At 41.2% G+C, this 57671-nt stretch carries 45 protein-coding genes, 2 tRNA genes, 3 rRNA genes and 1 other RNA gene (1 of these 51 running past the window's edge); 18 read left to right on the top strand and 33 right to left on the bottom strand.

Translation table 11 applies throughout. The annotated features are described in order from the left end of the window. A protein-coding gene (locus CAL6303_RS07845) for a J domain-containing protein (RefSeq protein ID WP_041739232.1) crosses the window boundary here: on the top strand, positions 1 to 802 show its 3' portion. Its footprint begins 272 nt before the window's first position; 802 of the gene's 1074 nt are visible here — the last part of the coding sequence; its start codon lies off the left edge, out of view; its stop codon occupies positions 800 to 802. Here CAL6303_RS07845 and CAL6303_RS07840 read toward each other — a convergent pair. From CAL6303_RS07840 to CAL6303_RS07825, 4 genes are all read right to left on the bottom strand, one after another. After that, entirely contained in the window at positions 799 to 1740 is a 942-nt protein-coding gene (locus CAL6303_RS07840) for a DNA polymerase III subunit delta' (protein WP_015197304.1), read from the bottom strand. The two genes, CAL6303_RS07845 and CAL6303_RS07840, sit on opposite strands and share 4 nt — an antisense overlap. Before the next feature lie 128 nt (positions 1741 to 1868). Next, a complete protein-coding gene (gene tmk / locus CAL6303_RS07835) occupies positions 1869 to 2498 on the bottom strand; it encodes a dTMP kinase (RefSeq protein WP_015197303.1) in 630 nt (209 codons plus the stop codon). Between the two features lie 97 nt (positions 2499 to 2595). Then, positions 2596 to 3570, bottom strand: coding sequence for a metal ABC transporter solute-binding protein, Zn/Mn family (locus tag CAL6303_RS07830; RefSeq protein ID WP_015197302.1), 975 nt, complete (start codon positions 3568 to 3570; stop codon positions 2596 to 2598). 131 nt (positions 3571 to 3701) lie between these two features. Beyond that, the gene (locus tag CAL6303_RS07825) at positions 3702 to 4169 is read right to left on the bottom strand and encodes a cupin domain-containing protein (RefSeq protein WP_015197301.1); all 468 of its coding nucleotides are present in this window, start codon (positions 4167 to 4169) and stop codon (positions 3702 to 3704) included. A gap of 766 nt (positions 4170 to 4935) precedes the next feature. Between CAL6303_RS07825 and CAL6303_RS07820 the strand changes: the two genes are divergently transcribed. Further along, complete coding sequence (locus CAL6303_RS07820; RefSeq protein ID WP_015197299.1) at positions 4936 to 5802, top strand: DUF2382 domain-containing protein; 867 nt, start codon at positions 4936 to 4938, stop codon at positions 5800 to 5802. Between the two features lie 143 nt (positions 5803 to 5945). Further along, the gene (locus tag CAL6303_RS07815; protein ID WP_144051012.1) at positions 5946 to 6440 is read left to right on the top strand and encodes a DUF2382 domain-containing protein; all 495 of its coding nucleotides are present in this window, start codon (positions 5946 to 5948) and stop codon (positions 6438 to 6440) included. A gap of 6 nt (positions 6441 to 6446) precedes the next feature. On the opposite strand, the gene CAL6303_RS07810 is transcribed toward CAL6303_RS07815, so the two are convergent. Continuing rightward, on the bottom strand, positions 6447 to 7868 hold the full coding sequence (locus tag CAL6303_RS07810; RefSeq protein WP_015197297.1) for an ATP-binding protein: 1422 nt from the start codon (positions 7866 to 7868) through the stop codon (positions 6447 to 6449). A 383-nt stretch (positions 7869 to 8251) separates the two neighbouring features. Here CAL6303_RS07810 and CAL6303_RS07805 point away from each other — a divergent pair, with 383 nt between their 5' ends. From CAL6303_RS07805 to CAL6303_RS07790, 4 genes are all read left to right on the top strand, one after another. Next, positions 8252 to 9277: a permease gene (locus tag CAL6303_RS07805; RefSeq protein WP_015197296.1), complete on the top strand. Its 1026-nt coding sequence runs from the start codon at positions 8252 to 8254 to the stop codon at positions 9275 to 9277. Positions 9278 to 9333: 56 nt separating this feature from the next. After that, positions 9334 to 10104: a TIGR03943 family putative permease subunit gene (locus CAL6303_RS07800; protein ID WP_015197295.1), complete on the top strand. Its 771-nt coding sequence runs from the start codon at positions 9334 to 9336 to the stop codon at positions 10102 to 10104. Positions 10105 to 10501: 397 nt separating this feature from the next. Then, positions 10502 to 12010, top strand: coding sequence for a hypothetical protein (locus CAL6303_RS07795; RefSeq protein ID WP_015197294.1), 1509 nt, complete (start codon positions 10502 to 10504; stop codon positions 12008 to 12010). A 432-nt stretch (positions 12011 to 12442) separates the two neighbouring features. Next, complete coding sequence (locus CAL6303_RS07790; RefSeq protein WP_015197293.1) at positions 12443 to 13996, top strand: hypothetical protein; 1554 nt, start codon at positions 12443 to 12445, stop codon at positions 13994 to 13996. Between the two features lie 347 nt (positions 13997 to 14343). On the opposite strand, the gene CAL6303_RS07785 is transcribed toward CAL6303_RS07790, so the two are convergent. Then, positions 14344 to 17598: a tetratricopeptide repeat protein gene (locus tag CAL6303_RS07785; RefSeq protein ID WP_015197292.1), complete on the bottom strand. Its 3255-nt coding sequence runs from the start codon at positions 17596 to 17598 to the stop codon at positions 14344 to 14346. A gap of 157 nt (positions 17599 to 17755) precedes the next feature. Then, on the bottom strand, positions 17756 to 18079 hold the full coding sequence (locus CAL6303_RS07780) for a hypothetical protein (protein WP_015197291.1): 324 nt from the start codon (positions 18077 to 18079) through the stop codon (positions 17756 to 17758). On the opposite strand from CAL6303_RS07780, the gene CAL6303_RS31405 reads away from it, so the two are divergent. Beyond that, positions 18078 to 18212, top strand: coding sequence for a hypothetical protein (locus CAL6303_RS31405; RefSeq protein WP_255348451.1), 135 nt, complete (start codon positions 18078 to 18080; stop codon positions 18210 to 18212). The genes CAL6303_RS07780 and CAL6303_RS31405 overlap by 2 nt on opposite strands. Before the next feature lie 13 nt (positions 18213 to 18225). Here the strand turns inward: CAL6303_RS31405 and CAL6303_RS07775 are convergent, their stop codons facing one another. Continuing rightward, on the bottom strand, positions 18226 to 19830 hold the full coding sequence (locus tag CAL6303_RS07775; protein ID WP_015197290.1) for a B12-binding domain-containing radical SAM protein: 1605 nt from the start codon (positions 19828 to 19830) through the stop codon (positions 18226 to 18228). Positions 19831 to 20151: 321 nt separating this feature from the next. Between CAL6303_RS07775 and CAL6303_RS07770 the strand changes: the two genes are divergently transcribed. Beyond that, positions 20152 to 21978, top strand: coding sequence for a tetratricopeptide repeat protein (locus tag CAL6303_RS07770; RefSeq protein ID WP_015197289.1), 1827 nt, complete (start codon positions 20152 to 20154; stop codon positions 21976 to 21978). Between the two features lie 462 nt (positions 21979 to 22440). On the opposite strand, the gene CAL6303_RS07765 is transcribed toward CAL6303_RS07770, so the two are convergent. From CAL6303_RS07765 to CAL6303_RS07725, 9 genes are all read right to left on the bottom strand, one after another. Beyond that, a complete protein-coding gene (locus CAL6303_RS07765; RefSeq protein ID WP_015197288.1) occupies positions 22441 to 23127 on the bottom strand; it encodes a PHP domain-containing protein in 687 nt (228 codons plus the stop codon). Between the two features lie 459 nt (positions 23128 to 23586). Next, positions 23587 to 24615 carry a phosphoribosylformylglycinamidine cyclo-ligase gene (gene purM / locus CAL6303_RS07760; RefSeq protein WP_015197287.1) on the bottom strand — a complete coding sequence of 343 codons (1029 nt, stop codon included), beginning with the start codon at positions 24613 to 24615 and terminating at the stop codon, positions 23587 to 23589. 82 nt (positions 24616 to 24697) lie between these two features. Next, positions 24698 to 24904 carry a hypothetical protein gene (locus tag CAL6303_RS07755; protein ID WP_015197286.1) on the bottom strand — a complete coding sequence of 69 codons (207 nt, stop codon included), beginning with the start codon at positions 24902 to 24904 and terminating at the stop codon, positions 24698 to 24700. 89 nt (positions 24905 to 24993) lie between these two features. Continuing rightward, complete coding sequence (locus CAL6303_RS07750) at positions 24994 to 25596, bottom strand: superoxide dismutase (protein ID WP_015197285.1); 603 nt, start codon at positions 25594 to 25596, stop codon at positions 24994 to 24996. A gap of 451 nt (positions 25597 to 26047) precedes the next feature. Further along, positions 26048 to 26165 (bottom strand): 5S ribosomal RNA (gene rrf / locus CAL6303_RS07745). 69 nt (positions 26166 to 26234) lie between these two features. Then, positions 26235 to 29124, bottom strand: a 23S ribosomal RNA gene (locus tag CAL6303_RS07740). 197 nt (positions 29125 to 29321) lie between these two features. Then, a tRNA-Ala gene (locus CAL6303_RS07735) sits at positions 29322 to 29394 on the bottom strand. 96 nt (positions 29395 to 29490) lie between these two features. Further along, positions 29491 to 29564: transfer RNA gene (locus CAL6303_RS07730), tRNA-Ile, on the bottom strand. A 155-nt stretch (positions 29565 to 29719) separates the two neighbouring features. Next, positions 29720 to 31207: ribosomal RNA gene (locus tag CAL6303_RS07725) — 16S ribosomal RNA — on the bottom strand. Together the 16S, 23S and 5S rRNA genes with 2 tRNA genes alongside form the textbook arrangement of a ribosomal RNA operon. Positions 31208 to 31566: 359 nt before the next feature. Here CAL6303_RS07725 and glyQ point away from each other — a divergent pair. The 4 genes from glyQ (at position 31567) to CAL6303_RS07705 (ending at position 35154) form a co-directional block, all read left to right on the top strand. After that, positions 31567 to 32457, top strand: coding sequence for a glycine--tRNA ligase subunit alpha (gene glyQ / locus CAL6303_RS07720; RefSeq protein ID WP_015197284.1), 891 nt, complete (start codon positions 31567 to 31569; stop codon positions 32455 to 32457). 624 nt (positions 32458 to 33081) lie between these two features. Then, positions 33082 to 33471, top strand: a complete 390-nt coding sequence (locus CAL6303_RS07715; protein WP_015197283.1) for an STAS-like domain-containing protein — start codon at positions 33082 to 33084, stop codon at positions 33469 to 33471. 48 nt (positions 33472 to 33519) lie between these two features. Continuing rightward, entirely contained in the window at positions 33520 to 34071 is a 552-nt protein-coding gene (locus tag CAL6303_RS07710) for a type II toxin-antitoxin system VapC family toxin (RefSeq protein ID WP_015197282.1), read from the top strand. Between the two features lie 786 nt (positions 34072 to 34857). Further along, on the top strand, positions 34858 to 35154 hold the full coding sequence (locus CAL6303_RS07705; RefSeq protein WP_015197281.1) for a hypothetical protein: 297 nt from the start codon (positions 34858 to 34860) through the stop codon (positions 35152 to 35154). 102 nt (positions 35155 to 35256) lie between these two features. Here CAL6303_RS07705 and CAL6303_RS07700 read toward each other — a convergent pair whose 3' ends face one another. Continuing rightward, a complete protein-coding gene (locus CAL6303_RS07700; RefSeq protein ID WP_015197280.1) occupies positions 35257 to 36480 on the bottom strand; it encodes a glycosyltransferase family 4 protein in 1224 nt (407 codons plus the stop codon). A 592-nt stretch (positions 36481 to 37072) separates the two neighbouring features. Here CAL6303_RS07700 and CAL6303_RS07695 point away from each other — a divergent pair. The 3 genes from CAL6303_RS07695 (at position 37073) to rdgB (ending at position 39857) form a co-directional block, all read left to right on the top strand. Beyond that, positions 37073 to 38512 carry a phosphoglucomutase/phosphomannomutase family protein gene (locus CAL6303_RS07695; RefSeq protein ID WP_015197279.1) on the top strand — a complete coding sequence of 480 codons (1440 nt, stop codon included), beginning with the start codon at positions 37073 to 37075 and terminating at the stop codon, positions 38510 to 38512. A 124-nt stretch (positions 38513 to 38636) separates the two neighbouring features. Then, a complete protein-coding gene (locus CAL6303_RS07690; protein WP_015197278.1) occupies positions 38637 to 39203 on the top strand; it encodes a Uma2 family endonuclease in 567 nt (188 codons plus the stop codon). A gap of 78 nt (positions 39204 to 39281) precedes the next feature. Continuing rightward, a complete protein-coding gene (gene rdgB, locus CAL6303_RS07685; protein WP_015197277.1) occupies positions 39282 to 39857 on the top strand; it encodes an RdgB/HAM1 family non-canonical purine NTP pyrophosphatase in 576 nt (191 codons plus the stop codon). A gap of 70 nt (positions 39858 to 39927) precedes the next feature. Here rdgB and CAL6303_RS07680 read toward each other — a convergent pair whose 3' ends face one another. The 15 genes from CAL6303_RS07680 to CAL6303_RS07615 form a co-directional block, all read right to left on the bottom strand. Beyond that, on the bottom strand, positions 39928 to 40266 hold the full coding sequence (locus CAL6303_RS07680; RefSeq protein ID WP_015197276.1) for a P-II family nitrogen regulator: 339 nt from the start codon (positions 40264 to 40266) through the stop codon (positions 39928 to 39930). Between the two features lie 323 nt (positions 40267 to 40589). After that, on the bottom strand, positions 40590 to 41201 hold the full coding sequence (locus tag CAL6303_RS07675) for a hypothetical protein (RefSeq protein WP_015197275.1): 612 nt from the start codon (positions 41199 to 41201) through the stop codon (positions 40590 to 40592). 154 nt (positions 41202 to 41355) lie between these two features. Continuing rightward, entirely contained in the window at positions 41356 to 42180 is an 825-nt protein-coding gene (thiD, locus tag CAL6303_RS07670; RefSeq protein WP_015197274.1) for a bifunctional hydroxymethylpyrimidine kinase/phosphomethylpyrimidine kinase, read from the bottom strand. A gap of 146 nt (positions 42181 to 42326) precedes the next feature. After that, positions 42327 to 42713: a transfer-messenger RNA gene (ssrA, locus tag CAL6303_RS28805) on the bottom strand. A 217-nt stretch (positions 42714 to 42930) separates the two neighbouring features. Next, a complete protein-coding gene (locus CAL6303_RS07665; RefSeq protein ID WP_015197273.1) occupies positions 42931 to 43878 on the bottom strand; it encodes a F0F1 ATP synthase subunit gamma in 948 nt (315 codons plus the stop codon). Positions 43879 to 43984: 106 nt separating this feature from the next. Beyond that, entirely contained in the window at positions 43985 to 45499 is a 1515-nt protein-coding gene (atpA, locus tag CAL6303_RS07660; RefSeq protein WP_015197272.1) for a F0F1 ATP synthase subunit alpha, read from the bottom strand. Positions 45500 to 45614: 115 nt separating this feature from the next. After that, entirely contained in the window at positions 45615 to 46166 is a 552-nt protein-coding gene (atpH, locus tag CAL6303_RS07655) for an ATP synthase F1 subunit delta (protein ID WP_015197271.1), read from the bottom strand. After that, complete coding sequence (locus tag CAL6303_RS07650; RefSeq protein WP_015197270.1) at positions 46166 to 46735, bottom strand: F0F1 ATP synthase subunit B; 570 nt, start codon at positions 46733 to 46735, stop codon at positions 46166 to 46168. The genes atpH and CAL6303_RS07650 overlap by 1 nt, the downstream gene beginning before the upstream one ends. Before the next feature lie 145 nt (positions 46736 to 46880). Further along, positions 46881 to 47309: a F0F1 ATP synthase subunit B' gene (locus CAL6303_RS07645; RefSeq protein WP_015197269.1), complete on the bottom strand. Its 429-nt coding sequence runs from the start codon at positions 47307 to 47309 to the stop codon at positions 46881 to 46883. A 270-nt stretch (positions 47310 to 47579) separates the two neighbouring features. Further along, complete coding sequence (gene atpE / locus CAL6303_RS07640; RefSeq protein ID WP_015197268.1) at positions 47580 to 47828, bottom strand: ATP synthase F0 subunit C; 249 nt, start codon at positions 47826 to 47828, stop codon at positions 47580 to 47582. A 126-nt stretch (positions 47829 to 47954) separates the two neighbouring features. Next, positions 47955 to 48716 (bottom strand): F0F1 ATP synthase subunit A, encoded by a 762-nt coding sequence (atpB, locus tag CAL6303_RS07635; protein WP_203225963.1) that lies wholly within the window; start codon positions 48714 to 48716, stop codon positions 47955 to 47957. Between the two features lie 63 nt (positions 48717 to 48779). Continuing rightward, complete coding sequence (locus tag CAL6303_RS07630; RefSeq protein ID WP_015197266.1) at positions 48780 to 49223, bottom strand: ATP synthase subunit I; 444 nt, start codon at positions 49221 to 49223, stop codon at positions 48780 to 48782. 432 nt (positions 49224 to 49655) lie between these two features. Continuing rightward, complete coding sequence (locus CAL6303_RS07625; protein ID WP_015197265.1) at positions 49656 to 50840, bottom strand: class I SAM-dependent methyltransferase; 1185 nt, start codon at positions 50838 to 50840, stop codon at positions 49656 to 49658. Positions 50841 to 51134: 294 nt separating this feature from the next. Further along, entirely contained in the window at positions 51135 to 51794 is a 660-nt protein-coding gene (locus CAL6303_RS07620; protein WP_015197264.1) for a tetratricopeptide repeat protein, read from the bottom strand. Between the two features lie 166 nt (positions 51795 to 51960). Then, complete coding sequence (locus tag CAL6303_RS07615; protein ID WP_015197263.1) at positions 51961 to 52617, bottom strand: hypothetical protein; 657 nt, start codon at positions 52615 to 52617, stop codon at positions 51961 to 51963. A 701-nt stretch (positions 52618 to 53318) separates the two neighbouring features. On the opposite strand from CAL6303_RS07615, the gene CAL6303_RS07610 reads away from it, so the two are divergent. Both CAL6303_RS07610 and apcA read left to right on the top strand, forming a co-directional pair. After that, a complete protein-coding gene (locus CAL6303_RS07610) occupies positions 53319 to 56636 on the top strand; it encodes a phycobilisome rod-core linker polypeptide (protein ID WP_015197262.1) in 3318 nt (1105 codons plus the stop codon). Between the two features lie 504 nt (positions 56637 to 57140). After that, positions 57141 to 57626: an allophycocyanin subunit alpha gene (apcA, locus tag CAL6303_RS07605; protein ID WP_015197261.1), complete on the top strand. Its 486-nt coding sequence runs from the start codon at positions 57141 to 57143 to the stop codon at positions 57624 to 57626. The last annotated feature ends 45 nt before the right edge of the window (positions 57627 to 57671 follow it).

Genomic DNA, 57671 nt, shown 5'->3' with positions numbered 1-57671 from the left:
CAAACTAGGAAAACAAACTCGTAAAAGTATTGAGTCTGTTTATCGTAACCTTCAAGAATCGGGAGTTATCAGCGCCAGAGCAAATACTGCTCAAAATGATGACGATGATGAGGATGAATTCAATTTCAATGATATTTTTGAAGATGAAGAAAATGTTGAAGAGTTTCGCCGAAGGTTTAGGGAGCATCAAGCAGCGCAGGAAGAACAACAATCGCCATCAGTAGATCGTTCTAGTGATGAATCCCGAAAAATTCGTCAAATTTTCCTGAAACTAGCAGAAATATTTCATCCTGACAAGGCGACAGAAAGCGAAATGCAAGCGCGTCACACAGAAATTATGCAGGAAATCAATAAAGCATATCAAGATGGTGATTTAGCTAGGCTTTTGGAAATTGAGCAGCAGCACGAAGTTGGCGAAGTAATTGATAATAGTAGTGAAGACGATCTCACCAGAAAATGTAAGCTGTTGGAACAGCAAAACAAAATTCTTAAAAATCAATATGAAAAGTTAAAAGGTGAATTGCGCTCCACTAAAAATACACCTGAAGGGGCAATAATTACTGATTACAAAAAGGCATCAAAAAAAGGCTTTGATCCGATGAATCAGATGCTAGAGGAAGCGAATTCTCAAGTGGAAGTAGTTTCAGAAATACGTGATTTTGTCAAGAATTTTCGTGAGCAAAAGATGACAATTAAGGATTTTCTAGCGGGACCAGAAGTTTTAAACTCTATGGAAGAGGAATCTATGGAGGATTTGCTAGATCAGATGTTTGAAGAATTGGGAGTTGTAATTAGATATTAATTTGTTGCGCTTTGGATTTGTAAAAGTGTACATTCCCAAACTAATCGAGGTTGAGCGTAGCAAAGTAGAGATTTACGGGTTTTTTCCAGTTGATTTAAAATTTCAGGTTTGTGGAGATTGTGCCAATAATATTGCTGAAGATAATTAATTAGCCATAATTGCGCTTCAGTATCTAGTTCTTTATCAATTTGTTTGGCAATTTCCAATGCTTGACGGTAGTTTTTGGGTATTTTGGTAAGGGTTTTGAGTAGGTCAGGGGGAATATTCTGTAATTGCTGGTAAAATGCGATCGCATCTCCCGGTGAACCCGCTGCCAGTCTCAATATCTCTGGATGCTGTAAAATTTCTCCCTGGTTATTTCGATTTAGCACCTCCACCATCGTTGCCGTATCCAAGCGTTGAAATGGAATCCGCTGACATCGAGAAATTAAAGTTGGTAAAACCGAATCCAAAGATGGTGCAATCAGAATTATGGTTGCTTTTCCTGGTTCCTCTAAAGTTTTGAGTAAAGCATTTGCCGCAGCTTCTGCCATTGTTTCGGCTTGCTCTAAAACTACCACATTTCTTGTCCCTAACATGGGAGGACGGCTGAGGAATTCGGTTATTTCTCGAATTTGTTCCAAACGAATCAGCGGGGGTGCTTTCCGCTTCAAACCCTTTTGTGCTGCTTCTTGGGGTGTTAATCTTTGTCCTTGATGTTGATATGTTGGTTCCACCCATAACAAATCTGGATGGTTAGATAATTGTTGTGGATGTTGGGATTTTTGAGATTGGGAAAATAACAATTCTATAAAACATCGTGCTGCTAAACTACGTCCAATTCCATCTGTTCCAATAAATATATATGCGGGTGCAATTCGATTTTTTTCAACAGCTTGGGTGAGTAATTCTATAGCTTGTTGTTGTCCTAATAATGGTGTGAAATAATTAGTAGACATGGAAAAATAAAATGTAGAATGGGAAATTTATTCTTAATTATGCTGGAATAAAGAGAGATGCGACATGTCTCTCTCTACAGGTATGTCAAATTTTCTATATCGCATCTTTTGAATAAATTCACCCCAAATCAAAACTGCAAATTGTTGGTTAAAACTTCCTGGATTTGCTTTTGTACAAGTTCTGGAGCTAAGCTAGCATCGATTTTTTTAACTCGTTGCGGTTGTGATGCGGCGATTTCGGCGTATCCTTGTTGAACTCGCAGATGAAATGTAATTTCTTCCTGCTCAATTCTATCTGCAATTTCACCGCTGCGACGTTTACGCTTTAATCCCACTTCCGCATCTAAATCAAACCACAGTGTAATATCACTTTCTAAACCACCCGTCGCTATTTGATTCAGTTGGTGAATTAGATGCATATCTAAACCACGTCCATAACCTTGGTAAGCAATAGTTGAATCAACAAAGCGATCGCATAAAATAATTTTCCCTTGTTTTAGGTTAGGTTTCAAATCTGCTTCAACATGTTGAGCGCGATCTGCCGCATATAATAGTAATTCAGTTCTATCAGCAATTGTTTCTCCCTCAGTTTTTTCCAACAACAAACGTCGTAACTTCACACCTAATTCTGTTCCCCCTGGTTCACGAGTCGTCACCACAGCAACACCGAGACTTCGCAACCATTCCCCAGTCATCTGCATTTGTGTAGTTTTTCCGCAACCTTCCACACCTTCAAACACAATCAATTTACCAGCCATGTTGCCATTATCAATTCAGATCTATCTCTAATTATCCTTCTTCTTGACACCACAGCGAATATTACTCTCTGCCAAGAGATACATATTTTAAAGCTACTTATTTTATTGGTCTAAAAATTAAATAAGTTCCACCTAATCCCTCAACAATGGTACGGGTATTGGCAACCATAAATTTCTGATATGTGTTGCCTTCAGCATCTAAAGTTAAGCTGTCAGGCATAATTTGACGTTCAGAATTTCTGACTTGTGCTTTGTTGCTAATAGAGTTAATTAGTTTAGGATTAATTTTACGAGATAGAAAAATTGTTGAAACTTTCGTATTTTGAATATTTTTGATTAACCGATCTAATTCAGCTTTCGATAATTCTTGTTGCCTATTCCTGTTAGTAAGAAGTGTCTGATAATTAAGTTTATATGCTTTTGTGTAATAACTTAAATTATCGTAATTACTTACAAAAGTTCTTTGATTAGGGGGTAAACTTGCAATCCGAGATTTTATCCATTTATCCAGTTGGGTTAATTCAGATTGTAGCTTCTTATTATTATTGCTATATAGTGTTGTATTTTCAGGGGCAATTTTTTTCAAATTATTAGTAATCAGAGTTGCCATTTTAGCGGCATTTGGAACATAATGCCACAAATAAGGATTAACATTTTTTTTATTTCCCTGCTGGACTAAAAGAGGCTTAGGTACAGCCATTTCTCCAACAGCTATTTTTAAACCAGAGGTTTTGCTTGTTTTAATTAAACTAATTAAATCTTTTTCTAAATTATAGCCGTGGTAAAGAATTAATTTAGCGCTACGGATAACTTGGCTATTTTCTGGTGTGGGCTTGTAGGTGCGGGAATCTGTATCATGAGGAATAATACATATCAAATTAATTGTCTTAGCTGCAATTTGTTTAGTCAAATCGCACAAAATACTCGTAGTTGCCACAACTTGGGGCAGGTTGTTAACTTTAGGTAAGGGTTTAGAAGTTGTGATTACATAATTTTTAGCTGTTTTTGGAGCGTTGTTACAGCTAATTAGTAAAAATTTTAGGACGAACAAAAGGATAAAGAATTTCCTCATTTTTTATATCATAGTTAATTTAGGTGATATTTTACTAATCAGTAAAACAAGCTCTGTGATTACTGTTTTTTAATATTTTATTCAGAGTATAGGAGCTTTAACGAATCTAGTAAACCAACCTGTTGCTCCTACTAATATGGAGAACCATCTTTGTGTGTTAAAGTCCATAAGCCACTGGTTTGTGTTGCTTTAAGGTCATCATTAGGGTATTCCACTTCATCCCCTTCTGCACGATCACCAATCTCAAGATATGTTACTTTTTCGTTAGAGCGATTGACAAGCTGATGAGCTATACCCGTACCTGCTTGAAAGCCGTAACATTCGCCAGGATGTAAAGTAAATTCTTGTTTTGCGATAATGAGGGTTGGAGTTCCTTCTAGTATGTAGATAAACTCATCCTGCTTCGAGTGACTATGGATAAGAGCAGATATTGCACCGGGTAAAAGATCAGTTAAATTGATCCCAAAGTTTGTCAGTCCAAAGAATTCTCCAAGTTTGCGTTTTAATCGACCCTCAACAAGTGAAGCATAAGGCTGTGGATATATAGTTTTACCCATTGCTGCTGGAATAGATTCTGCTGAAATCGGCGATTGACTCACGATATCCTCCTATTTGCCGCATACCTACCGATTATATGGCATTGGCAGATCCTGGAGCCTAAAAATAAATTACAGTTATTTTCAGTAGGACTTACGCAACTCGCATATTTTTTCTGTAGTATGTGTGACGCTGCGAGAATATTTGAACGAAGCAATCCGACTTATACCATCACGCACCAATCACTGATTGTGATACTTACATAAGCCATGTTCAGGCAAATAAATTAATGATTTTTGATGGTAATTCGGTGCGTATAAAGGCTCAGGAATAACGATTTTATATGTGATATCTTCTCTAGGTTTATTGCTAATCGATGTAAAGTTGAGAAAAAATTTTCTCAAGATAAAGTATCTCTAGTCAGTTTCTGGGCTAATCATACTCGTCTTTACATGAACCATTCATTTTATGGTTCAATTCTCAAATCAATAGGTTTATTTCATCCTTCCTATCAAGACAAAGATAAAATTAACGAAAATATTTCCTTATACCAATTTGAAAAAACAATGCGACAGATAGATATTTGTAGAGACGTAGCACTGCTACGTCTCTACTGTTTGATGTGTTGCAATCATTATTTGAATTGATATTAGAATTAATTTCTCAAGTTGATAGCATATGGAAGCGTAACTGGTATAGGGTTTTGTACCGAGCTATACCAATTGGAATAATTGGTTGAAATATTAGTTATGTCACAGGAAGGATGAGAATTAGAGATTTTTTTTTTACCTTATTAGGCATAGGTGAAAAAAATAGAGGGAAGCGGTTATGGTTCTTCATAAGTTAACAGATCTTGATTCTAGCCACGATGATGTTGCTTTAGAAAAAGATATTAAAGGCTTAAGTGTATATGTTGAAAGTACCGATGATAAGGTTGGTACCGTTGCTGACATTTTAGTAGACGAGGAAGGTAACTTCCGATACTTACTGGTAGACCTAGGGTTCTGGATTTTCGGTAAAAAAGTTCTGTTACCAATCGGTCGTTGCCGCATAGATTATGATGGCGATCGCGTCTACGCTGTAGGTATGACCCGTCAACAAGCTGAGTCCTTACCTGAGTATGATGATAGCCTTGCTGTAGATTACGATTACGAAGAAAGGGTGCGGGGTGTCTATCGTCAACCCAATGCAATTGGTGGTATTGGAACCCTTGAGAGCAGGGATTTGTCGGCTCCGGTTACACCAGTATATAACCGCGACACCTACACTTACAATGACGAACCAGACCTGTATGGAATGGATGAAGAAAACCACCAAACACTGCGTCTGTACCAAGAAAGATTAGTTGCTAGTAAAAAACGACAAAAGACTGGTGAAGTTTCTATCAGCAAGCATGTGGAAACTGAAACTGCAACAGTAAGTACCCCCGTTGAGAGAGAACGGGTTGTAATTGAGCGGGTAACGCCAGTAGACGCAGGTGTGGCAGTTTCCCCCGATAGTACAGCTTTCCGTGAAGGAACAGTAACTAACGTCGAACTTTATGAAGAAATTCCAGAAATCCGCAAGGAAACTTTCGTTCGTGAAGAAGTTCGGGTGAAAAAGGTAGTCGATCAAGACACCGTTGAATCCCAGGAAACAGTTCGTCGTGAAGAGTTAGACGTTAGCGCTCCTGGTTTACCAGTAGACCGCGCTTAAGGAATCTGCAATAGGTTCGGTAGATTCTTCTTAGTTGTCGGATGTTGTATCTCATAATTTTTTGAATCTAGTGGTTGCTGCGATTCCCGACTTCTTTGAGAGGTCGGGAATCTTGTCCAAAATTAGTGAATTCTAGGAAAAACATGATGAACGATCACGATATACTTCCTCCCAATAGTCCGTCGTTACAAGTAGGAGAGGAAGAAATTATTCGGCTACTGGCAGAAAAACTAGTTGTTAATTATAAGACGCGAAAAGTCGGTGAAGTGACTGTTCGTAAAGTAGTTGAGACTCGAATTGTGAAAGTGCCAGTCCGGCGTGAAAAGTTGATTGTGGAGCAGATTAGTCCAGAATACAGGCAATTGGCAGAAATCAACCTGGGGGAGGAAGAACTGCCTAAATTTGATTGGGATGAAGTACAAAAGCCAGAAAATGATCCAGTTACGGATGCTTTAATGGTGAGTGGTAAATTTGATTCACCGAAAGTAGCGAGTTTGTTATTAAACGCGATCGCACTAGAGCGCAAACATGGTTGTCAGCAGATTCATCTAACTATTACTGTCGATCACCCAGATACTCAAGCCAAATATCAAGAGTGGTTTGATCGTACATCCCTCAAAGGATCCAATCAACAATAGCCTCCCTCACACTAAAGGTAGTAAAATTTCAAATTCGTTCCCCCGATCACAATATGAATCGATGTCAGAATCCCCGGAACAGCGTAAATTAAACTCTCCTCCATGTCTGGCTGTAATAATTTTATAGCTCATACTTAAACTCGTTTCTTTTTCAATATATTTTTCGGCAGTGAACGATTCGATCATTTCCTGTCGCAATTCCCGACTCATTTTCTTACCATTATCAATAATCCGAATACTTACCCAACGAGAATCTGTTGAACATGATGACAAATCTTGACGAGAAACCACATTAGTTATCACCTCAATCCGTGGCTTATCAACAGCCTCGTTATTATATTTATATTGCACTGCCTCATTTAACAAAGTATCTATAGCCAAGCTGAAAACATTCATGAACACTTGGTTAATTTGTCCTAAAAAACAATAAACTGGAGGTAGATGTCCATAGTTTTTCACTATATCTATTTCACCTTTAATCCGACTGTTAATCAGCAAAACAACACTATCTATACAGGAATGTAAATCGGCTGGTTTCGGATAGACATTATCGATATGACAGAAATTTTGTAAACTTGTCACCAATTTCTTTAATCTTTCAGCACCTGCACTAATACTTGCTAGTGACTTTTTTAAATCTTCCTCTATGAACTCAAATTCGATATCTTGTTTAACATTTACAATTTCTTCCGAAGCATTGGGAAATTCAGAATCATAAGTAGCAATCAAATTCAATAACCCTTGGCTGTAATTACCAAAATGAGTTAAATTACCCCAAATAAAATTTACGGGATCTAAAATTTCGTGGGCAACCCCATCCACCAATCTCCCCAGACTCGCCATTTTGTCATTTTGAATCATTTGGGATTGACTACGCTCATAGCGTAATTGAGTTTCAATCCCCCTAATTTGCCATGCAGCGATATTTAATTCCTGCACATCCAACAAGCAATAACTATCAGGAGCGGTGTAAACAACGATAGGTTCTGCCATCAATCCTGATGTAGTTTGAACATTTCCAGAACATGAACGTCGTAGAGACTGTTGCATCGCTACCAAAATTGTAGTGGTGGATGATAGCAATAGAACTCCTGGGGAAATATAACTATGGATAATACTGAGCTTATGGTCATAAAATATCTCTTTTCCCAAGGGACGAATGGAAAATTCTAGAAACTGTCGTCGGGAAATCATCCCCACATACTGTCCTGAATCCAACAGGATGACTCCTGGTAGCTGAGGGTATTTCTCAAATACTTGTGCCAAATCACTACCTCTAAGCCTGTTTTTTTCCACCTGAAATGTATACAGAGGAAGCTCTTGAAGAGTTGATTCCAAGCCAAAGTCACTATTATTACCTTCAGATACAATTGGTACTAATACTTCTAATAGAGATTCTTGGGAACTTGAAACTCTGACTTTGACCATAATGCACCAATAAGTAAAAATGCTAACTTGTAAGCGGCTGTACCTAGCCTATGCCAATTTTATGAGAATCGGTATGTGGAAAATCACGAGAAGCGAATTAAAATTCAATATATTCAATATATTGTTACAGGCGATGCTTGTATAAGCATTATGCTAGTACTAACTTAAGTTGGGGCAGATTAGCTCATGGACATAAAGTTTAGAGCCGAAATTGAAAAAGCTGTGAAAAATTGATGAAATTCTATCCCAATTTAGAAATCTCTAAGATTAGTAAATACCTGCTTAGGTTATATTTAGTTACCCCTACTTGCTTTTGATCCCCATTTCGATAGAATAGCTTGACAGGACTGAAAATCTTCGTAGCGCTTTCATCAGCGATGCTCATGAATCAACTGAATAATGGTTTCACCATATTTCTCAGCCTATTAGTCGAGGCAATCCCATTTTTGCTGCTGGGTGTTTTATTTTCTAGTTTGCTTTTATTTTTAGTTGATGAACGCAAACTTTTAAAAATAGTACCCAAAAACCCTTTTTTGGGGGCACTTGTTGGTAGTATAGTCGGTTTCTTATTTCCCGTTTGTGAATGCGGCAACGTGCCAGTGGCACGAAGATTCATTATGCAGGGGATTCCCACACCTGTGGCAATCAGCTTTTTGCTGGCAGCACCAACAATTAATCCGATTGTCATCTGGTCAACCTGGACTGCATTTCGAGATCAACCAGAAATTGTGTTTTTAAGGGTTTTACTTTCTTTGCTGATTGCCACTGGGGTTGGCTATGTTTTTAGTTTTCAGAAGGATTTAACACCCATAGTTCAGCCTGCTATTACCCGCTACCTCAAATTTAATCCACCAACTTCACCAGAGACAAGAAGAAGTACAAATACTGGTAAGTCAACTCTCTTACAGTCTGGTACTTATATACTGGGAGGTCAAGCAGGAGGACAAATTACACGTATTTCTCCTGCTGAAGTAGCACCCAGCAATTCCGAAAAGCCCCTCAAAGAAAAACTACAATTAGTTTTAGAAAATATCATTCAGGAATTAAGAGAACTGGGTGCAGTCATGATTCTAGGTAGTGCAATAGCGGCTGCTATTCAGGTACTTGCACCTCGTGATTTAATTTTGAGTTTGGGTGCAGGTCCAGTTAGCTCAATTATTGCCATGTTAATTTTGGCTGTGGTTGTATCCATTTGCTCAACTGTGGATTCATTTTTTGCCCTATCTTTTGCTTCTGCCTTCACAGGGGGTTCGTTATTGGCATTTCTTGTGTTTGGACCGATGGTAGATATTAAAGGCATCGGCTTAATGTTATCTATTTTTAAACCACGAGCGCTATTCTATTTATTTATGTTGGCTGGACAACTGACATTTTTATTCACTTTGTTTCTGAATTTACATGTTTTGTAGTTGGGATGACAATTTTCCGTGATTATTTCAATGATTAATATTTAATCGTTTTCCTGATGTCTATTACACGCATTCAAAAACCAAGATTTTCTCCCAGAAAATTAGCTTGGCTCGATGTCATAGCAATTGCCGCTTGGGGATTTTTAATGTTGAAATACTGGTTGGCAGGACAGCTTGTACTGCTGATCCACCCTAGTTATATCCCCTTGGTAGTTGTTGCTGCTATTTGTTTATTAATAGTTGCTTTCCTCAAAGGGAAACAATTATTAAAAAGTCGTATAAATACAACCTCATCAGTTCAACATCTGGCAGTATTTCCACCTGGATGGGCTAGTTCTTTACTAATCTTTGTAGCGTTATTGGGATTTTTAATTACACCTAAAGTTTTTTCGAGTCAAACCGCTGGGAATCGCAGTATTAGTGAATTATTAGGACCAACAAGGGCTCAACCTCAATCTTTCAAGTCTTCAGTTCGTCCGGAAGATAGAACTTTGGTAGAGTGGGTGCGTACTGTGAATGTATACCCAGAACCAGATACTTACAAAGGACAAAAAGCCAAAGTCAAGGGTTTTGTAGTTCATTCTCCAGATATGGCTAAAGAATACCTGGTGCTATCTCAATTTGTTATTACCTGTTGTGCTGCGGATGCGTACCCCATTGGTTTGCCTGTGAAATTGACTGAGAGTCGAGATAAATATCCTCCTGATAGCTGGTTAGAAATTGAAGGACAAATGACTACAGAAGATTTTGATGGGAAACGTCATCTGACTATTGTCGCAAATTCAATTAAACCAATACCTCAACCGAAAAATCCTTACAGTTTTTGATCAAGAATAGGACTTACGCACTGTACAAAAGCGCTATGTTGTGAATTAACGTAAATAATTTGTTTCAGCCTTTTATGAATTACCCTTTCTTGTTTTCTATTGCTTGATAGAGAACAGAAAAATAAGCTTTAAATGCTGAACACCATACCGCCTATTTTGATTTTTCTGTCAATGCGTAAGTCCTAAAGTCCTAAACAATAAAAAACATACAGGATTAAAATAATTAGTAATACTCGCATTACGCGCAAAGCGACTTCCCGTAAGGGTAGCGAGAAGCAAGCTACGCAGTTAAGTTTTGCGACAGGGATTTAGACCCCGATCCAAAACGGACTGCCGTCGTGAGACAGGGGAATTAAATCCCTAAACTTTGTTAATAACATATACATAATTTTGACAGATGGTTACGAAAAAGTCGTTTTTATTACCTTTAGATCGGGTTGCGATTTCTGTTCTATTACTATTAAGTATCTTAATTGGGTTGCTAATTTTCCAGGGTGATGTGGTTAAGGCAAGTATTCGGAGTTTTAGCTGGCAAAATCAGAAAATAGGTGCAGATAACACATCATTTTCGCTGGTTTTTAGTCGCCCGATGGATACTAAAAGCGTAGAAGATAACTTAAAAATTGAGCCTCCGTTGGCAGGAAAACCCATTTGGTCGGGACGGAGGATGGTATACACTTTGTTAGCACCTGCACCCTATGGAACCAGTTATAAGGTGAGTTTACAGGATGCCAGAGATAAGTTTGCTGCAAAAGAAGGTAAGAATACCAAAACTTTTAAGGAATTTTCCGGTAATTTCAGCACACGCGATCGCATCATGGTTTATATCGGTGCCACTGCTGAAGATCAAGGTCGTTTAGTTCTTTATAATCTTACGCAAGAAAAAAAACAGGTACTAACTCCCGACTATTTGGTGGTGATGTATTTTCAAGCCTATCCCCAAGGTGATCGGATTTTGTTCTCTGCACGTCCCAAAAATAACCAAGATTTGCTGGCAGGACAAATATACAGCGTTACAACTGGTATCCCGGTGGAAGTAAATCAACCTGCCGAACCATCCGGTCGCGTTGATTTAGTACTTGATAACAAGGAATATCGTAACCTCAAATTCGATCTTTCCCCAGATGGACAAACTATCGTGGTTCAGCGAGGGAAAAAAGATAATTCTGGGGATTTTGGTATGTGGTTTATGTCCGCAGAAAAACCCGACTCTGAGAAAAAACCCACTTTAAAGCGTCTCAAAAGTCAGCCAAGTGGTGATTTTATGATCACTCCCGATAGCAAAGCCGTAGCTGTTGCCCAAGGTCAAGGGGCAGCAATCTTACCACTTCAGGAAGATGGTAGCAAACCCCTAGATTTTTTACCGCAGTATGGCTTAATCCAAGCTTTCTCTAAAGATGGTACCCAAGCGGCAATGGTCAAATTTAATGCTGACTTTAATAACCCTACGAAGTCCCTATTTTTAGTCACTAATGAAGGTGTAAATAAGGAGTTATTAAAAACAACTGGTTCCATTATGGGTTGTCAATTTGACGTAGGATCACCAAATTTATACTGCCTGGTTACACAAGTAGTATCGGCAGAAGAATATGTTGAACAACCCTATTTGATCGCCATTAACCTGAAAACAGGACAGCAAAAACCATTAGTAGTGCTTCCCGTCGGTCAGCGTAATGTGCAGATAAACTTAGCACCGGATGGACTAGGTATATTATTTGACCAAGTAGTTCCCCAAGATCAGAATGCGCCACCATCAGCCAGTGCTTTAACTACTTCTGACGGAGATGCGATCGCATCCAGCAGTTTATGGCTACTTCCCCTAATCCCTGCTACTGACAACACATCTGGTGATATCAAGCCTGAAGAACTACCTTTAAAGGGATTTTCCCCCCATTGGCTACCCTAAAAAATGAGTAATGAGTAATGAGTAATGAGTAATGAGTGAGTAGTCGGAAAATCCCTTACATACTTGACGGTGAAAAAAATTCATCGTGACTGCCTCCTGCCCCCTGCCCCCTGCCCCCTTCCTTGCCCCCTTCCTTGCCCCCTTCCTTGCCCCCTTCCTTGCCCCCTTCCTTGCCCCCTTCCCCCTGCTTCTTGCCTCCTACTAGTGACAAATTCACAATTGCGTTTTATAACAAAATATCTACATTAAAAAACTAAGTTGTGTAAAATGATTCATTGCCTAACCTTCTTCATTGATGGTAGTAATGGTAGTGGTTGTTAAAAATATCATCAAACAATAACTTATTACTGTAGGTGCTAGTTAACCTTGTAGATAAGATTAAAGCAGCAGGTAGTATGTGCTTTTTAGACTAAAAGTTGTGGGTGAAGAGTGATGAATGAGCCTAACACCCCAGATGATGGGGATTTAATCCAACCCCTAAATTCTGCGAGTCCGATATCGTTAGAGCAGGCTAGTTGTCCGTTTTATACTGTCATACCGACTGAGAGCATCGCCATAGCTAAGTTTTCTCCGATTGATGTGCAACAAAATCAAGGAGAAAAAGGCAGCACCTTTGAAGAGGCAAATTCTTCTCGACAACTGTCAAAACAAAGTTTAGGGGGCAAAGAAGAGCCAGAAGAGGGTTTTGAGGTGAGTCAAGATGAGGATCTTGAATCCATTTTTGCTTTAGATGACGGTTATTGGGAAAATCAAACTGGTGAAACTGAAGCCAATTCCTTGCCAAATCCTGGTGATTGGGTAACTGAACCTGATAGGGAAAAACAAGCGGCGATTAATGCAGAATTTCAGCAGTTACTGACGCTAAATCAAGAATTACGCCAAGCGAATGATGATTTGTATCAGCAAGTGGAGACTCTTACGTCTAAACTCAGTGAGTCGGAAAAAGCTTTGCAGTTACAAAAAAAACGCTCCGGTGTAACCGAATCAATCCTCAAAGAACAAGCTCAGGAGTTTGCTGCTACCCAAGAGCAAATTCAGTCACTGTATCAAAAATTAGACACTTCCGAGCAAAATGTTCAACGTCAAGAAACTTTAATTGAAACCTATAAAGCGCAGCTGGAATTTAGTCAGCAACGTTTGGCACAATTAGAGCGGGAATGCGCTTTGTTACAATCTCACCACCAAGAACAGTCACAGCACCTACTACATTCAGAAAATGCCTGTAAAGAACTGCGAACTCGATTAATGCGTCAGCAACGCCAGACTCTCCAATTTAAGGCAGCTTTGGAAAAATGCTTGGAGACTTCCATTCCCAGTGATGAAGATAGTGATAATGGAAACCAATCTTATCATAATTCCAACCGTCAATCCCCTCATGTGCGAAAATTTAAGTCTCTCTTAGCAAATGCTCAACCCATCAAGCCATGGTCAGCAGATGAAGAGGAAGCTGATATTGTTGGGGATATTTGGAATGATTCCCCTGGTGCTGCTTCACCCTGGCAAGAAAAACCTAATTTTGAGTCACATCAAGCAAATTCCAATTCCCACAGTTTGGAAGAAAAAATTGATGATGTGATTCAGATGTTTTTTAATTCCCAAACTCGAACAAATCCAGAAACCTCAAATCAAACAGAAAGCAGCGAACAAGAAGCTTTCAAAGACTGTTCACAATTTGAGGAGATTCCAACCTGGGGTGCTGCTGCATCTCCTTTGGAAACCACTATTAATCCCGATACAATTACTGTCAGCGCTGAAACTTCTTCGCCAGATGAACAGCAACCAGCATCATCAAAGGAAACTAATCCTATTCTCGCAGATGACTACTGGCAAGAAATATCACAACTCACTCAAATTGAGACTTTATCGGGAGAAGGAGAATATTTGGATCATGATGATGCCGGTTCTCCTTCTCCCATTGTTTACCCCAATCGTCCCACTAAAAGACGTAATTCTTTAGCTGCGGTGGAGTTGCCAAAGTTCAAATAAGAAGCAGGGAATAAGGGAAAGAAAAAACCTTAATGAACTAGTACGTCAAGGCAGTAGGCAGTAGGCAGTGGGGGAAAGCCGTTTATTGATTATTCATCAATTCCCGCAACCGAGCAAATATTCGATTGCGGGTATCCTCATCTGCTGATTCAAGTTGTTGATATAACTGTTGGAGTATTCCAAGTAAAAAAATACCCAATTGTCATTGCGAATGAAGCGAAGCGGAATGAAGCAATCTCATAGTCTCCAAGTCCTTGCGATTGCTTCGTCGTTCCTCCTCGCAATGACGGATTTTGGATCATTTATTTGTTGGAATACTCTTGCGCTTCTGGTGATTGTTGCAGAAGTTAATTAAATTGAACTTCAGAAATCAATTTTCCCACTTTTTCCGCATCCGGTGATTTGATTCGCTGTAATATGTTGAAGGATTCCTGTAAATATTCAAGTGCGGTGGTGTAATTTCCTTGCTGTTGTGCGATATGTCCTAACCACCACAAAGTCATGGCTTTTCCTTGGACATCACCAATTTTTTCGTATAAATCCAAAGACTGTTGAAAAAGCGCGATCGCTTGTTCCACTTCACCCTGTTGAGCGTAAATCCCAGCAAGACAGTGTAACGAAGCAGCTTTTCCTTGGACATCACCAATTTTTTCGTATAAATCCAAAGACTGTTGAAAAAGCGCGATCGCATGTTCCACTTCACCCTGTTGAGCGTAAATCCCAGCAAGTTGGTGTAACGAAGCAGCTTTTCCTTGGATATTACCAATTTTTTCCAGTAAATCCAAAGACTGTTGGTAAAGCGCGATCGCATGTTCCACTTCACCCTGTCGAGCGTAAATCATTGCAAGACAGTGTAACGAAGCAGATTTTCCTTGGATGTTACCAATTTTTTCATTTAATTCCAAAGACTGTTGGTGAAGCGTGATCGCTTGTTCCACTTCACCCTGTTGTGCGTAAATTATAGCAAGTTGGTGTAACGAAGCAGCTTTTCCTTGGATATCACCAATTTTTTCCTTTAATTCCAAAGACTGTTGGTAAAGCGCGATCGCATGTTCCACTTTACCCTGTTGTGCGTAAATTATTGCTAAATAATGACAAATGCTTGCTGTCTCTGTTTCGTCTGACAACGGACAAAGTTTTTTAGCTTGCTGATAATTTTTTAATGCTTGTTCAACTTCACCCAGTTGTTGTTGGCAATAAGCCATTTCTTTAAGAACGCGATAATCTTGTGTGATGTCTAAGGTTGATTTACAAAGCTCTACTGTTTCTCTATAACGACTTTTGTGCCACCATTTATTTGCGATATTAGATGCTAAATTACCAGCTATTTCCGTTTCTCTCCCCAACAAAGCAAGTCGATGAATTTCTAATTTTTGTTCTTCGGTTGATGTTTCTGCTTCTTCCCACCACAACCGATATAAAACCTTTGCTGCTTCTCCTGCTAAACTTCCCCCATCTTCTGCAACTAATAATAATGCTTCCAGAATCCGGGAAACGCGATATAGTTCTTCATTGCTAGTTACATTAACTTCCAATAAACCCAAACCCACAGCACGCTGGATATGACTATCCAAATTCCCTATATCCTGACAAATTGCCGAAATCGCATCTTTAACAACTGGTAACTCATAAATCAAAGCTGTTCCCAGCAACCTTTTTAAATCGACATGTTGCTGTTTCAACAATTCCTCTGCCAAAATATCCTCGCGGAATTCTTTTTCCTTACTCTCAATCTTGGCTAAAATCACCGCGACATCGGTAATTCCATCACAGAGAATTTTATCCAACCATTCCAACAACCGGGGATTCCCATCAGCAGCTTTTTTCGCTCGCAATTCTAATTCTGAGTCTATTTTGATCGTGCCGTTAAATGACTGCAAACGGTTGTATTTCTTAATTAAATCCGCGTTCCGCAATGCTGCTAAAGGTTCGCGGTAAAGGTTGCGGTCAAATTGCGGTAATCTAAAATCGTAACGACAGGTAATAATTACCCGATGGGGAAGTCGAGATTGTTGAATTGCCTGAAAAAGTGCGGTGAGTACAGATACCACTTCCGGTTTGAGGACGTGATTTTGACCTTGCAGTTCTCCTGATTCTAAATTGGCTTCAAAATCATCCAAAACAAAAATAAACCGCTGTTTGTCGCTATTCAAACCCCCTTGCAAAAACTTCGTCAATCGCTGCATCAAAGGTAACTTACCATTCAAAATCTCATGTCCCGCTTCCGCAGTACATTGCTGGGAAAGCAGATTTATCAACTTAGCTTCATCCAATCCCCGATAAATTACAATGCGGTCATAACCAATCATCCTCTCCAACAATCTCGCTGTCACCGTACTTTTCCCCAAACCTCCCATTCCGTGAATCAATACACCCAAATTTGACGGTTTGCGAAGTGCTAAAAGACAGCGTTGTAAAGTGCGTCTCCTGCCCACAAATTGATCGGGAGTTGCTACCCGCACCTGTTGAGTTGCTGGATCTAAAAATTGCTCGTATACGGGTTCTGGAGGCATCCAAACTTGATCTTCCAAAGGTTGTACCAAAGCACCGGGACATTCTCCCCGCACATACAACCGCAACAAATGCCAATCTCGAATCTGTTCTTTCAGTAAAAACCTGTATGTCACAGCCAAAGCTTGAGGCAAACTATACCCATTCGCCAATTTGCCATACAACTGCGCCGCTGCCATTGTCGCACTCGTATCCATCACCGGACGACCCCAACCCAAAACCGCTGTTGCACCGTGTCCAATCAAAGCTTCAGCCATTGAAGGTAAAGTTCCATTCTTGACAGATTCCCCAGTTCGACATCCCGACAAAAACACCAGCTTGGGAAAGCGAAATTGCAATACTCCAGCTAATTCTTCCGCTGTGGTACCAAAACGTTTCCCCGTTTCCGTCTCTATATAAAAACTTTTCCCTGTTTCATCCTCGGTAATGAAACAAGGTACACCATCTTCATTTATGGAAGCGTGTCCACTGAGGTGAAACACATCAAAAATATTATGATCGCTGTAGCGACTCCAAACCCTTTTTAATCCCGATGTTGAACCACTTTCTTCAACTCTCAACTCCACAGGAGAATTTGTGGCTTGAGTTGCCTCTAAAATCTTCGCTTCTTCTCCCTCAAAATCCAGTACAGGTTCCACATCCACAGGAGAAGTTGCCATAAACAAGACCCGTAAAGCTCGCGTTTCCAACTCCTGAGTTACCCCATTTCCTTCCACCCACCGCACCGGAACCACCACCGGATTCACCCGATTAATTAAAAACTCAGTTCCATCGTGCAACACTTCCCAAGGCAGATGTGTTAATTGTTGCTCTGCCTTGATTGCGACAACTAACTCTTGTCCCCGACATTCCCCAATTGCTCGACTCAACCAACGCTCATTGCCATCCAACCAATTAAATAACCGTCTTCCCGTCACATCATGGGATTCGGGTAAACTAGTGTAATAATCACGTTCGGCGATTTTAACTAAGTCGGCAATCTCCGCTAAATCCAGATTGCGTTGTTCGTACTGGGTTTTGTTGTTAAAAAAATAACGTAACTCTACGTTATTTTTCTGAATTAATTTGAGGTCAAAGCGCAGGACTGGCATAAATCCGGGAAAATGGGGGTGTCAAATATTATCCACAATGGTGACTAGTCTCATTCCGGACAGCTTTGGTATTGTTCTATAACTATTCTCAGATAAATAGACCCCACTGTAGGGGTTTAGCAATGCTAAACCCCTACAACAGATGTTTTTATGTAAATCAACCATTCAAAATCCGCTGGATTTGTTCGGCTGTAGCACCTTCCAAAAGTAGCCTTTCGCCATTCTTGCCTACAATCAACACCTTGGAAATTGTTCCACCAGATTTGTGCTGTTTATATTCAAGATACCACTTGCGAATTTGTTCGGCGATCGCCATTGTTCCCCCTACAATCCCCACAATGGTTGCAACCGTCGCAACCGTTGCTTCTCTTTCAGTTTCATCGGGTGTGGTATAGCTTCCCGAAATCCCCGAAATAGCCAAAAGTTCCTCGGTTGCGAAGACTGCATTTTCACCTTCAACAGCGATTTGAATATCTGCCATGATTTGTTGGTTATCGATTATTGATAGGATACGGGGGGAGAAAGACGCGATGTATCGCGTCTCTACATTTGGGATATTTGGGATATTGGGACTATTTACACCTGTTGATTCTACGATGCGATCGCACTTCTAAAGTAGGCTTTTAATTAGGATGCGATCGCTTCTTTTGCTTGTTTCTTTTCTTGGGTTTTTACTGGAACCACGTAGGGTTTTTCGGCACCTTGGGCTAAGTATTCCTTAAGTTGTGATTCAATTTCATCGCGGACTATTTGCCGATATTCATAGAAATGTTCGATATGGGCGCAGGTGGCAAGATAATGATCGAAAACTTTGGGATTACGCTTGAGAATGCTAAATAGGTGATGCCAGAATTTCCACCTTGTTTCCCGTTTGATGCCTTGTCTCCACAGAATAATGGCAAATGCTTTCAAAACGATTAATTCGGGGAATTTGGCTGGTGCTGTCCATTTGGGACTGCCCATCATTAAAAAGCAGCGATAGGTACGATCCAAATATTTTGTGGGATCGTATAAAGCACAGAATGCTTCCACATATTCACTGGCAATATCTGCTAGGGGACGGGTGGGAATGAAGTTCATCAATGTGGTTTGATTGATGTTGCCGTCTTTGTTTTCCCGTAATCTACCTTCTTTGGTGAGGCGATGCCACAATGCTGTATTAGGTAGCGCTTGTAACATGGCAAAGGTAGTAGAAGGAATCGCAGCTAACTCGGCAAATCTGACAATGCGATCGCCTGCTCCAGCTTTCTCACCATCAAAGCCTATAATAAAGCCAGCCATCGGGCGCAATCCTGTTCGGATGATGGCTTCTACCGCTTCAGTTAGGGAACTGCGGGTGTTTTGGAATTTCTTAGTTAGCTGTAAACTATCTTCGTCGGGGGTTTCAATTCCCAAAAATACCGCTTTGAAACCACATTCCACCATCAATTCCATCAATTCTTGATCCTGTGCCAAATCAATTGATGCTTCGGTATCGAAACTGAAGGGATATTGATGTTCAGCTACCCATATTTTTAATTCATTCAGCAACAGCTTCACATTTCGCTTATTGCCAATGAAATTATCATCCACCATGAAGACACTGCGTCGCCAACCCAATTCATAGAGGTAATCTAACTCTGCTAGGAGTTGCGCTGGAGTCTTGGTGCGGGGTTTGCGTCCGTAAAGGACAATAATATCGCAGAATTCGCATTGGAAGGGGCAACCCCGCGAAAACTGGATGGACATGGAATCATAAGCGGTGAAATCTAGCAAATCGAACCGAGGAATCGGTGTGGAGGTGACATCAGGCTTTTCGGTAGCGCGGAATATTCCGGAAGTTTCCCCCCGATTCACTGCATCCACAAACATGGGTAGGGTGAGTTCTCCCTCATCCAAAATTAGGAAATCGGCACCTGCTGCTTTCGCAACATCGGGAACAGAAGTTGGATAAGGTCCACCAACTGCCACTAATTTACCATGACGTTTAGCTTCGCCAATTTGCTCGATTAAATCTTGTTTTTGGACAATCATGGCGGAGAAAATCACCATTTCTGCCCATTCCCATTCTTCCTCGGTGACGGCGCGAATATTACGATCAACTAATTTAAATTCCCATTCCTGGGGTAAAATTGCCGCTACTGTCACCAAACCCAAAGGTGGTAATAAGACTTTTCGATCGACTAAATCTAATATCTTTTCATAAGACCAAAATGTTTTTGGAAACACTGGATAGACGAATAAAACTCGCATCTGGTTCCACTCCTCAAGAAGTTATATTTTTATATTTACTTACGTACCAACTTATATCAAAAGTGTAGTTTAATTTTCCGCATATTTGCATTTTAAAGCAATAGACATTTCGATAAATTAATTATGCGTTACCCGAAAGTAAGGCTATACAGCCCCCTTATATAATTTTCGTCAGAGGTCTAAAATTAATCTGACAAAAATGGCTAATTTTATTTGGGGGATTTTCTGTTACAGCCGGAAACCTCTACACTCTCAGTTAGGTTTCAGTGGATCTAACTCACGCTAGAATATTGATGACGAATTTCTAGTTGAGAATGTGTCGTGCCAGATTTGCCATTGCGTGAAAAGTATCTTGCTTTAATTGATGAAATTGTAGAAACTACCCTCAAAGGTAAGATTAGCTCGGTTGAGCAAGTCTATCAGATGTTGCTGAAGAATGTTACTTTGGGTACGGGAGAAGTATTTGAGTTAGGATTAAGCGATCGCATAACCTCTACAGAGCAACAATTAAACTCAGAAACTGACGAAATCAAAAAAGCCAAGGCAACTCGCACCTTACGTGCCATCAAAACGATTCAAACTCAGTGGCAACGGGCAAAGGAACAAAATAAAGCTTCTGAAATAGTCGCTACAGGTATCAGGGATGTCACCACGGCAGATGCAACAGAACAGTTAACTGTGTTTTTGCGAGTCATCGATGCGAATCAAAAATATGCCCTCAATATCCAACAAACCCAACAGCTAGCCAAATCCCTTCAACAATACGCCCAAACTGGCTCAAATCTTCAGCAAATATCCCAAGGTACGCTGCGAGGTGTCACAGCTTGGCAAGGACTCCAAGAACACTTAGTTAGTTGGATGTATGAACGTCCCGACACCATCGGATTTGGTGGTGTCTCAGCCGATAGTGGACCTTGGGGAAGTTGGGCGAAAAAAGTCAATAATCCCTTAATCCAAGGCTTATTCCGCCGTCTAGCCACCGAAGAATCAACAATTGAATTTGCTCAACAGCAAAAGAATCTCAGCCTGAGTGATTGGGTAGAAATGGCGATGATTTTACAATATCTCCAACGGGGTTTGGTGAGTTGGTACGATCAACAGGCATACAATGTGAAGGCTGGTTCTAAGTTATCAATTTCTACCTTTCTCACCTTTGCGGTGATTTGGAGTTTACTGGCAGAAGGTTTTGGCAATATCGGGCAAATGTATAATGATGCAGGTTCCCAAATCATGCTGCAAATTTTACGCACCTTTGCCCAACGTCCGTATTTCCCCTTGTATGGGGGGATATTCGCCTCCTTCTCTGGCAGTTACCTCAAAGATGCCCTAAACTACCTCGATGAACCCCTCAAACGTGCCGAAGGAACCCAAGAAAAAGCGAGAATTTTGACACTTTTAGGGTATTCACAAAGCGCCATGGGACAATGCGATCGCGCTTACGATTTTCACTCCTCAGCACTGGAAATTGCCCGCACGGCTGAGGATCGAGCCTGTGAAATTGCCAACTTAAATCATTTGAGTCGTACTTGTGTCAAAGTTAAAAAATATACGGAAGCAGTAAATTTTAGTCAGCGTGCCTTGATTCTCAGTCGGCAAGTAGGTGACAGAACTGGAGAAGCAAACGCCCTAGTTAATTTTGGCTACAGCGAGGTGATGGTAGCGCAGGAATCAGCAGATACTGAACCGGAAACCTACGAAATGGCAATTAATTATTTGCAACAGGGTTTAAAGTTATCAGAACAATTGGGTGATATCCAAAGTAAAGCTTTGTGTTTGAGTAGTTTGGGTATTGCCCATCAAATTATCCAAAAACCCCAGGAAGCAACAACATATTTGGAAGCAGGATTTAACACAGCCCAAATTTCCGGTGATTTATCTCTCCAAGGTTTTAATTTAGCTAATTTAGCTGAGGTAAATTATGACTTGGCTAACTTTGAAAGGGCTATTTATACAGGTTGTTTAGGGATGTATTTACTCAATCAAATTGCCTCTTTGGAATGGGAAAAACCAGCGAAGTTATTAAGAAGATTACAGGAACAACTTGGTGAGGAAAATTTTCAAAAGTATTTGGAACAAAATCGTCCTAAAATTATCGCCGTAATTGGAGTTGATGGTTATGATTATATTCCCCAATTATTAGCTATGTAAAAACCCGATTTCCATCGCAAACAAATCAACCCGCGAAAAACCCGATTTATCACGACTTTTGAGGGAACAAAGAAAGAGTCAATGCTCAGTTTACTCCACCCCAGGAACAGTTAGCGTTTAAGATTACTTACCTGCCGATTAAAAGCATTGTTAATTGATTCTCGATCTGCCTTAAATAGGACTTTTTCAGCAAGCCTTAGTTAGTATGAAACCTTTATATTTGTATAAAGCTCACGAGTCTTTTGTGAGAAGTTTATCTTATATAGAACCTACTTTGAGTCGGAAATGCTTCCCATACCTTTAAAATAACGATTCTTAACCCGTCCGACTGTATTTGAAGTCTCCTGGTTTATAAACCAGGAGTTACAAGATTGAGAAGAAATTATTGATTCACCCTGTAAGTAGATGTTTTGTGAGCTATATTGGTTTGTCGAGATTGAAATCTTTCTGCGACAACTGAAGTTACAAACGTTGCAACAAATTTAATCCATGAGTATCAGTGCCACAAGTGGTATATAGTCCATATCGATTAGCTAGTTTTTGCACTTGTTCAGTTTCAATTACACTAGGTTTCCATGGGTTGGGATTGTTGTAAGCATAAAAAGCTTCAACACCATCGATACCAAGCTCTACCGATGCTGGAATAAGATCAAATAACGGCTTCCGATAGCGCGCTGGATGAGCTAGTACTGCTACACCACCTGCTTCATGAATTGTGGCAATCACATTTTCAGCTTGATATTCTGCACCTGTGGCAATACGTCGCTGAAGATATTTTTTGATGCTAGGATGTGTAGGCTCAAAAGCATAACCCAAAATGTGAACCTCTATGCCTAAAAGATGAGCATTAATTTCCACACCACTCCACAAGCAAGGAGCATTTGTGCTAGGGTTGTTCCACTTCCAGTCTTCCAACCAGCTTTGAGCCGCTAGGTAACCACCAACGGTATGATGATCGGTAATAGCAAGACCTTTTAAGCCGATTGCGATCGCTTGTTCCATCAATACACTGGGTTGAAGTCTCCCATCGGAGAAAACAGTATGCATGTGGAAGTTAAAGAAATTTGGACAACTCTGTGCATTAACGCTCAGGAATACTTCTTGTAAAAGCTCTTTAGAAGGTGAAGTCCGAGCAAAGTTTACTACCATAACCCCCTCTGTTTCAAAAGATAATTATTTTTAGTGAAACTAAGATCCTAGAGTTTAGATTAGTTCACTAGTTTTTACACTCACGGTACTAGTCATATGTCTAATACTGGTAACTGGACAGCAGATGATAGATATAAAAATTACTAATTAACAATTAGCAATTTAAATTACTAGTGTCAGTAACTAGTTTTTGCACATCTTTAGCAAAATTTTTCAATATGTTAAGACTACGTTAGCAAATTCAAAGCCATATAGTCATGAGTATTTTCGATTGCGGATATTTGAAAAAGTAAGATTTGCAGCTGAGGCTATAGCAGATTTACGTAATGCCCATATGTCACACATAACAAATAATCGTTATATATACCCAGCCTTAGACATTGTTGCGGCGAAAAATCATCATTTCGCTACACTTTAACTGTATAAAAAATATAAAAAAACCGAAATTTATACTTGAATTTAAATTGGTAATCCGACCAATTCACCATTACCAGGAATAATTTCCCCGATGACATCAGCTTTGATATTTTGGGACTGAAAATATGCAGTTGTTTGCTGTACATGGGATAGTGGAACTATCAGTACAAAGCCGATTCCCATATTAAATGTGTTGTACATAGCGGTATGGTTGACCTCTCCAGCTTGCGCTAACCATGTAAACAAGGGAGGGGTATCCCAATTTTGCAGATTAAGTTCCAAAGCTTGATTTGCCCCTAGGCAACGTGGTAAATTCTCTGGCAATCCACCACCTGTGATATGTGCCATGCCATGAATTTCTAAACCTGCTTGACGTGCAGCAAGGACTGGTTTGACGTAAATCTCAGTGGGTGTGAGGAAAGTTTCTCCTAAGGTTTTCCCAGCTAATAATTCTGGGGTATCATGCCAATCAAAACCTTTATCATTGATAATTTTGCGAACTAAACTATAACCGTTGCTGTGAACCCCTGAAGACGAAAGTGCGATCGCAATATCACCACATTGGACTTGCGAAGTATCTAACATCTGACTTTTTTCCACAATTCCCACGCAAAACCCAGCCAAATCATATTCTCCAGACTGGTAAAATCCTGGCATTTCCGCAGTTTCACCACCCAATAAAGCACATCCAGCTAATTTACAACCAGATGCGATTCCCGCAACTACCTCTGTTAGCTGAGTTTTGTCTAACTTTCCTGTGGCAACATAATCCAGAAAAAATAAGGGTTCTGCACCTGATGTCAGCACATCGTTCACGCACATTGCAACCAAATCTATACCAACGCTGTCATGACGGTTAAGAATATGGGCAATCTTTAATTTAGTTCCCACTCCATCGGTACCGGAAACTAAAACTGGTTCTTTGTAACCCGATGGTAGCTGAAAACATCCACCAAAGCCACCTAAGCCGCCAATTACCTCTGGTCTAAAGGTACTGTGAACTAAACTCTTAATTTGATTAACAAACGCCCGACCTTCTTCAACATCAACCCCAGCTTCACGATAATCCATCCGTCAAAGCACCATTCCCACTAAATTTTAGAAGTAGTAAGTTAGGAGTCTAAAAAACCATCACTACTAACCTTACAATCTTTTAGAATACCTTATCTTCTTGACCATGCCACCATTGACCCAATTTCATTAAGTCACCGTGAATGTCAGCTAGTTCCTTAACATATTCACTATCAGTAATTTCGTCACGACGTTCCTGAAGTTTTTTTAACCGTAATTGCACTAACAACCAAGGTTTTGAAATCCCATCAGTAGTTTCGATGTATTTGGCTATATCTCTACTATTCATAATTAATTCCAATTTTGAGCTTTTGGAGCAAATTTATGTAAAATATCCCCGAATTCTGGATCCAGAATTCGAGGATCTGAAAATATAAATTAAGCAGCAGCTAGGTTATGGGCAACAAAGTCCCAGTTTACCAAGTTGTCTAAGAAGTTCTTGATAAAACCAGGACGGGCATTCTTAAAGTCGATGTAATAAGCATGTTCCCATACATCGATAGTTAATAATGCTTTTTTCCCATGGGCAAGGGGATTTTCTGCATTAGGTGTCTTCATTACCTTTAAAGTACCACCATCATCTACTAACCAAGCCCAACCACTACCAAATTGAGTTGCAGCAGCGTTTGAAAACTCTTCTTTAAATTTATCGAAGCTGCCAAAATCTTTTTCAATTCTAGTAGCCAATTCACCTGTTGGTGCTCCACCGCCATTGGGACTGAGGCAGTTCCAGAAAAAGCTGTGGTTCCAAACTTGAGCCGCGTTGTTAAAAATTCCCGCTTTAGAGGAATCTTTAAAAGCAATTTGGATTACTTCTTCCAAAGGTTTGCTTGCTAAGTCGCTACCTTCAACCAATTTGTTCAAGTTGTCAACATAAGCTTTGTGATGCTTCCCGTAGTGATATTCAAAGGTTTCGGCTTTCATCCCTTTGTGTTCGAGTGCATTGCTAGGAAAGGGCAGTGCGGGTTGTGTAAATGCCATTTGTCAAATCCTCTCTTTACTGTTGATCAGTTTAGGGCTTCTGATGCCGCTCTGGAATCTATATTTCTCAGCAATAAGCTTTATCCAATGCTTAATGCTGATATATAAAACTTAATAATATGATTGTACAAGCAAATAGTCGTTATGAGTACACATTATTACTTAATTTTGTGTTTGGGCAATTTTCATGAATATCAACCTAAGATCACTAAAAATAATTTAAGCCAGGAAAACTACTGCACTACTTTGCTTTCAAAGGTCTGGTTCGTAAGTTTACGCGATCGCACCTACTAGCTGATAGTGATCTATCTCTTAAGATATTCAATAGATATTCAATTTTGCCTCTTCCGTAACTCAAATAGCATCTATCTGATTGCTGAGTTTAAATAAGCATGTAAAAGCAAAGCCCCCTCCTATGATGTGCATAGGAAGGGGCTTTGGAAAAGAATAGACCTGGCGCCGAGCTATTTTGGCGGGAGGCAACCCTCCAACTATCGTTGCCGCAGTAGCGTTTCACCTCTGAGTTCGGGATGGATTCAGTGTGGTTCCACCACGCCATCAGCACCAGGAAATCTGTATGGTTTTGTTCCTGTTTTGGAAAAACCATGAAGACTGCATATAGAAGCGAATAATTAGTTAAGGTCAAAGCCTCGGTCTATTAGTACTCGTGAGCTACATCCATTACTGAACTTCGACTTCGAGCCTATCAACGGGTGTTCTTCCCGTGACCTTACTTACTTAAAGTAAAAAGAATACTCATCTTGAGGTGGGCTTCCCACTTAGATGCTTTCAGCGGTTATCCACTCCGCACATAGCTACCCAGCGTTTACCGTTGGCACGATAACTGGTACACCAGCGGTGCGTCCTTCCCGGTCCTCTCGTACTAAGGAAGGCTCCTCTCAATATTCTAACGCCTGCACCGGATATGGACCGAACTGTCTCACGACGTTCTGAACCCAGCTCACGTACCGCTTTAATGGGCGAACAGCCCAACCCTTGGGACGTACTTCCGCCCCAGGTTGCGATGAGCCGACATCGAGGTGCCAAACCTCCCCGTCGATGTGGACTCTTGGGGGAGATCAGCCTGTTATCCCTAGAGTAACTTTTATCCGTTGAGCGACGGCCATTCCACTCTGCGCCGTCGGATCACTAAGACCTACTTTCGTACCTGCTCGAGATGTATCTCTTGCAGTCAAGCTCCCTTATTGCCTTTACACTCGCCGCACGATTTCCAACCGTGCTGAGGGAACCATTGCGCGCCTCCGTTACCTTTTGGGAGGCGACCGCCCCAGTCAAACTGCCCACCTGAAAATGTCCTCTGACCAGATTATGGTCATCAGTTAGAATCCTAGCTTCGCCAGAGTGGTATCTCACCGTTAGCTCCTATATCCCCACAAGGATATACTCTACGCTTCCCACCTATCCTGCGCAAGCCAAGCCCGGACCCAATTCCAGGATACAGTAAAGCTTCATAGGGTCTTTCTGTCCAGGTGCAGGTAGTCCGTATCTTCACAGACAATCCTATTTCGCCGAGTCTCTCTCCGAGACACCATCCAGATCGTTACGCCTTTCGTGCGGGTCGGAACTTACCCGACAAGGAATTTCGCTACCTTAGGACCGTTATAGTTACGGCCGCCGTTCACCGGGGCTTCAGTCGTCAGCTTCAAATATTTCTACCCTGACCAACTTCCTTAACCTTCCGGCACTGGGCAGGCGTCAGCCCCCATACTTCGTGATTACACTTCGCGGAGACCTGTGTTTTTGGTAAACAGTCGCCTGGATCTCTTCACTGCGACCCATATTGCTATGGGCACCCCTTCTTCCGAAGTTACGGGGCCATTTTGCCGAGTTCCTTAGAGAGAGTTATCTCGCGCCCCTTAGTTTACTCAACCTCCCCACCTGTGTCGGTTTCGGGTACGGGTAATTTATGCTTAACGTGCCACCGAGCTTTTCTTGGAAGCTAGATTATGCCACTTCCCCGCCGTAGCAGGTCGTACTCATGCCTCAACTCAAGACGTTTTCTCCGTCTCTCAACACCTCGACACTTAAACCGGTAACCAACATCCGGCTGACATTCACCTTCTCCGTCCCTCTGCACAAACATAAATTAGTACGGGATTATTCACCCGTTGTCCATCGACTACGGCGTTCGCCCTCGCCTTAGGACCCGACTAACCCAGAGTGGACGAACCTGCCTCTGGAACCCTTGGGGTTTCGGGGTATTGGATTCTCACCAATATTTGCGCTACTCAAGCCGACATTCTCACTTCTATAAAATCCACACCTGCTTGCCGCTAATGCTTCTCTTCTTATAGAACGCTCCCCTACCACTTGTACATAATACAAGTCCGCAGCTTCGGTACAACGTTTAGTCCCATTCATTTTCGGCGCAGGAGCGCTTGACCAGTGAGCTATTACGCACTCTTTCAAGGGTGGCTGCTTCTAGGCAAACCTCCTGGTTGTCTGTGCACTCCCACCTCCTTTGCCACTTAACGTTGATTTGGGGACCTTAGCTGGCGGTCTGGGCTGTTTCCCTCTTGACGATGAAGCTTATCCCCCACCGTCTTACTGGCTACATGTTCACTTGGTATTCTGAGTTTGTCTCGATTTGGTACCGGTCTCCCAGCCCGCACCGAAACAGTGCTTTACCCCCAAGCTATATTCGTAACCGCTGCGCCTAAACACATTTCGGGGAGAACCAGCTAGCTCCTGGCTCGATTGGCATTTCACCCCTAACCACACCTCATCCGCTGATTTTTCAACATCAGTCGGTGCGGACCTCCACTTGGTGTTACCCAAGCTTCATCCTGGACATGGTTAGATCGCCAGGGTTCGGGTCTATAAATACTGATTAACGCCCTTCTCAGACTCGGTTTCCCTTTGACTTCGCTACTTAATAGCTTAATCCACCAGTACCTATAAGTCGCCGGCTCATTCTTCAACAGGCACGCGGTCATCCGTTTAATCAGACTCCCACTGCTTGTAAGCTGACGGTTTCATGTTCTTTTTCACTCCCCTCCCGGGGTTCTTTTCACCTTTCCCTCGCGGTACTTGTTCTCTATCGGTCACGCAGTAGTATTTAGCCTTACGAGGTGGTCCTCGCTGATTCACATGGAATTTCTCGTGCTCCATGCTACTCGGGATTCAACTAGTATCTTTCAGCTTTCGACTACAAGACTCTCACTTTCTCTGGTGCATCTTTTCAATGCTTCGTCTAACCTTCCGATTCCATCTCGTTGTCCCACTACCCCACAATGCAAGCATTCTGGTTTAGGCTCTTCCCATTTCGCTCACCACTACTTTGGGAATCTCTTTTGATTTCTTTTCCTCTAGCTACTAAGATGTTTCAGTTCGCTAGGTTCGCTCTTTCCACCCTATATATTCAGGTGGCAGTATTCTGGGTTGCCCCATTCGGACATTTCCGGCTCAACGCTTGCTTCCAACTCCCCGGAACTTTTCGTAGGTAACCACGTCCTTCTTCGCCTCTGCGTGCCTAGGTATCCACCGTCAGCCCTTATTCCTTTGACCTTTTGTCTGTTTCCGATTTCACTCAATCACACTTGCGCGCTCTCAAGCTTCTCGTACTACCTACCTTTTTCGCTTCTATTATGCAGTTTTCATGGTTCTTTACTGAGTCATTACTCAGCATTCTAGCTCGCTTATTGCTCACTAAGGTGCTGAAATTTAACTCACAACTCATCACAAGTCATGTAGATGATTTGCAGTGGAGGTTAGCGGACTCGAACCGCTGACATCCTGCTTGCAAAGCAGGCGCTCTACCAACTGAGCTAAACCCCCTCACAACTCTTAAGATCTATCTCCGTCAATCAAAGCTCTTAACTCTAAGTCAACAGCTTGTACTGATTTTAACTCATCTCTTAAGTCGATTTTAGGTGGGCCATCCTGGACTCGAACCAGGGACCTCACCCTTATCAGGGGTGCGCTCTAACCACCTGAGCTAATAGCCCATTCCACCAGTTTCATCGAACCTAATTATAGTTTGAAAGCTTACACTTAGACGGCTGACCGACCTAGGAATGACCATCTTCATGTGAATCCTCTGGCTCTATTCATCCGAAGATTTATTGAACCTCATTCACTTCAAGTTGGGTAGGTCTCCCTAAAAGGAGGTGATCCAGCCACACCTTCCGGTACGGCTACCTTGTTACGACTTCACCCCAGTCACCAGTCTCGCCTTAGGCATCCCCCTCTGCAAGCAGTTAGGGTAACGACTTCGGGCACTACCAGCTTCCATGGTGTGACGGGCGGTGTGTACAAGGCCCGGGAACGAATTCACTGCAGTATGCTGACCTGCAATTACTAGCGATTCCTCCTTCATGCAGGCGAGTTGCAGCCTGCAATCTGAACTGAGCCACAGTTTCTGAGTTTCGCATCACATCGCTGTGTAGCTTCCCATTGTCTGTAGCATTGTAGTACGTGTGTAGCCCAGGACGTAAGGGGCATGCTGACTTGACGTCATCCCCACCTTCCTCCGGTTTGTCACCGGCAGTCTCCCTAGAGTTCCCAACTTAATGATGGCAACTAAGGACGAGGGTTGCGCTCGTTGCGGGACTTAACCCAACATCTCACGACACGAGCTGACGACAGCCATGCACCACCTGTGTTCCAGCTCCCTAAGGCACTCTCACCTTTCAGCAAGATTCTGGACATGTCAAGCCCTGGTAAGGTTCTTCGCGTTGCATCGAATTAAACCACATACTCCACCGCTTGTGCGGGCCCCCGTCAATTCCTTTGAGTTTCACACTTGCGTGCGTACTCCCCAGGCGGGATACTTAACGCGTTAGCTACGGCACTGTCCGGGTCGATACAGACAACGCCTAGTATCCATCGTTTACGGCTAGGACTACTGGGGTATCTAATCCCATTCGCTCCCCTAGCTTTCGTCCCTCAGTGTCAGTTACGGCCTAGCAAGGCGCTTTCGCCACCGGTGTTCTTCCCAATCTCTACGCATTTCACCGCTACACTGGGAATTCCCCTTGCCCCGAACGTACTCTAGTCTTATAGTTTCCATTGCCCTTATGAGGTTAAGCCTCACGCTTTAACAACAGACTTTTAAAACCACCTGCGGACGCTTTACGCCCAATCATTCCGGATAACGCTTGCATCCTCCGTATTACCGCGGCTGCTGGCACGGAGTTAGCCGATGCTTATTCCTCTAGTACCGTCATTATCTTCCTAGAGAAAAGAGGTTTACAACCCAAGAGCCTTCCTCCCTCACGCGGTATTGCTCCGTCAGGCTTTCGCCCATTGCGGAAAATTCCCCACTGCTGCCTCCCGTAGGAGTCTGGACCGTGTCTCAGTTCCAGTGTGGCTGATCGTCCTCTCAGACCAGCTACAGATCGTCGCCTAGGTGCGCTCTTACCACACCTACTAGCTAATCTGACGCAAGCTCTTCTCTAGGCAGCAAGCCTTTTACCTCCCGGCACATCCAGTATTAGCCACCGTTTCCAATGGTTGTCCTAGACCTAGAGCTAGATTCTCACGCGTTACTCACCCGTCCGCCACTAACACCCTAAAGTGCCCGTTCGACTTGCATGTGTTAAGCATACCGCCAGCGTTCATCCTGAGCCAGGATCAAACTCTCCGTTTTGTTAACTAAAGTAGTTCTTTTTAGCTCTTTTGACTGATTTTTTCCCTCAGTCTGGGTTATATCTTTACTTCACCCGACCAAGTGCTATATACTAGCTTCCAAATGCTTTCAAAGGTCTGGTTCGATTCCCTTCGAGCCTTGCGCTTTGCGCTCCGCTTTTCCGGCACTTATACATACTAGCGGAGCCTCCCTTCCCTGTCAACTCTTTTCCTTATTCTTTTTCTTTATCTCCTTTTTTTTGTTGCTACTTGGGCTTTCCGCGATTTGTTATGCGACCTTCAACCCTGCAAAGCTAATGGTGTTTGTCGCCGTGAGCCACAGTAATATAGTAAATTGTGGCTAGGTTTTGGAGAGCGCACATGAATTTTCAGTCGGTCATAGCAACATTGAATGACTTTTGGAGTAAGGGACTTAGTGAAAAACTAGGTACTGGATGCTTGATTGGTCAGTCTTACGATCTTGAGAAGGGTGCAGGAACAAAGAACCCTCATACTTTTCTAAGGGCTTTGGGACCAGAACCTTGGTCTGTGGCATATGTAGAGCCTTGCCGTCGTCCAACAGATGGACGTTATGGGGAAAATCCCAATCGCTTTCAACACTATTATCAGTATCAAGTTTTAATTAAACCTTCACCCAATAACATTCAAGAAATTTATTTGGATTCCCTGAGAGCTTTGGGAATTAACCCCGATGATCATGATATTCGATTTGTAGAAGATAACTGGGAAGATGCAACGGTAGGAGCTTGGGGTACTGGTTGGGAAGTTTGGTTGGATGGGATGGAAATTACCCAGTTTACCTACTTCCAACAGTGTGGAGGGATTGATTGTCGCCCAGTGTCGATTGAGATTACATACGGTTTAGAGCGACTGGCGATGTATTTGCAAGAAGTTGAGGCGATTACAGAAATTGATTGGACTGATGAAATTAAGTATGGTGATATTCATCTCCAAGGAGAAATTGAGCAATGTACTTATAATTTTGAAGTATCAAATCCAGATATGTTACTGATGCTGTTTAATTTGTATGAGCAAGAAGCTACACAGTTAACTGAGCGGGAATTGGTCTTACCAAGTTTAGACTATGTGATTAAGTGTTCGCACATGTTTAATTTATTGGATGCACGAGGTGTAATTTCTGTGACTGAGAGGACTAGATATATCGGCAGAATTAGGGCTTTGGCTCGAAAAGTGGCGCAGTTATATGTTGAACAGAGAGAAAAGTTGAACTTTCCACTATTAAAAAATTAAAGTTATGCCCTGGTGTTAAAGATTGAGCAGAAATCTTAGAAATATTTCTGTTTTTTAGTATTATGCTACACATTGAAATGGGTTTTTGTGTTTGATTTTTAGTGATCGCTTAATTTTAGCTTTCTAGGTCATAAAACTAAAATCTAGATATAAGCTTAGACGCATCTAAATGACATCTTTTGAAGTCTAAAATGCTTGCTATAAAGGTTTTGCGATTACAAACTAAGTGCGTTTTAGCTTAAATTGGGCTATGGTCTGGTAACACAAATGGAATATGCGTCCTATGAAAAGAGCCACACCCAAATGAATTTTGTTTCATAGAACCTTTGTGTTATTTAGATTAAGACCCGTACTAATGAGGGCGAACAGTTGTTCGCCCCTACTGTCCATCGTATTTTTTTTCAATTGGTATTAGAGTAAATTGTACTTAAAGCGTACAGATCAAGGGATTAAAAAGTCCCGAAACTTTTATCAATAAAGGCTTCTGCGGCAATTTTCCAGTTTTGCGATCGCTATTGAACTCAATCTCACTTTAAAAACATCTGAACTCGTATAGGAAGCATCTAAAATGCACTCTATCTTAAGTTAGAATTGGGAACTGGAAACAGTATCTTCGTTTTCATCATGAATCGCTTCATTTTCCCTACCGCTCAAAGCGAAAATACAGTAACTGTCTGTATTACCGATGTTCTTGGAGATAAATTCTGTGTTGTGTGCGAGGATGGCAAACGTGTTTATGAACACATTGCAGCAGTATTTAACGCTGGAAAAAGGGTTCGTTTATCATTTAAAAATGGGGAAGATATCACTTCTGCCTTTCTTGCAGAAGCATTTTTTCGATTGTATGCCAATTATCCGGAAGAATTAGTCGATACAAGCTTAAGTATTGCTGATGTAAATTCGGATGATGCAGCAGATATAGAATGTATTATTCAGGATGTTAAAGACTTCTTGAAAAATCCACAACGCTTCAGAGATGCTATAGTCGCCGTGATGGGAGAAGACTCGCTATAAGGTAATTATAAAGCATTCAGTCAGAAGACGCAGCAGAAGAGATTGAATATGACTAAGCAAGTCTACTCCATTGAGTCTTACCAATTTAACTCCCGCGATGGAGTATTGTTTGATGCGAATATCTGGATGTATATTTACGGTCCACCCAGTCATATTTCTTCACAGTATCGATATGCTTACACATCCGCATTACGCAGGATTCGTGGTGCGGGTTGTCCTATAGTGCTAGATGCTTTGGTACTGTCTGAATTTATCAATGCCTATGCACGGTTTTTCTATAACAAATTGCCCACTGGCAATAAACCAACTGATTATAAGTTATTTCGTAATAGTTCTCATTTTAAACCTGTTGCCGAACAAATTGCCCGTAGAGCTAGAAAAATATTAGAAAAATCTGAACCAACCAGAAGTAGATTCAATTCTGCGGAAATAGTTTCAATTTTGACTGAATATGCAGGTGGAGAAGCAGATTTTAATGACCAAGTTCTGGCAGAATTATGCCGGGCTGATAATTTGAAATTAGTAACCCATGATGCAGACTTTAGTGGTTCTAACCTGACAATTCTTACAGCTAATCCCAAGCTATTAATTGAGCAGTGAATAAATATTAAGTAGGTGGGTGTTGAAAATTGTCGTTATAACAAGGCAGTAGGCAGTTGGGGCAAGCGCAAAGATTTGGGGTGGCTGTGCCTAGGCTGTGTATTCTGATGGAATTTCCCCATTTTTATTCATACACTTTTGGTATTCATATACTGTGCGTTCGCTTATTTACGATCTACATATTTATCATAAATAATCTCTACGTAATATTACATAAATATTTTCTAAATTTTCGCCCTTCTTTGCATAGTTTTATGTGTTGACAGAAGATATGAACTTTGTGATTTAGAAAAATACCTATCCCATTATTAAGTTAAGTATCGGGGAAGGGTCTACTTTATGTAGTTGCAAAATGCTGTAAGTGTACTTAATAGTGTTGATAAAAATTTGATAGAAAATTCTAGTCATTTTTTATATTATTGATGAATTTTATCCATAAAAATCAATTTATAACTTCGGTAGATATTCGCTTTAATATCGCTAGATTTTACCTTTAGATTGAATATATAGCACTTCCCATTTGAATGAGATACAAATCAGCGTAATCAGGGCAAAAAAGTTACTCCGAAACCGAGAAGTAAGCCATGTCCTCGCGGTATTTTTGACCAAAAATTGTATTTAACTCAACTGAGAATCGCTATAGTTGCCCTCGGAAACTCAAACTTTTTTATGTGTGCTTACTTTTGGTTTTGTGAGGATTAAGTGAGGAAGATAGTTAGGGGTTGAGATGTGATGTTTCAAGAGTGCAACTATTTTAACCTTTATTTTGAGAATGGACACTAAACAATGAAACATAAATATCTGTGCTTAATATTTACTGCAATTTCATTTAACTTTACTTTATTTACAACTTCATCGTTTGCACAAACACCAACTCTACAACAAAATGATGAGACAACAGGCACAGTAAATTTTGAAAAATCTGTTTCTGTGGAAAATGAAGATGCAGCGAAGGTTGTAGATAATTCAGATAAAATCGTTCAAGCAGAAGCGGGAGAATCTATACAACAACCTCAAGCAAGTCCAAAATACAGAATTCCTATCCAAAGTCGAGTTTTTATGGCTCCAATTATGCAGCAATAGGGCTTCAAAAATGGATTCTTCACTTATTTCCCAAATTAATCTAAATAAGTGGGGAATTTTACAGGATATCCCATACTCCAAGTGTATGGGATGTTTCCACGATTACAGTAAGACTTTTTCGTAGCGCCTGCCTGCACTTTCCCAAGTGAATTCAGTTTCCACGTATTCCCTGGCATTTTGAGATAATTCACTGCGTAATTGTGGGTTTTCCAGTAATTGAGAGATAGCAGTGACGTATTCATCTTTATGATTAGCACGTAAAGCCCTTAGTGGCAGATTATTCGAGTCTACAGCTAATCCTTCTAAAGCGCGATCGCTTCCCACCACAGGTAGCCCTGCTGCCATTGCTTCTAAGGTCTTATTTTTAATCCCAAACCCTGTTCGTAAGGGAATTACAGAAATAATTGATTGGTGTAAGTAACCCACCATCGAATCCACTTTACCAGTTACAATGACCCCTGGTAAATTTTTTAATTCCAATACCTCTGGAGTTGGTCTTGCACCTACAATACTAAAGGTAATATCAGGATGGTGTTTCTGTAACTCTGGTAATATTTCAATCGCAAAAAAACGTGCTGCATCAATATTATGGGATGCATCCATTGCTCCAACAAAGCTAAGATTAGTTCCACCTGGATCATTAGAACGATAAGGAAATAATTCTAAATCAACTCCATTAGGAATTACTTCAATTTTAATATCCGGTCGTAGTTTAATAAATTCTTGACGGTCATCTTCGGTGGTGACAACAATAGAAGAGAACTTTGAGCTATATTTTTTTTCGTAGCGCTTTAAAATTAGAGCTAGAGATAACCTATCTCGGAGTGGATGGGGAGAAGCACCCATTTCTAAATGATCACGAGTCCACCCACAAACAGAACTATGAATATCAACAACCGTATTTACACGGTGACGAAATTCTGGTCTGATATATATTTCATTCACGCTATGTTCGCAGGTAATCACATCACATTTTCCCTCCCGTACGTAGCTGTCTACTAAGTCTTGAATTTCCGGAGAATAGCGATGCAAAACATTTACAGGAGTAGCTTTAGCCACTGATTCTATAAACCTCCCAGCTTTAGCAAACAATCCACTCATACCTTTTTGGGGAATGGGTTCCGCTGGTAAAGCAAAAATTAACAGATGACTCACCCATTTTTTTAATTCCTCGACATCAGCGTCTGTTACATCTTGATGGCGTTGTGTTAAGAGAGTAATATCATGACTGTGGCGTAGATATCTCAATAAATTAAAAGTTCTAATTTCTGTTCCCCCACGACTTGGAGGATAAGGAAATGTTGAGGAAAGCATGAGAATACGCATAATTAGCTTCTAATATTTTGGATAATTGATATTTTTATCACATCTAATCTATACTTACGGAATCTGAATATATCCGGCATAGATAGTTGAGGTTATAGATCAGTTTTAACACCTGATTCTCATTTTTGAGGATGTTGAAAATTTCTCAGTAAATACACTAATGAAAATATTAACTTCAATATTCATCTTATTTAGGAAGTTATACCATTTTGATATTAAGATGAGATCCATGTAATTAGCCTACGTAGGCAGCTATCCTGCGGGAAGTTCTAATGTCCGTGTAGCAACCGCCCGTCCAGACTTCAGCCTGAGGGTATTCTAAATTGAAAATTTCAGACCATTTAAAAGGATGGAAACTCTAAGGAATTAGAAACCTTTGACAGGATGGAGATTTGCAAATATCAATGAATACTGGATAATCGCAAGCATTTTCAAGAAGTGTTTATGCCTAAACAATTAAAATTTTTTTACCAACTTCTGTACTATACCTACTAAAATAAACTTAGGTACACATTCTACTTACTTAATGTTTTTGTTACCGGGTGCCCCGTGTAAATGCTAGAATCCTTATTTGAAAAGCTAGGAAAACTCGATGTCAGTCGTAGATAACTCAATCAAGTTTGGTACAGATGGATGGCGTGGTGTGATTGCGGATGAGTTTACATTTGAACGTGTGGCTCTTGTAGCACCAGTTGCAGCAAAAGTTCTATTGGATACATATGGGCAACAAACAGGTAGCCGAACAATTATTGTAGGTTATGACCGTCGGTTTATGTCTGAGGAATTTGCTCAGAAGGTAGCTGAGGTGGTTTCTGCGGCTGGGTTTGATGTGTTATTTAGTGAAATATTTGCCCCAACTCCGGCGTTTAGCTGGGCTGCTAAACAGGAGAATGCTTTGGGGGCTTTGGTAATTACAGCTAGTCATAATCCGGGAAAATACTCAGGCTTAAAAGTTAAAAGTGCTTTTGGTGGTTCTGTACCACAGGAAGTCACTAAGGAAATTGAAGCACAGCTATCAACTCCTGTAACACCGGCTAGTAAACCCGGCAAAATCGAGAGTTTTAATCCTTGGACTAGTTATTGTCAAGGTTTAACTAGTAAGGTTGATATCGGGAAGATTCGAGATGCGATCGCATCCGGGAAACTAACCCTATTTGCCGATGTGATGCATGGTGCAGCATCTGGTGGATTAGGAATGTTATTAGGGGATGGAGTTAGGGAAATTAATAGCGAAAGGGATCCTTTATTTGAAGGAGGTGCCCCAGAACCTTTACCCAAATATCTCTCAAAATTATTTGGGGTTATGAAGACTCACCGCGAACAAAATCCCAATAAATTAACAGTAGCATTAGTATTTGACGGCGACAGCGATCGCATTGCGGCTGTAGATGGTGCTGGTAATTTCCTCAGTTCCCAAGTTTTAATCCCTATCCTTATTGATCATTTAACTCTACGACGTGGTTTTACTGGGGAAATTGTTAAAACCGTCAGCGGTTCCGATTTGATGCCTCTAGTGGCAAAATTGCACAACTTGGAGATGTTTGAGACACCCGTAGGTTATAAATATATTGCCGACAGGATGTTAGATGCGAAAGTGCTACTAGGTGGTGAAGAATCCGGTGGTATTGGTTATGGTAGCCATATTCCGGAACGGGATGCACTGCTATCGGCTTTGTATGTATTGGAAGCTATGGTAGATTCTGGCTTAGATTTGGGCGAATATTACCGGGAACTGCAAACCAAAACCGGGTTCGATTCAGCCTATGATCGGATAGATTTACCCTTAGCAAGCATGGAAGTTCGAGCAAAATTACTCACGCAACTCCAACAGGAACCACTTAAGGAAATTGCTGGACAAGCAGTAATTAGCTGTCAGACAATTGATGGTTATAAGTACCGTCTTGCTGATCAACGTTGGTTGATGATTCGCTTTAGTGGAACTGAACCTGTACTTCGACTATATTGTGAAGCTGCAACCTTGGAAGATGTTCATAGTACGCTAGCTTGGGCAAAACAGTGGGCTGAAAAATAGGTAAAATTCAGTTATCAGGTATTAGTAAACAGTTATTACTCTTTACTGATTTTTGGTATGAGTTAAAGCCTCGATAATACTAGAAATTCTCTGATACCTGGTAACTGAGCAGAGGAAAGGTTGAATGAGTAGCGTTGTGATCAATCTAGAGCCGATTGCTCATCATTTAACCGATGAGCAATTTTATCAATTGTGTGTTGCTAATGGCGATTTAAACCTGGAAATGAGCGCAGCAGGAGAATTAATAATTTTGCCACCAGTAGGAGGAGAAAGCGGAAATCAAGAAGCAGATTTAATCACAGATTTGAATAATTGGAATCGTCAAGCAAAATTAGGAAAAGTTTTTAGTTCTTCAACTATCTTTATACTTCCAAATGCTGCAAAACGTTCTCCTGATGCAGCTTGGGTACAGTTGGAACGTTGGGAAGCCTTAACAATAGAACAGCGAAAGAAATTTCCGCCACTTATACCAGATTTTCTGATTGAACTACGCTCTGCAACTGATAGGCTTGTTTATATCCAAGATAAAATGCAGGAATACCAAGAAAATGGTTTGGGTTTGGGTTGGCTAATTAATCCTCAAGATAACCAAGTAGAAATATATCGACTTGGAAAACCTGTAGAAGTAATCCAAATGCCAGCGATTATTTCTGGAGAAAATGTTTTACCTGGATTTGAGTTGCAAGTATAGGCAGGATCGCATTCCACCTACAATTAATTTATCAACGGTAGTGAACACCCAAAAGTAGAGACTTTTAAATAATAACTAATGACTAAATTGGTAGTTGCCACTGGAAACCCAGGTAAATTAGGTGAAATGCAAGCTTACCTGGTTGATTCAGGTTGGGATTTAATTCTCAAACCCGAAGAATTAGATGTTGAAGAGACAGGTACAACGTTTGCGGAAAACGCCCAACTCAAAGCATCACAAGTTGCATTAGCTACAGGTAATTGGGCGATCGCAGATGATTCTGGATTGGCAGTAGATGCTTTAGATGGTGCCCCGGGAGTGTATTCTGCCCGCTATGGTGCCAATGATACTGAGCGAATAGCTAGGTTATTAAAAGAACTTGGTAATGAATCTAACCGTCAAGCAAAGTTTATTTGTGCCATTGCTATGGCTCGCCCTGATGGCGCGATCGCATTACAATCAGAAGGTGCTTGCTGTGGTGAAATTCTCTACGAACCTGCTGGAGAAGGGGGTTTTGGATACGATCCGATTTTTTATGTTCCCCAAGCTCAATTAACCTACGCACAAATGCCAAAAGATATCAAACGTTCAGTTAGTCATCGTGGTAAAGCTTTCGCGGTTCTATTGCAAAAATTAAAAACCTTACAGCCGTAAATCATAACTTTTTGAGGAGACGCGAGAATATTTATTTCTACATGTCTCCTAAGTGTTCTTTGATAACTAGTTAAACAGCTTCGGTATTCTTCTCACCAGTCCGAATTCGCACAACTTGCTCAACTGGCGAGATAAATATTTTACCATCACCAATTTCACCTGTACGAGCAGCAGCAATAATTTTATCTACTACCATATCCACTTGATTATCTTCAACCACAATCTCCACTTTCAGCTTTTGAAGAAACTCAACGGTATATTCTGAACCACGATAACGTTCTGTTTGACCCTTCTGACGACCAAAACCCCGAACTTCCGAAACTGTCATCCCGACAATCCCCGCATTTACCAGGGCAATTTTAACTTCATCTAGTTTGAAGGGACGAATAATCGCTTCGACTTTTCTCATTTGCTTGTTTCCTAACTTTGTAATAGCTTGGCTTATCTATCTAACCAGATTCGTTCACCTAAAGCTTTGAATAGCGAGACAATTCTCAATAAATCCGTATTATTCAAGCTGCAAAAGGCTTTCATAAGAGAGTATCGTACTCAAGTTAGCGCCAATTTGCATATTCAGCAACCTTATATTTGAGATTTGCTATTATCTTTAATCTATCATTATTTTGTATTTTCTGTTACAGAAAAAGGGCTATTCCCATCGCTTATCAAGGTTTTATGACTTCAACATCTTTTTTCAGAGATTTAATTGGTAAATGTTAATTATTCTTCGGGTTAACGACTACGAATTTCCAATAGTGGACGCACAACTAAATATCCAGCCCCAAAAGCGGTAATAATAATTAGAAAAATGCTAATCAACAATCGCCAGCCGTTAAGTTCGGCTGCGTCAGGGTGATGTTGGTAATCATAGCGAACTTCTTCCTCCTCAATATAGAAGGTTTCAGATATTGGTATGTAATTTGGTACAGTTCGAGGTTGCCGATTCTTTGAAGTTGGAGGCGTGGTAGGGGGACGATTAGAATTAGGAACTGACTTTTTGTCAGATGTACGTGTTTTTACAAAGTTGGAGGAAGTCTCTGTGGCGACTTTTTTGTTTTGACGCAAAATATCAACTGCGACTTGGGGGGAAAAATTCTCCCTTTCAGATGAAGAAACTAAATTTTGTAGACTTTCCACCGATTCCACAACTTTGTTAATTTCTCGCCGTAAAAGCTGGTTTTCTTGGACAAGTTGCTGATTAGTGGCACCGAGTTGATTTATTTTACCCTGTGCTGCTTGTAACTCATTTGCCAACTGACGATACACGGATAATGGAACAGATGCCGGATGGCTGGAATTGCTAGCAATATTCGGATTGGGTAGCGGATTTGTGACAGTTTGCATTAGTTATTGATTGCTAAATGATAGGTAATACAGATCACTAGAATATTATCAGTGATAATCGTTTATGGAGGATATGCCAAAGAATAGTAGAAAAGTGCGCAGAGAGCAAAGGTTTTGATCCCTTTTCTCAATATGAACATAGTTGGCACAGACATCAACTCAATTTTTGAAGTGGGTAAAAATGACCGACTGGTCCTTGACCTTTGCCAATATCTAATCCATATGTTAAAGCGTATGTCAAGTATTCCTTGGCATTTTTTACAGATGTTAAAAGGTTTTCATGGCGCGCTAAGTTGGATGCGATCGCTGCTGAGAGAGTACAGCCAGTTCCATGGGTGTTTTTTGTCTCAATTTGCTTAGTAGTTAAAACTTCTAGTCTTTCACCATCAAACCAAACATCGACCCCCCGTAATTCTCCCGACATTCCTCCACCTTTAACTAAAACCGTCTTCGCACTTAGTTTTTGTTGGATCATTTCAGCTGATAATTTCATTTCATCTAGGGAATTTATCTCCAAACCACTCAAAATTTGTGCTTCATAACGATTTGGTGTCACTAAGACAGCCAGAGGAATTAAAACCTCCCGTAAAGTCTGTATCGCTGCATCATCAATTAGCTGGGCACCAGTCCGGGAAACCATTACAGGATCTACAACTAAATTACGAATTTGTAACTTTTGTACCTGTTCAGCTACACACAAAATAATTTCTCGGTTTAACAACATTCCAGTTTTTGCCGCATCCACTCCAATATCTTCGACAACTGCTTCGATTTGAGCCGTCACCGCTTCAGGAGACATGGCATCAACCCGTCGCACACCTAGAGTATTTTGTGCTGTAATGCAAGTAACTGCACTGGTACCATGAACACAATGAAAGGCAAAAGTCCGCAAATCAGCCTGGATTCCTGCCCCACCACCACTATCAGAACCAGCAATTGTCATTGCCACGGGTACTTGAGATGCACTATCAGTTTTCATCGTATTTTCCGACTGAAATTCTTTATGTATGTATGATCTGATGAACGCGATCGCATGATTTAATCAGCCTTTGTTTTGTGGTGCGATCGCATAAACAAAATTAAACACCTACTTGATTTATAAGATTTCAAGTAGGTGTTATGTAAAAATGGAGCTTATGGGAATTGAACCCATGTCCGCAATAGGTATTTACTCCCGCATCATTCACAGGTTTAGCCTATCTGACCCTCTAGGCGGGAATCGTTCATTATCCCGAACGGCAGGATGCTTTGGTGAAGTCTTTACCAATTAGCCCACCAGAGAAAACTAACTAGTGCATCCGTTGGGGTTTGCCTCTAATCCTTAACGGAGTCAAACTAGAAGCGCTCGAACCTTTGAGGGGTTTGTTAGGCTGCTACTAGGGCATCCTTACGAGCAAATTTAACGATGTTGTTTGCATCTATTGTTTTGAGCCTTTATTAACGAGATGCGACTCCCTCTCGACCTGCATCAACGAGCAGCTTTCGCTACCACGTCGAAACCTTTAAAGCCCCATGCTTTGATATTCCTATTGTAGTACGATATTTCAAAAATTACCAGTTAAATCAGTTATCAGCTAAATCAGTTATCAGGGAACAGTTAATTTTACTGAGTTTGTCGGAACTAACTGTAGCAAAGGTAAAGTATCCAGTTATCAGTTTGAAGCAAGGATAAGTTTTATGAAGTATATTATCTTCCCTGTTCTCTGTCCCCTGATAACTGATAACTGATTTAATTCAGCGCTTCTGCACCACCAACAACCTCAAGTAGTTCTTGGGTAATAGCTGCTTGACGGGCTTTATTGTATCCCAATGTCAAAGAGTTAATTAATTCGGCTGCATTTTCACTGGCGTTGCTCATAGCCGTCATCCGGGCTGCAAGTTCGCTAGCTGCTGATTCCTGTAATGCTCTTAGTAATTGATTACTCAGGTACAAAGGTAACAATGAATCCAAAATCTGTACTGGATCTTGTTCAAAAATCATATCGCTAGGTAAAGCACGTACCTGACTTGTGACCTTTTCGCGGGAAACTTCAAATTGACCACCACGGGTAGTCAGGCGGAAAATTTCGTCATCTGCGGCTTCCAAACCTTGAGTATCTAAAGGTAATAAAGTTTGGACGACAGGACGTGAGCTTACCAAAGAAACAAACTTGGTATAAACAAGTTCAATCCGATCTACTTTTTCTGATAAAAACAGTGAAAGGAGTTCGTCGGCTATATTTCTAGCTTCTGAGGCTGTGGGGATTTGTTCTAAGCCTGTGTAAGTAGCATCAATTGAGAAGTCGCGGCGTTGAAAATACTGAATAGCTTTACGTCCGACTACAACCAATGTTGTATTTAAACCTTCCGCTTTGAGTTCTTTTGCCCGGTTTTCAGCACGTTTGATAATACCGGAGTTGTAACCACCACATAAGCCCCGATCGCCGGAAATTACCAACAACCCAACTGATTTGACTTCCCGTTTCTTTAGTAGGGGTAAATCAGCATCTTCAAACCGTAAGCGGCTTTGTAAACTATACAATACCTGTGCCAAACGGTCAGCAAATGGACGGGTAGAAATAACCTGCTCTTGAGCGCGACGTACTCGTGCAGCAGCAACCAAGCGCATTGCTTCGGTAATTTTTTTAGTATTCTTGACCGACTGAATGCGATCGCGGATTGATTTTAAGTTTGCCATAATCGTAAAAAGTCTTAAGTTCTAAGTCCTGAGTATTGGGTTCTGAGTACCAAAAAGCGCTGAATGCTAACATCCTCAGCACCCAGCACTTTCTACTCAGCACTAGTTATGCCGCGAAGTTTTTCTTGTATTCGGTGATACCTTCTTTCAAGGCTGCTTCTTCTGCATCACCCATTACTTTCGAGGCTTGAACTTTTTGTGAGTAAGCAGTTTTACTGCTGTTCAAGTATTCCCGTAGACCTTTGGTAAATTCGCCAACTTTTTCTACTGGAACATCATCTAAATAACCGTTGATGCCAGCGTATAAAATGGCAACTTGTTCTGATACAGATAAGGGGGAGTTTTGGGGTTGCTTGAGTAATTCCCGTAGACGCACACCACGCGCTAACTGATCTTGAGTAGCTTTATCCAAGTCGGAAGCGAACTGCGCGAATGCTTGGAGGTCATCAAACTGTGCTAATTCCAGTTTAATTTTACCTGCGACTTTCTTCATCGCTTTGGTTTGTGCTGCTGAACCCACACGGGATACAGAGATACCGGGGTTTACCGCTGGACGAATACCCGCATTAAATAGGTCAGAGGAAAGGAAAATCTGACCATCAGTAATGGAAATTACGTTGGTAGGAATATATGCCGATACGTCACCAGCTTGGGTTTCGATAATTGGTAGTGCGGTCATGCTGCCTGCACCCAATTCATCGCTGAGTTTAGCCGCACGTTCTAACAAACGAGAGTGAATGTAGAATACGTCGCCGGGGTAAGCTTCACGTCCGGGTGGACGACGGAGTAACAGCGACATTTGGCGGTAAGCTGCTGCTTGTTTAGATAAATCGTCGTAGATAATTAGGGTTGCTTTGCCTTTGTACATGAAGTACTCAGCAATTGCCGCACCACAATAAGGGGCTAGGTACTGGAGAGTTGCAGCATCAGAAGCGTTAGCTGCTACAACTACAGTGTAGTCCATTGCGCCTTTTTGTTGCAATGTCTGCACGACGTTAGCAACGGTGGATGCTTTTTGACCAATGGCAACATATACACATACTACATCTTCACCTTTTTGGTTAATGATGGTGTCGATAGCGATCGCTGTTTTGCCAGTTTGACGGTCTCCGATAATCAATTCTCGCTGACCCCGACCAACAGGAATCATGGAGTCGATAGCGGTGATACCAGTTTGCATTGGTTCGTGTACCGAACGACGAGCAATAATACCAGGTGCCATCGATTCAATCAAGCGGCTTTCATTGGTTTTGATTTCACCTTTGCCGTCGATAGCACGACCTAAAGCATCGACAACCCGTCCAATTAGGGCTTCACCTACAGGAACTTGGGCGATTTTACCAGTAGCAGTAACTGTGCTACCTTCCTGGATTTGGCGACCTTCACCTAAAAGTACGGTACCAACGTTATCTTCTTCTAAGTTGAAGGCGATGCCAACTGTACCATCTTCAAAATCCAGCAATTCCCCTGCCATAGCTTTTTCTAAGCCATAAACACGGGCAATACCGTCACCTACTTGGAGAACAGTACCAACGTTAGCAACTTTGACATCTTGGTCATATTGCTCGATTTGCTGCTGAATGATGCTGCTAATTTCGTCTGGTCTGATGGAAATGCTCATGTTTGTTTTTTGTTTCGAGGAGATTAGAGTAAATAGGTGTTGGGTATAAGGTTTTGGGCATTTTATTGGTCTGTAAATAAGTTGCCCTAATTCCTATTGCCCATTGCCAGTGCTATTAACTGCTCAGACGTAAAGAAAGACGACGTAGTTGACCGCGCAAACTCGCATCGATCACTTGGGAGCCAACTTTGATGATGACACCACCGATTAATTCGGTATCTACTTTCTTTTCTAGTTCTACTTCCCGAGCATTGGTCATAGCCATGACCTTTTCCTTTACGGCTTGCTCTTGGGTTTCGTTGAGGGGAACCGCAGAAACAACTTCAGCTAATACGGTTTGGTTCAACTGGCGAAGTATTGCTAGATATTGTTTACAAATTGCAGACAGTACTGAAATTCGCTTTTTATCTACCAACAGCATCAAGAAACTTCTAAAGAAGGCGTTGGTGTCGTCACCGAGAACGCGACCGATTAGTGCTTTTTTGTTTTCTGGCAAGATAAAAGGATTGTCAAAAAAATCACGTAGCTGTTGACTATCATTCAACAATGTCACTAAACTTCTAGCATCATTACCAAATGCTTCTGTGAGATTGTTGGATTGTGCTACGGTCATCAAAGCCTCTGCATAAGGCTGGGCTATTTCAGATGTTGCGATATCACTTTTCATTAACTTTCTCCCAGTAGCGCGATGCTGCGGTCAATTAATTGTTGTTGAGCATCACTGCTTATGCTACCTCGAAGTTGTGACTCGGCTTTTTGTAATGCCATTGCCACTACACGAGAACGCAATTGCGCGATCGCTTTGTCGCGTTCGGTGTTTAAATCCGCAGCCGCTGACTCTTTCAAACGCTGCACATCCACTACTGCTTTTGCTAAAATCGCCTCTTTCGCGTTTTTAGCGCTTTCTTCAGATGCTTGACGAATACGTTGTGCTTCTGCCTGAGCTTGGGTCAATTTTTCCTGTACCTGGGAGAGGGCACTCGCCGCCTCTTGAGCGCGTTGCTCTGCTTCCTGAATCGCCGCTGCAATCGCTGCTCTGCGCTCATTCAGGATGTTAGTCAAAAGCTTGCGCCCAAAGACAACCAGTACCCCAACCAAAATTGCCAAGTTAATGATATTGGTCTCAAATAGGTCTAGGTTTAGACCGAAACCATGAGTCGCGCCTTCTTCTGATAATTCAGAGTGCAAGGCGCTCGCCTCTGCCGCCAGTAATAAAAAAGTCCCCATTATAACCATCTACACTGAGCTGCTTAATTGCTGAATACATGAAAAATTCTCTTTTACAAGAGAAAAAGTGGTATTATTTACGCTTACTTTCCCAAAGCTTTTAGCTTTGACTTGAAAATACGCGTCGGTATCCCACATCGGGAGCAACGATAATCTAAACTAGATTCGCTCCCAAGAGTTTATCGAGAATTTGTTGGCTCAAGCTGTCTACCTGCTGCTCTAGTGAGTGCATGACTTCTTGCTTTTGCTGTTCAATCTCTTTAGATGCTTGTTCCCGTTGCCCTTGAGCTTCTTTTTGAGCTTCAGCAACTTGGGAGGCATATATTTTCTGAGCTTCTTCTGTCGCTGATGCCATCACCGCTTGAGACTGCTTACGAGCGTCAGCTAACTGTTGCTCATACTCTTTTGTCAATCGTTCTGCTTTATCCAAGCGTTCACGAGCGCTGAGTTTATTTCCTTGGATGTAGTTATCGCGTTCGTCCAATACTTTGGTCAGGGGTTTGTAAAAAATTGCATTTAACAAAGCTGCCAATAGCAGGAACTGCAACGCCATTACTGGTAAAGTTGCATTGAAATCAAACATTATTTTCCCTCTTTGGCTTGCACGTTAGTTTCCATAGGAAGCTAAATCATTCCTGAAGTTGCTTGCGGTAAATTGGAAATAATTTTAGGTATTTACCCTTAACTATCACCATAATTTTTGCCGCAGGCTGCAAACTTCAAAAAATCTCTCATATTTTTAAATCCCTCTGCCAATCAGGGATAGATCTTTTTTAAGTTAATGGTAGAGACGCATTAATACTGAAATGAATATTTGGTCTCAGGATAAACGCGCCTCTACTATTAACGAACCTTATGAGGCGAAGGGGTTAGCAAACAGTAATACTAGAGCGATAACCAAACCGTAGATGGTCAAAGATTCCATGAACGCCAAGGTCAACAGTAGAGTACCGCGAATTTTGCCTTCTGCTTCTGGCTGACGAGCAATACCTGATACTGCTTCACCGGCTGCGTTACCTTGACCGATACCAGGTCCAATTGCAGCTAAACCAATTGCGAGGGCAGCAGCGAGAACGGAAGCAGCAGCAACTAATGGATCCATTTTGATTTTCCTTACTTTTGACTACAAGACGAACGATTTCAAATTTGAAATTATGTAATTTGAGTTTTCGGATTGATACCCAATCTCAAATCACGAAGATTTTAGAAGTTAGATCAACTGAGGAAGTTAATGTTCCTCATGCCCTTCTTCGCCATGTCCTTCCATTGCCTCATGAATATAGGCTGCGGCTAGGGTGGCAAATACTAAAGCTTGAATGGCACTAGTAAATAAGCCTAATGCCATCACTGGCAAAGGAATAAATAAAGGTACTAGCAAAACTAGTACGCCGACCACTAGTTCATCCGCCAAAATGTTGCCAAATAGACGGAAGCTTAGGGAAAGGGGTTTGGTGAAATCTTCTAAAATTGCAATTGGTAATAGAATTGGTGTGGGTTCAATATACTTTTTAAAGTACCCGAGACCACGCTTACTAAAACCAGCATAGAAGTATGCTAAAGAGGTTAACAGCGCCAATGCTACCGTCGTATTGATGTCATTAGTTGGGGCTGCTAATTCTCCATCAGGGAGATGAATTAATCTCCAGGGAATTAAAGCACCTGACCAATTCGATACGAAGATAAACAAAAATAAAGTACCAATAAATGGTACCCAGGGGCGGTACTCTTTCTCACCAATCTGGTTTTTGGTTAAATCCCGAATAAATTCTAAGGCATATTCCATTAAGTTTTGGATGCCACTAGGAATTCTCTGGATATTTCTTGTGGCAGCTAAAGAAGCAATCACAAGTAAAGCAATCACAAACCACGAAGTCAAAAAGACTTGACCATGTAACTTGAGGCTACCTATTTGCCAGTAAAAGTGGTGCCCTACTTCCAATGCGGCTAGGGGAAAAGAATTAAAGGTGTTTAAGGCACTAAGCATTTGTATTCTTCAAGAACTTCCCCAAACAATTAGGATTGGAGGATTAGCTTGTGTTCTGCTGACCTAATTTCATTTAGATTCAGACAGAAACACTATTTGCAGCGTGTAGACGAGGAGCGTGGCTTTATAAGTTAAGAATCCCAGAAATATGGGTAAAACTGCCAGCTGATCCCACTGAGTTGCTATTATAATCAACCCAACGAACAGAGCAAGACGATTTTTACTCAAACGCTGCTTTTCTTGACCTAGCCTTTCAACATCTTTTGCTAGCATCTTCAAGTAAATCACACCCACGCATGACCCTAGCAAATAATTGAGGGCAATGTTTAGGGAGTAAGAAATCCACACAGAGATAAATACAATCCCTGTAATCACAAGTGTGACTACTATCAACCTTTGATAAAGCTGATAGAACTCTTCCATGGAGTTACCCGACTTTGCATCCTCAAAGCCAGTAGCTGATTCTTGTTGTGCGGGGGGTGTGGGTTCGATTGATTCGTCTGTTAAGCTCACAGGAATTGAAACCAGTACAGCTTACTTGTTGGCTGTACATTCAGCCAGTTGAATCATATCACGATCGAGTAACAATACTTTAGAAAAAAACAATCAACTTAATTGTTACCAACTATGAATGAAAATCAAAAAACGGCAGAGATTTTAATGTAATCAAGGAGAAATTAGGATTTGAAGTAAACGATTCCCCATCAAGGAAGTTACGCATAATATGCATACGTAGTATCTTACTTCCCCAGACCTTCCAAGATCTCGGTTGAAGCCGATGTAGATAGGGAAGATCTGTAACGGGTAAATCGCTTCTAAATCTCTCCTTCCCTATTCTAGCTTTTAGTTTCTGGTTGTTTGTTGATTTAGAGAATACGACTTGAGTTATGCCAGCTTCGTTGAAGCTGCATAATCAGGCTTTTGGTGATTTTTATTGGTTTGTAGTTACTGACTAAGGGACAATATAATCAGTTGCTGGCGCTGAAGCGATCGCACTCCATCCAAACTCAACTCTACGTTTTTTAGGATTTCACCCACTGTTTGATTGCCGTCACATGCTTGCATAAATGCAAACTCGCCATCTGAGAGATTTACGACTTTGTAATCATGTCCAAAAAATACTTGACTTGGGAAGCCATCTATGCATGGCTGGATTTCGGGAATTGCGGTGAGTAAATCACTGTCATTTTTCCAATTCGCTTTAGTTAACGGTGGACGTGCGAGGAAAAATTCGTAATGGCTAGTTTCTGGATCCAATAATTCGATTAAACGGTAAATCTGACGTTCGGATAAATCTTTGGTACGTTCGATTATTTCTGGTGCTTTACCCAAAAGCCGTTCTAAATCCCAAAATCCGGGATTAGAAAACCCGACAAACTCTAATCCAGAAGCATCAATTAGTTCAAACAATGTGTCGATATTGTAGTCAATTTCCTGGGGATGGACATACATATCAGCAAAATTTTCATCTCGATGGTTTTCTATCGCCCATCTTTCCTTTTCACGTTTTAATATTCGGTTAGTTTCAGGAAGCGATGCAAAAATTTTTCTGCCGACTTCTACACCATCACGGAAATCACCTTTTTTTTCACCTTGAAGGAGGGAAATGGCTTTTTGCATCAGTTGAATTTCCCAACGTCCCAATTCTCCATAGACAAAAATATGGAAAATTCCTCCTGGTGCTAACTTTTTGGCTAAAGCTTGGATTCCCCGAATTGGATCATCTGTATGGTGTAAAACTCCCACAGAGTTAATTAAATCAAATTCTCCTGGTAGTTGTTCTACATCAAATAAACTTAGTTGCTGAAACTCCACCCGGTTGGCACCACTACGTTGACAACGTTCTTTGGCAACCGCGAGTGTTCCGGCACTCAAATCAATACCAATTACCTGTGCTTCGGGGTTGAGGTGGACTAAATACTCAGTTCCTACACCAGAACCACAACCTGCATCCAAAATCCGGATGTTTTGTTTTTGCGGCTTCATTCCTGTGCAAAAATTGTAAGCCGATAACCAATTCCAGCGCCAGTTATAACCTGGGGGTGGTTCATCCAGAATGGGTTCTGGGGGAAAGGGGTAGGTATCGTAGAGTTTGGCAACAGCAGCACTAACTTTTTGGCTATCAGACATGATTTGAGGAAGATCGCAGCATTACTGAGTTTATCGGATATCTGACGTAGTTTACTACCACTCAAAATATTGCTTGAAACCATAATTCAGTCAGACAAATGAATTATATAGCACTCATATTTGATTTATGAAACATACGTAGGGTGTCTTATCACGAAGTGTAACGCAGCGTCTTCCGGATTTTGGTGCGTTAGGCTAAAGCCATAACACACCCTACATATACTTCACTGTTTAAGTGCAAAGCGCAGGCTACGCCAACAATAATCAAATCGGATTCCTATAGTTTCGATTTCCCTAATTTAATTGGGATAATACACTTCTGACTTTTTCTAACATTTCTTGGTACCTAGAATCTTGAAAACCATTTCCGAAAGATCCGCTTAAATATTGCTGAAGAAGCTTTTCTGCTACTTGATAATCTGCGATGGCACGTTCTTTATTTCCTATATCTCGGTACATGTTTCCTCTAAACAGATACTGATCGGCATTGCGACTATCTACGCCAATTAACTGAGTCAAATCTGAAATTGCTTTTTGTTTTTTGCCTAGTCTTTCATAAGCCCTAGCCCGATTCCAATATGCTCCACTACTAAAACCAAGCTTACCTGTATTTTGGCGAATTACCTCAGTATAGTCTACCACTGCGGCTTGATAATTTCCTGCATTCTGGTAAGCATTTGCTCTGTGATAGTAAGGTTCTTCAGCTTTCGGATTCAGCCTAATTGCCTGGGTGAAGGAAGCAACCGCAGCGAGTGAGTTTTTTTCACAATCTTCTTGAAAGTGTCCCATCCCGATGAAGTCATCTGCTGAATTTAGAAGTGCTGGTTTTACAGTTTGACATGTATCGGGGTTATCTGTGTCAGAAGCTAGGATTGGTGTAACCATTGGTATCGAAATACCTAGCAGTGCAAGAGATGAGGCATAAGCCAGTAAGGAAGGTAAGCTTAGACGCATCTAAATGACATCTTTTGAAGTCTAAAAGGCTTGCTATAAAGCTTTTGTGATTACAAACTAAGTGCGTTTTAGCTTACAGAGAAGGCAAATTTCATAATCACCAGTATAAAAATATTGTCATTACTAGCCATGAGTTCCTTGGCTAGTAAATATACTGACGTTATGCTTAAGCGTAAAGTTTCTTTTTCAGGAAGACAGCACCTGATATTCCTAATAACATTCCACCAACATTGGTGGAATTGGGGATGGATTTTGGCACATTGAAGCTCACGTCAATAGCGTATCTACCCTGATTAACTAAGGGAGTAACATTTGTGTTGACTGTACCTGATACTGTTCCAAATCCAGAGGCATTTTTAAATTTTCCTTCTCCTCCAGTAATTGTTAATTGGGCAGTTGTAAATGCTGTTGAATTCTGGTTATTGACTTTATCTGAACCACTGAAACTAGCAAAAAGTTTATTTTTCCCTTTACCAAACAAAGTGAGATAACCAGGTTCTACATCTTTGATGCCGTAAACGCCAGGGTCAGAATTAAATGTATAGGAAGTCCCATTTGTCAGTGCTGGCAATGCTTCTGAGATACGTGCGTATCCTAAAAAATCCATTTTATTTAAACCAAAATTTGCATTTTTGGAAGAACCTTCTGCTTTACCGGAAAGATAATCTTTTTCTGGGAACAATGTGAGCCTATCAACAAAATCATAATCAGCTTGGAAATTAAAATTTGTTATGGCTTGTGCTGGTAATATGCCAGTTCCCGCTAAGGATAGTGACGCGAAAAAGGAAACACCTGCCAAGGAAGTGAATCTTAATGATTTCATAAATTGGATAATAAGCTTGGGTGTAATTTTGATAAAACAATGACTAAATAACTGTATACCTAACTAAGTATTTTATGAGAACATTCTTAAGTAGTCAATACAGATTTATGTCAAAAAAATACCAAATCTTCATGAGTATGAGTCTTTTCTTGACAACGCGATCGCATTGACTCCAGAAATGGCTCATTTAGCTGATGCTGAGTCCAAGATCAATTAATTCCTTAGTTTTGATCACCGAAGATTAAGTCAAACTCTAGAAAAAAATCTTTAAAATTTCTCAGAATCAGAAGATACCCAGTTGAAAGTAAGTGTTACACGTCACATTGGTGTGTCTGGCAATATTTAGAGTTATTCAGGTTATGAAGATTTTTGAAGTAGCAAGTTGAACAGATTCAAAAATTTTGATTTCTCTACACCTATTTATTTAAATTTGGGAGATTTTGATACAAAACTTAGTCATCTTCTCAGCTAATTCATAGTGATTACCATTGTGATTAAGGCTATTTAGGTGACAGATTCGATACACTTCTTAATAAATCCCCAGTAGAAACACAAAACGTTCTAATCTAAAAGCTGACTGGGTTAATTTTTCTGGTAGCTTTGTTGGCAAGGCATGTTATACATCTTTTTACCAACATGTCAAGCCCAAAACTAGCCCAGACTTAACACATAACGCATATGATGGGAGTTTTATAAATCTGATGAGTGTTAAGGCGAGTGGTGGAAGCTCGGTTGCGCGCCCGCAACTATATCAGACTGTAGCAGTATCGACAATTTCTCAAGCAGAGCAACAAGATCGATTCTTGGCTATCGGTGAATTAAAGGATTTGGCAGGTTATTTTGCTTCAGGTGCAAAGCGCTTGGAAATTGCCCAAACCCTGACCGATAATGCAGAAATTATCGTTTCGCGTGCCGCTAACAGAATCTTTGTTGGTGGTTCTCCGATGGCATTTTTAGAAAAGCCCCAAGCAGAACCAGCAATGGTAATGCAAACAGTGCAAACGACTGAAGTGGCAGACATCCGTCGGAATATGGAACTAGGAACCGTCACCTATGTGGAAACAAGGGGTGGTTTCTTAGAAAACCTACGTTCTATTTTTAATTCGACTCCCAGCGGTCCGACACCTGCGGGTTTCCGACCAATCAACATTGCTCGATATGGTCCTAGCAACATGGCGAAAAGCCTGCGGGACATGTCGTGGTTCTTGCGTTACGCCACCTATGCAATTGTTGCTGGAGATCCCAATATTCTCGTGGTTAACACCAGGGGTTTGCGGGAAATCATCGAAAATGCCTGTTCAACTGAAGCCACAATAGTGGCATTGCAGGAAATCAAGGCTGCATCGCTATCATATTTCCGTCAAAACGCAGAAGCGACCGAAATTGTGACGCAGTACATGGATGTTTTGATCACTGAATTCAAAGCACCCACCCCATCGACCAAAGTACGTCAACGTCCTAGCATTGACCAACAAGGTTTACAATTGCCTCAAATCTACTTCAATGCTTCGGAACGTCGTCCGAAATATGCGATGAAGCCAGGTCTGTCAGCAGTTGAAAAAAACGATGTCATCAAAGCAGCTTATCGACAAATTTTTGAGCGTGACATTACCCGTGCCTACGGTCTTTCATCATCATATTTAGAATCGCAAGTTAAAAACGGCGACATCTCTATGAAAGAGTTTGTCCGTCGCTTGGGTAAATCTCCGCTATATCGCAAAAACTTTTTTGACCCTTATATCAATAGCCGTGCCTTAGAATTGGCATTCCGCCACATTTTAGGTCGTGGTCCTTCCTCCCGTGAAGAAGTCCAAAAATACTTCTCGATTGTTTCCAGCAAAGGTTTATCTGGATTAATCGATGCTTTGGTAGATTCGCAGGAGTATTCCGATTACTTCGGTGAAGAAACAGTACCTTACATTCGTGGTTTAGGACAAGAAGCCCAAGAATGTCGGAACTGGGGACCTCAACAAGATCTGTTTAATTACAGCGCACCTTTTAGAAAAGTTCCTCAATTCATTACCACCTTTGCAGCTTACAACCAGCCATTACCAGACCAACATGTGTATGGTTCTGGGAATGACCCCTTGGAAATTCAATTCGGGGCGATTTTCCCGAAAGAAACCCGCAACCCCAGCAGCAGACCTGCATTTTTTGGTAAAGATACTAAGCGTTTGCTGATCAACCAAGGTCCAGGAATTAATAACCAAAATAGTAATCCTGCTGCCCGTGGTGTTGCCCCAGGAACTCTGGGTCCCAAGGTGTTTAAACTCGACCAATTACCAGGAACTCGTGGTAAGAAGTCGAAAGCTGGTACCAGTGTTAAATACTCGGAAAGCTCAACCCAAACCTTGATTAAGGTTGCTTACCTGCAAGTTTTTGGACGGGAACTATACGATGGTCAACGTCTGAAAGTTGCCGAAATCAAGCTGGAAAATGGCGACATCTCTGTGAAGGAGTTTATTCGGACTTTGGCGAAGTCGGAAGTCTTCCGCAAGATGTACTGGACTAGCTTGTATGTGATGAAGTCAGTTGAGTACATTCACCGTCGTTTGTTGGGTCGTCCTACCTATGGTCGTCAAGAAACCAACAAATACTTTGATATTTGTGCCAAAAAGGGCTTCTATGCTTTAGTTGATGCAATTCTCGATACTGAAGAATATGCTCAAGCATTTGGTGAAGATACCGTTCCTCACGAACGCTATCTAACTGCTGCTGGACAATCAGCACGGAATCTCCGAGTTGGTAGCATCCGTGAAGATATCACACCCAGTATTGCTAAGGATGAAGTCCCACTATTTGTTCAGTTGGGTGCACCCGCTGAGATGCGAAGCGAACCAGATATCCGTTTCCGCAACAGCCAAGGTGTATCGAAGCAACGGGAACAAACCAAGGTCTTCAAACTCACGGCAAATATTCAAGATAAGGTAGCAATTCAAACAGCTATTAGTGCAGCTTATCGCCAAATATTCGAGCGTGATATTGCCCCCTATGTAGCTTCATCCCGTGAATTCAAGGTGTTGGAGAGCCGTTTAGGTAACGGTGAAATCAACATGAAGGAATTCATTGAAGGCATAGGTTGTTCTAGTTTATACCTGAAGGAATTCTACACTCCTTACCCCAATACCAAGGTAATTGAGTTGGGAACCAAGCACTTCTTGGGACGCGCACCCCAGGATCAGGCAGAAATTCGCAAATACAACTTAATTTTGGCAACTCAAGGTATCAAGGCATTTATTAACTCCATGTTAGATACCGTTGAGTACCAACAGCTATTTGGAGAAGATACTGTTCCTTACCGTCGCTTCCCCACATTGCCAGCAGCGAACTTCCCCAATACCGAAAGGCTTTACAACCAGCTGACAAAGCAAAACAGCGATGTGGTTGTGCCTAGCTTTGACACAATTAAGCCGAAGATGGATATGTCCACCATGCCTTTGACTGGAAAAGCGATCGCTGATAACGCAGCATCCGCTCGGAAAGCCGAATTAGCTTACAGTGGCTTAGGTCGGACAATTACCCCAGCTAACGAGGTATCTACAGTTCGTCGTCAAAATGTGCGGATTTATCGGTTTAACACTGGATGTAGCGCGGGTGAAGTGGAAACCATCGCTAATGCAATTTACAGCCAAGTGTTGGATATTCGCAACGGTGAAATTCCCGCAAGCTTCCGCAATCAGGAATTAGAAACCAAGTTGGCAAGTGGAGAAATCTCAGTTCGGGAATTTGTTCGCACTTTAGCAAGTTCTCCAACCTATAGCCAACGCTTCTGTACACCCTATCCACAGACCAAGGTTATAGAATTCCTCTGTCGTCACTTGTTGGGACGTACACCCGCAACCCAAGCCGAAATCAACGAGTATAAACAACTCTTAGATAACGCTGGCTTGGCTTCTGTTGTGAATGCGATCGCATTCAGCCAAGAATACACCCAATTCTTCGGCGAAAATGTCGTACCCTACCAACGCATCCCATCACTGCCAGCCGGAAACTACCTCGGTAGTGTCAAAGCTGACTAGGAATTTGCTTGGAAAATTTAGAAATTAGTCGGAATTAGCAGTTGGGAATTACAAGTTAGGAATTGAAATTAAAAATCAAAATCATAAATCGATTTTTAGCCCCTGTTCCTAACTCCCAACTCCTAAATTTTTACTCCCAAACCCCAAAAAGCTGGGTAAAAATCCTGAAACTCAGTTACTAAAAGGCTTTAAAGCATAATTTACACTGTCAAACGTCAATTTCAGACATCACTAAAAATGAGTAAAACTGAAATTAATGTTACAAACTGTTAAAGGCAGTAATAAATGCTCAACAAAATGCCCGAAAATAATACCTCAAGAGGTAGTTGAGTTTTGCCCCTTGTGTCCAAGAAATTACTCAAGTGGCGCTTTCAAAATACACTAGCTTGTAAATTTGTCAAGCATTTGTATCAAACAAAGTGAATCAAGCAAAACTCATCCAACCATTTTAAAACTCACCAGTTATTAAAACCTGGTTTCATTCTTACTGGAGGAATCCAAGATATGAGTATCGTCACGAAGTCCATCGTGAATGCAGATGCAGAAGCGCGCTACCTAAGCCCTGGTGAATTAGACAGAATCAAGAGCTTTGCCACCAGCGGTGAAAAGCGTCTACGTATCGCTCAAATATTGACCGAAAACCGCGAGCGCATTGTTAAGCAAGCTGGCGACCAACTATTCCAAAAACGCCCCGATGTAGTTTCTCCTGGTGGAAACGCATACGGTCAAGAAATGACCGCAACCTGCCTACGGGACATGGATTACTACCTTCGTCTAATCACCTACGGAATCGTCTCTGGTGATGTTACCCCCATCGAAGAAATTGGTATTGTTGGTGTACGTGAAATGTACAGATCTTTGGGAACCCCCATTGATGCAGTTGCAAGCGGCGTTGCAGCCATGAAGAGCATTGCTTCTGGTTTAGTGTCAGGAGATGACGCATCTGAAGCAAGTGCTTACTTCGATTACGTAATCGGTGCTATGTCATAGGTTAAAACCTATAACCTACCCTGATACCAGAGTATTGGAATAAAG

It is taken from the genome of Calothrix sp. PCC 6303, assembly GCF_000317435.1.
Taxonomy (GTDB): domain Bacteria; phylum Cyanobacteriota; class Cyanobacteriia; order Cyanobacteriales; family Nostocaceae; genus PCC-6303.
This window is presented reverse-complemented; position numbering and strand designations above follow the sequence as displayed.

Coding starts and splice junctions, on each gene's coding strand:
- CAL6303_RS07840 (WP_015197304.1), bottom strand. CDS start 1,740: ATGTCTACTAATTATTTCACACCATTATTAGGACAACAACAAGCTATA.
- tmk (WP_015197303.1), bottom strand. CDS start 2,498: ATGGCTGGTAAATTGATTGTGTTTGAAGGTGTGGAAGGTTGCGGAAAA.
- CAL6303_RS07830 (WP_015197302.1), bottom strand. CDS start 3,570: ATGAGGAAATTCTTTATCCTTTTGTTCGTCCTAAAATTTTTACTAATT.
- CAL6303_RS07820 (WP_015197299.1), top strand. CDS start 4,936: ATGGTTCTTCATAAGTTAACAGATCTTGATTCTAGCCACGATGATGTT.
- CAL6303_RS07815 (WP_144051012.1), top strand. CDS start 5,946: ATGATGAACGATCACGATATACTTCCTCCCAATAGTCCGTCGTTACAA.
- CAL6303_RS07810 (WP_015197297.1), bottom strand. CDS start 7,868: ATGGTCAAAGTCAGAGTTTCAAGTTCCCAAGAATCTCTATTAGAAGTA.
- CAL6303_RS07805 (WP_015197296.1), top strand. CDS start 8,252: ATGAATCAACTGAATAATGGTTTCACCATATTTCTCAGCCTATTAGTC.
- CAL6303_RS07800 (WP_015197295.1), top strand. CDS start 9,334: ATGTCTATTACACGCATTCAAAAACCAAGATTTTCTCCCAGAAAATTA.
- CAL6303_RS07795 (WP_015197294.1), top strand. CDS start 10,502: ATGGTTACGAAAAAGTCGTTTTTATTACCTTTAGATCGGGTTGCGATT.
- CAL6303_RS07790 (WP_015197293.1), top strand. CDS start 12,443: ATGAATGAGCCTAACACCCCAGATGATGGGGATTTAATCCAACCCCTA.
- CAL6303_RS07785 (WP_015197292.1), bottom strand. CDS start 17,598: ATGCCAGTCCTGCGCTTTGACCTCAAATTAATTCAGAAAAATAACGTA.
- CAL6303_RS31405 (WP_255348451.1), top strand. CDS start 18,078: ATGATTTGTTGGTTATCGATTATTGATAGGATACGGGGGGAGAAAGAC.
- CAL6303_RS07780 (WP_015197291.1), bottom strand. CDS start 18,079: ATGGCAGATATTCAAATCGCTGTTGAAGGTGAAAATGCAGTCTTCGCA.
- CAL6303_RS07775 (WP_015197290.1), bottom strand. CDS start 19,830: ATGCGAGTTTTATTCGTCTATCCAGTGTTTCCAAAAACATTTTGGTCT.
- CAL6303_RS07765 (WP_015197288.1), bottom strand. CDS start 23,127: ATGGTAGTAAACTTTGCTCGGACTTCACCTTCTAAAGAGCTTTTACAA.
- purM (WP_015197287.1), bottom strand. CDS start 24,615: ATGGATTATCGTGAAGCTGGGGTTGATGTTGAAGAAGGTCGGGCGTTT.
- CAL6303_RS07755 (WP_015197286.1), bottom strand. CDS start 24,904: ATGAATAGTAGAGATATAGCCAAATACATCGAAACTACTGATGGGATT.
- CAL6303_RS07750 (WP_015197285.1), bottom strand. CDS start 25,596: ATGGCATTTACACAACCCGCACTGCCCTTTCCTAGCAATGCACTCGAA.
- glyQ (WP_015197284.1), top strand. CDS start 31,567: ATGAATTTTCAGTCGGTCATAGCAACATTGAATGACTTTTGGAGTAAG.
- CAL6303_RS07715 (WP_015197283.1), top strand. CDS start 33,082: ATGAATCGCTTCATTTTCCCTACCGCTCAAAGCGAAAATACAGTAACT.
- CAL6303_RS07710 (WP_015197282.1), top strand. CDS start 33,520: ATGACTAAGCAAGTCTACTCCATTGAGTCTTACCAATTTAACTCCCGC.
- CAL6303_RS07705 (WP_015197281.1), top strand. CDS start 34,858: ATGAAACATAAATATCTGTGCTTAATATTTACTGCAATTTCATTTAAC.
- CAL6303_RS07700 (WP_015197280.1), bottom strand. CDS start 36,480: ATGCGTATTCTCATGCTTTCCTCAACATTTCCTTATCCTCCAAGTCGT.
- CAL6303_RS07695 (WP_015197279.1), top strand. CDS start 37,073: ATGTCAGTCGTAGATAACTCAATCAAGTTTGGTACAGATGGATGGCGT.
- CAL6303_RS07690 (WP_015197278.1), top strand. CDS start 38,637: ATGAGTAGCGTTGTGATCAATCTAGAGCCGATTGCTCATCATTTAACC.
- rdgB (WP_015197277.1), top strand. CDS start 39,282: ATGACTAAATTGGTAGTTGCCACTGGAAACCCAGGTAAATTAGGTGAA.
- CAL6303_RS07680 (WP_015197276.1), bottom strand. CDS start 40,266: ATGAGAAAAGTCGAAGCGATTATTCGTCCCTTCAAACTAGATGAAGTT.
- CAL6303_RS07675 (WP_015197275.1), bottom strand. CDS start 41,201: ATGCAAACTGTCACAAATCCGCTACCCAATCCGAATATTGCTAGCAAT.
- thiD (WP_015197274.1), bottom strand. CDS start 42,180: ATGAAAACTGATAGTGCATCTCAAGTACCCGTGGCAATGACAATTGCT.
- CAL6303_RS07665 (WP_015197273.1), bottom strand. CDS start 43,878: ATGGCAAACTTAAAATCAATCCGCGATCGCATTCAGTCGGTCAAGAAT.
- atpA (WP_015197272.1), bottom strand. CDS start 45,499: ATGAGCATTTCCATCAGACCAGACGAAATTAGCAGCATCATTCAGCAG.
- atpH (WP_015197271.1), bottom strand. CDS start 46,166: ATGAAAAGTGATATCGCAACATCTGAAATAGCCCAGCCTTATGCAGAG.
- CAL6303_RS07650 (WP_015197270.1), bottom strand. CDS start 46,735: ATGGTTATAATGGGGACTTTTTTATTACTGGCGGCAGAGGCGAGCGCC.
- CAL6303_RS07645 (WP_015197269.1), bottom strand. CDS start 47,309: ATGTTTGATTTCAATGCAACTTTACCAGTAATGGCGTTGCAGTTCCTG.
- atpE (WP_015197268.1), bottom strand. CDS start 47,828: ATGGATCCATTAGTTGCTGCTGCTTCCGTTCTCGCTGCTGCCCTCGCA.
- CAL6303_RS07625 (WP_015197265.1), bottom strand. CDS start 50,840: ATGTCTGATAGCCAAAAAGTTAGTGCTGCTGTTGCCAAACTCTACGAT.
- CAL6303_RS07620 (WP_015197264.1), bottom strand. CDS start 51,794: ATGCGTCTAAGCTTACCTTCCTTACTGGCTTATGCCTCATCTCTTGCA.
- CAL6303_RS07615 (WP_015197263.1), bottom strand. CDS start 52,617: ATGAAATCATTAAGATTCACTTCCTTGGCAGGTGTTTCCTTTTTCGCG.
- CAL6303_RS07610 (WP_015197262.1), top strand. CDS start 53,319: ATGAGTGTTAAGGCGAGTGGTGGAAGCTCGGTTGCGCGCCCGCAACTA.
- apcA (WP_015197261.1), top strand. CDS start 57,141: ATGAGTATCGTCACGAAGTCCATCGTGAATGCAGATGCAGAAGCGCGC.